We start from the raw sequence: 57,671 nt of genomic DNA, 5'->3' as shown, positions 1-57,671 counted from the left end.
GCCAATCTCCGTTTCCGTTTGCGCAGCAAGATCAGCGAGGGAAAGGAGATGCTTCATTTCCGAGCATGGATATTGTAGATACCGTTGCGGAAGTGCAGTTTTTAATTTATCTTCCAGGCTACCGTAAACAAGACGTTCACATATTATCGTACGGAGATTATTTAGTGGTGAAGGGGCAGCGCTTTTCCTATTTTAATGAACAGGACTTTCGCCAAAAAGAAGGGAAATACGGAAGTTTTGAAAAGAAAATTCCGCTTTCCGATCATCTTCATGGAAAGATGAATGCCATTTTTAAAGACGGAATCCTATACATCACCATTCAAAAAGACGAAGGTCAAGCGAAAACCATTGTTATTGATGATTGATTTTCATACTGAGTGCATCTGCCCCATCACGGTCATCAATTGATTCAATCGGAATGACCATAACAATAACATCTGCATTTTGTTCCCCAAAACCGTTATTTCTTTTGATAGCAGAGCACCTGTTCCTTAACTCCGCAGAACCAAAGGTAAGGGATGAGCCGGTGCCTATCGAGTTAGTCTTGAGATGAGAAATATTGATGTTAGTTGGAAGCATGAAAACCTCTCCTTTCTATGGGATATACCTCATTATATATGTAGACGAAAGAGGAGTATGCAAAGGGTCGTGATGTCATGAAAAAAATGTTCCGGTCGCTGATCAGGCATTGCTTGAAACCAGAACTTGACAAACTGCGTGAATGTGAAGAAAGACTCTCAGTGATTGAGAAACAAAAACAAAGCAGCAAACAAGAGTCTGAAGAAACCTATATACATATTGAAACGCTGAATGTCGAAAAGGTTGACTATCATCTTGAATTCGGCGAGCTGACCATTGATGAACTGAGCGGCAGATTAAATATAGGCGCAACCTATTATATACCGCCAGAAGAGAAGGACAAAAAGTGCCAACGAAAACCCGAAGCACCATCGACGCCAGCGGTCACGATCCGTTCAAAAAGGCAGTAGCTCATCTTTCCATCGATGTTTCCATGTTTGACAGAAGGCAAAACGGGAAACAGGATAGAAAGGAGAGGATATACATGGCACTGACAAAAGAACAAACACAGCATCTCTATCATAAATTGCTCGATATGCAAAAAGAATTGTCTGGCGAGAAAAAGGAAACAGAATCAATGACGGAAGAAGTGGGGGAGCTTTCCAACGGGGTTGACAACCATATGGCAGACCACGGGACGCTCGTCACAGACCGGATGACAGACCAAACAGTGAAAGAGATTGACCGGGAGCTGTTAGAGGAGGTCAACCGTGCATTACAAAAGATGAAAGACGGAACTTACGGCGTGTGTGAAAAAACCGGCCAAGAGATTCCTTACGAAAGACTTGAAGCTGTTCCTTATGCAAGAATGACAGTTGAGGCCCAAGCTGATGTGGAGGATGATCTGGAGACAGATGCTCCTTCTTATGAAAGAGAGTTTCATGAACAGGTAAAAGACTTATCCAACAAAAAAACAATTGATCAAAAAAGCTCGCAGACGTATGAAATCTTGGATCGTGAACAAGATTCGAAGTAAAAATGGCAAGCAAGTACACCGATATTAGATGTACTTGCTTTTTTTTGAAAAAAAATCTCATATTCAAAATAAAGTGATTGACTTTGCGTAAAAAAGAAAGTAACATACTATTTGTAAGTAAATATAAAAAGTTTACCGGGAGGAATACAAATGTCTACAGTTTTATTTGTAAAATCAAGCGACCGTACAGCTGAAGAAGGCGTTTCAACTAAACTTTACGAAGCTTTCTTAGCTGCTTATAAAGAAAACAACCCTAATGATGAAGTGGTTGAATTAGATCTTCATAAGGAAAACCTTCCTTACCTTGGCAGAGATATGATTAACGGAACATTTAAAGCAGGTCAAGGAATGGAAATGACAGAAGATGAGAAAAAACAAGCAGCAATTGCTGACAAATATCTGAACCAGTTTGTAAAAGCTGACAAAGTTGTTTTCGCATTCCCGCTTTGGAACTTCACAGTGCCAGCAGTGCTTCATACTTATGTTGATTATCTGTCTCGCGCAGGCGTTACATTCAAATACACACAAGAAGGACCAGTCGGTTTAATGGGCGGCAAAAAAGTTGCGCTTCTTAACGCTCGCGGCGGTGTCTACTCAGAAGGACCAATGGCTGCACTTGAAATGTCATTAAACTTCATGAAAACAGTTCTTGGTTTCTGGGGTGTTCAAGACTTGCACACAGTTGTCATCGAAGGACATAACGCAGCACCTGATCAAGCGCAAGAAATCGTTGAAAAAGGTTTACAAGAAGCAAAAGATCTTGCTGCAAAATTCTAATAAAGCCAAGACTCCTATCGTTACAAATAGGAGTCTTTTTGTATATACACATTAATATAGAAGAAAATAATCATTCGCTTTTAGCAATAAAGGCTATTTTTTTTATTGTAATATATTTTTTGTTTGTCGAATTGTCAGGTATTTTGGAGAAAAAACAGTTTTATTCACTGGAAAAAGTTTTTCTAAACAATTGTTCTGACCTCTTGATTAAAAGCGCCTGATGGTGTACTATATTAAAGAAGCTACTTTGTGCGTATTGTTAATTAAGTTTTAACCTTTAAGCTGTAATAGGGAGTTTTATATCGAAGCCGGAATGTCATGCCTCCATTGCAGAGGACGACAGGAACGTTTCTGCAAACACCCACTTTGAGGAGTGGTGGTTTAAAACTTTCTTACTTGCATACGGCAAGACGTAGCGAAAGCCATTTCCTTTTCGGAAATGGCTTTTTATTTTATCTAAAAAGGTTTGGTATAGTGAATATTCCATTTTTGTGTGAAAGAAATGAAGGCCGCTTTTTTATGATATGATGGGAGAAATTCAAGGAAAAGCGAGGTTTACACGTTATGTTACATAGAGCCCAATCCCTTCTGGCTCATTATTTTGGTTATGAGAAGTTTCGGAGCGGCCAAGATGAAGCGATCCGCTTGGTGACGGAAGCGAGGCAAAATACGGCCTGCATTATGCCGACGGGAGGCGGCAAATCGATTTGCTATCAAATTCCGGCATTAATGTTTGAAGGGACGACGATCGTCATATCACCGTTGATTTCCTTGATGAAGGATCAAGTTGATGCGTTAGAAGAAGCGGGGATTAACGCCGCCTACATTAACAGCACACAATCCAATCAGGAAATATATGAGAGGCTGAACGGACTCAAAGAAGGGGCTTATAAGCTTTTTTACATTACACCAGAGCGACTAACGTCCACAGAGTTTATCCGGATTTTGCAGGGCATAGATGTTCCTTTGGTCGCAATAGACGAGGCGCACTGTATTTCTCAATGGGGCCATGATTTCAGGCCAAGCTACAGGAATATTGAAATCTTGTTCCGTGAATTACACGACAAGCCTGTCATCATGGCGTTAACAGCAACAGCCACACCCGAGGTTCATGATGATATTTGCAAACAGCTGCATATTCAAAAAGAAAACACGGTATATACCGGATTTTCCCGAGAGAATTTAACCTTTAAAGTAGTAAAAGGAGAAAATAAAGATCGGTTTATAGACGAATATGTGCAAAACAACAGGCATGAAGCAGGAATTGTCTATACCGCGACCAGAAAAGAAGCTGATCGGATATATGAGAGATTGAAACGAAATCAAGTCAGGGCAGGTCGGTATCACGGAGGTTTGGCTGATGATGTGAGAAAAGAGCAGCAGGAAAGGTTTCTTAATGATGAGCTTCAAGTGATGGTGGCAACCTCTGCTTTTGGAATGGGTATTGATAAATCAAATATCAGATTTGTTCTGCATGCACAAATTCCGAAAGATATGGAAAGCTATTATCAAGAGGCAGGACGAGCTGGACGGGACGGTCTTGCCAGTGAATGTGTTCTCCTGTTTTCACCGCAGGATATTATGGTACAGCGCTTCTTAATTGAGCAATCAGAACATGAAGAGAAACAAAAGCAGGATTTAAAAAAGCTGAGACAAATGGTCGACTACTGCCATACGGAAGATTGTCTGCAGCGTTTTATCCTTATGTATTTCGGAGAAAAGGAGCCTGATGCGTGCGGACAGTGCGGAAACTGTACCGATACAAGAGCGGCCCATGACGTGACGCGGGAGGCGCAAATGGTCTTATCTTGTATCATTCGCATGAAAGAACGGTTTGGCAAGACGATGGTTGCACAGGTGCTTGCCGGCTCCAAAAATAAAAAAGTTCTTGAAAACGGCTTTTCCGACCTTTCAACATACGGGATATTAAAACACCAATCCGTTGGCGAAATCAGTGATTTTATCGAATTTCTTATTTCTGACGACTTCATCAGGATGTCCGACGGAACGTTTCCGACTCTTTTTGTCAGCAGTAAAGGAAGGAATGTGCTGAAAGGAGAATTATCAGTAGCGAGAAAAGAAGCGTTAAAAGCGGCAGCGATTACTGAAAATGACGAGCTATTTGAACGATTGCGCATGGTTCGGAAAGAAATTGCGGCTGAGCAGGGTGTTCCGCCATTTGTTGTTTTCTCTGACCAAACGTTAAAAGAAATGTCAGGAAAACAGCCCGTAAATGATGATGAACTTTTGTCTATAAAAGGAGTCGGAGAACAAAAAAGAGCAAAATACGGCCGGCTTTTTTTACAAGAAATACAAGCTTATGCAAGGATGACAGACTAAAAAAACAGAAAAACAATCTTTTTTTCTATAAAAAACACATTTTATTTTCTCTGTTTCGCCTCAAAATAAAAAGACCTGCGAAGCCTATTATATCAAGGGTTCAGCAAGTCTTTCCATCAGAGAGAAATCCTTCATGTAAAGGAACTGTAATCTAAATCATATCTTTTTGTTATTGATTTGACATTTACGTGTGTTACGATATCACCTGTTAGCCGCCAATAAAAAGCTAACAAGGGAGGATTTACTTATGAAGAAGACGATTATGTCCTTTGTGGCAGTTGCTGCACTTTCAACAACTGCATTCGGAGCTCACGCTTCTGCAAAAGAAATTACGGTGCAAAAGGGTGATACGCTCTGGGGAATCTCTCAGAAAAATGGAGTGAACCTAAAGGACTTAAAAGAATGGAACAAGTTAACTTCTGATAAAATCATTGCAGGAGAAAAACTGACCATTTCTTCAGAAGAAACAACCACGACTGGGCAATATACAATTAAAGCGGGAGATACGCTTTCTAAGATTGCTCAAAAATTCGGCACGACAGTCAACAACCTGAAAGTTTGGAATAACTTAAGCTCTGACATGATCTATGCTGGATCAACTCTTTCAGTAAAAGGTCAGGCAACAGCAGCAAACACAGCTACTGAGAATGCGCAAACAAACGCACCTCAAGCTGCGCCAAAACAAGAGGCTGTGCAAAAAGAGCAACCTAAACAAGAAGCTGTACAACAGCAACCTAAACAAGAAACAAAGGCTGAGGCAGAAACTTCTGTTAACACAGAGGAGAAGGCTGTTCAATCAAATACAAATAATCAAGAAGCTTCAAAAGAACTAACAGTTACTGCTACTGCTTACACTGCTAACGACGGCGGCATTTCCGGCGTTACAGCTACAGGCATTGACTTAAATAAGAACCCGAATGCGAAAGTTATTGCGGTTGATCCTAATGTAATTCCGCTAGGTTCTAAAGTCTATGTTGAAGGCTACGGGGAAGCAACAGCAGCAGACACTGGCGGCGCTATTAAAGGAAATAAAATCGACGTATTTGTACCAAGTAAAAGTGATGCTTCTAATTGGGGCGTCAAAACTGTAAGTGTTAAAGTCTTAAACTAATAATATAGATTGTGATAAAAGACATGAGCTTTTGGCTTGTGTCTTTTTTTGTTCTGCTTAGAGCTGTTTATATCATATGCTGATAAAAGAAAGTGGTCCCGTTTTTCTCTTTATGTGCGATTCAGGGGCTCTCGGGTAAATGATTGATTCCACATTACAGAGACATTCGGCATCATGACATTTATGGCTGGTTGTTACTATCTTTGATCAGCGAAATGTTGTATCTTTTTTGGCAGATAATAAGCAGTTGGATGTAGCAGATGCCATTGACGGATTCGGATTGATTTCAGACGGTTCTTTATTGTGTTATTAGGCTCTTGCAGTTGGGCATGGCAGCTTCGGGAGCGAAGTGGCACAACTTTATCATACTGAAAATACAATATAATCAATATCTGAAATTCTGCTGATGTGCAATGGCCGACCATTTTAACAGGGATATCATTCAATCCAGTCTTTTATTGGGCTGTTAACCAAGCAATCGTTCAGCGGGCATAGGAGCGAGATATGGATCAGTTTAATTCTTCTGGTTGCGGCGAGGTTCTCAAACGGGAATTTCAGGTTAAAAAAAGGATCCTGGCAGATGCCAAGATCCTTTTTTATTTAAACCAGCCTTTTTCCTTTGACCTGGTAATGGCTTCAATTCGATTTTTCACTTCAAGCTTTTCTAGAATCATTGAGATATAATTCCGCACCGTCCCGCTTTTGATGCTGAGTTCCTGAGCGATTTCTTTTGTGTTTTTACCGTCAGCCACAAGTTCAAGCACTTCTTTTTCTCTATCTGTAAGAGGGTTAGCTTCGCTGTATAAGTCCTCCATCAGCTCAGGTGCATAGATTCGTTTTCCGTTCATGACGCTACGGATGGCGTTGGCCAGCTCTTCACTCGGACTGTCTTTTAACAAATAGCCTTTAACACCAGCTTTAATAGCTCTCTGAAAGTAACCGGGTCTGGCGAAGGTGGTTAAGATGATAATTTTGCAGCCTGTATCTTTTAGCTCCTCAGCAGCTTCAAGCCCTGTTTTTCCGGGCATTTCAATGTCCATAATACATACATCAGGCTGGCGTTTTTTGACAAAATCAACAGCATCTTGGCCGGTTGTACCTTTGCCTACGACTTCCATATCGTCTTCGAGGTTTAAAAGTGATCCTAAAGCGCCCAGCAGCATTTGCTGATCTTCTGCAATAAATATACTAATCATATAAGCCATCCTTTATGTTTATTTTGAATTATTAGGAATTGCCATGGTAAGCTTGGTTCCGTTTTCGGTATCGATGTGAAGGCTTCCATTTGCAAACTCAAGCCGTTCTCTCATCCCGAGTAAGCCATGTCCTTTTGAAAAGGAATTTTCTTCTCCTTTGAATGTTCCATCGTCAGACACTGTTATCACAACTTCCTTCCAGAGCTGCTGAATGTCAACTCGGCAAGTTTTAGCCTGGCTGTGTTTGACGACATTTGTGACAGCTTCCTTTAAGCACATGCTCAAAATGTTTTCATTCAGCAATGAGATATTTTCAGGCCATTTCTCTTCTTCATAGATAAACATAATGTCAGCTGCTTCGAGAATTTGTTTGATGTTGATCAGTTCATCCTTGAGCCGGATGCCCTTCATAGAGGAAACGATTTTTCTTACTTCATTTAAAGAAGTTCGCGCTGTTTGCTGAACACTTTTCAGTTCACGAGCTGCTTGTTCGGGATCTTTGTATATCAATTTTCTTGCTAAGTCGCTTTTTAACCCGATAAGAGAAAGCTTTTGCCCAAGCGTATCATGGAGATCGCGGGCAATTCGCTGACGTTCTTCTAATTTTACCAGTTCTGCAATCCGTTCATTTGCATCCTCGAGCTTTTCTTCAAGCCGTTCGCGCTCCTTGCGGCTTCTTATACTAAAGGGCAATAAAATTGCGCTGATGAGGGTTATGACGACAAAAGGAATTTGTGTCAGAAAGAATTCCTTCTTTAATACGAGACTGAAATTGGCTGCGACGGCTGCGCTTATTAAATGGACATAATATAAAATATGAAAAGGGACGCGTTCCTTAATGTTTCCAATAAAATACGCGATAAAAAAAGCAAAATAAATATAACTGAACAGGGTAATGGAGGCGGTTGAAATGCCAATTAATAAAAATCCCCACAAATAAATGGTCCAGCCTTTTGAGACAAAAGCAAATCGATATACCGAAAAAAATAAAAGCGTCAAAATGATGCCGACAATAATAACAAATGTAGATGATGATTTCCATATAAAGTAGAAGGGGAGGATGAAAAATATCGTCCATATATAGGGCGTAATCCCGTTTAGTTTTTGAAATGTTAAATGCTTTTTAATCATGATCTTACCTCATTTTCAGCTTTTCATCTTACTTGTAACTTTATCATTGTGAAAGCCAGAATGCACCCTCCAACAATAAAAAGGAAGCCTTCTAGTATATTAGAAGACCTCCTTTATCATCAGGCATTCTTCCGCAGCTTCTGTTTTTCTGGTGAATCAGGCGGAAGGCTTACAGGTATATGTTTTATAGCCCGAAATGACACAAACTGTTTGTTATCTTCATCCCATAGACGGAACGCAAGTGATTGCAGGCTTGTTTTTAAGGTGATTGTCGGTACGTTTTTTAATGGTTCGTGATGTTCATGAGCAACTTCAAGCTTATAGTTAGGCACCTTTGGACTCAAATGATGAACGTGGTGGTAACCAATATTGCCTGTTAGCCATTGAAGCAGTTTCGGGAGTTTATAAAATGAACTGCCTTCAACAGCAGCCTGAACGTAGCTCCAGTTTTCATCCGCTTCAAAATAAGAATCTTCAAAGGTATGCTGCACATAAAACAGCCAAACACCGATTGAACCTGAAATCAGAAATATCGGGCCTTGCACCAGTAAAAACGATTGCCAGCCAAAGATCAGACAGCAAGCAGCAGCCAACGCGACAATTGCCAGATTCGTAAGGTATGTGTTTACACGTTCCTTGCGTCTTGCGCCTTTTTTGTTAAAACGGTTCGTGATCAGAAAAACATAAATCGGTCCGAGAATAAACATGATAAACGGGTTTCTATAAAGTCTGTATGCAAGCTTTGTTCGTCTGGATGCAGCTTTATATTCGTTTACTGTTAACATCCAGATGTCTCCTGTTCCACGTTTATCCAGATTGCTGCTAGTCGCATGATGAATCGAATGGCTGTGCTGCCATTGAAGATACGGGAATAAAGTCAGGACACCTGTCAGAAAACCGAGAATGTGGTTATAGCGTTTTTGTTTGAAAAAAGATTGATGGCAGCAGTCATGGAAGATGATAAAAATTCTTGTCAGAAAACCTGCGGCAATCACCGTTAATGCTAACGTAAGAAGATAGGAGACATCGAGGCTGAGATAAGCAAGAAACCATAGGCCGAAGAATGGGATAAACGTGTTTAAAAGCTGAATCAGGCTGTTTTTTGTTTCAGGCTGAGCAAATGCAGCGACTTGCTTTGTCAGCTGTTTTTGTTTATGTGCAATGGTTTGTTCAGTCATAGTAAGTATCCTCTCATTGTGTGTCTCGGTTCAGTATACGCTAATGAGAGAAGTCTTTTGTAGTAGCACACATCATGCCTCCTATATGACATTTGTCATGTCTCGTGCGGCATGCATAACCGATTGCGCTAAAAAAGCTTGTAAAAAAATTTACAAGCTGATTAATGTTTATCAATCCATATTCGTGATGTACCCGAAATAGCTTCAATCCTGCATGTTCCTCCTATAGGGAACGTGGCAATTGGCGAGGTATGTCCGGCATTTATATTTGCGATGATCGGGATGCCGGATAATTCTTTTTTTGTTTCGATCATGGCTTTTACAAGATCCATTGATACGTTTGATGCTTTCTGAAATCTGCCGATCAAAATCGCCTTTACATGTGAAAAAGCGGGGAGGTGGATGAGTGATTGCAGATCGCGGTCAAACATATGGATGTCTGACATATAATCATCTTCAATCAATAAAATAGTATGTTCTGTTTCAGGAAAATACTCCGTTCCCTGCAGCAAATTAAGCGTGCATAAGTTTCCGCCAATTAAAGTGCCTTCCGCATAACCTTCTTGGATTACAACAGGGCAGTTATTAGGATAAAAACGCCTGTTTTCTTGATCCAAAAACCAGCGATCATCGCTCCACTCACTTGAAGGAAGAATTTCAAACGGATCGTCTGAAGCGCAGCAAGAAAGAAAATACTCTTGTGTATAATCAAGCCCTTTTTTCATTGCAAATGTTGAGAAGTGGGGACCTGAATACGTAACAAGACCCGTTTTTTGATAAATAGCGTTGCAAAGAGCGGTTATATCGGAATAGCCGCACAGAATTTTTGGATGTCGTTTGATTTTCTCGTAATCAAGATAACGCAGCAGCTGATTTGAATTAAACCCTCCGAGTGTCGTTAAAATCGCTTTGACGCCTGGATCAAAAAAGGCAGCGTGCAGATCATGGACTCTTGACTCGATAGAGGATGAATCAAATTCGTTACATTCATTTGCGTGTTCAGCGATGGTTACTCGATAACCTAAGCGCTCTAACGCCGTTTTTGCTTGGATTTTTGCTTCATTTGATAATATAGACATGCTGGTCGCGGGAGACACGATCCGGATTTCGTCTCCCTTTTTCAGTTTTGAGGCGTACATAGAACCCTCCATCAATGGTTTTATACCATTACAGCATATCTTGGCTCTTTCTTCCAGACTTTTTTACAAATCAACCCACTTAATGCTGCCGGATTGGGTATCATGATCGATACATACTTTGAATTGATGTTTTTCATAAAAGTGAATCAGCCGGTCTACATGATTCCAATCCCGTTTGGCGATGTCTCCGGTGACTTTCGGTATATTGTGGTCTCTTGCAATATCTTTTAAATATTTCATGCAAATGGAGCCAAACCCGTGATTCGGAGGGCCTTTTATATCCCCTATATGAATGGCATCGTCCTTGTAAGACGCTACAAGTGAAAAACAGCCTTTTCCTCGGTATGCCGTTTTACAATCAGTTAGCATAATTTTGCATGTTTGGCCATCATCAATCGAGGAAACAATCATCCACTCATCATGTTTCGATTGATCAATACCAAGCACTTTGGCATCTTTAGATAAATCCTTCATATTCTCCTGCATGCGATAAATTTGAAATTCTAAATCATTTAGTTCTTCTTCAAGCTCTTGACGATTTTTTTCTTTAATAGTAAACAAGATCAAACTCCTTTCAAAAATCAGCTTAGAAACACAGTTACCAATTGTATTAGAAGAGAGGCGTATTGTAAACAACAATTCCATTATTACTAGAAATTAGCGGAAAGTCAGGTTTGATCGTTTTTAAGAGAGGAAAAAGAAAACTAACCTGTGAAAAAGGAGGAATCGGAATGGCGATTGATTCATTGATTAACAAATTACAGTATGTCCAATTGGAACCGCCGGATAAAATTCTCTCTCTGTATCTCAATACAGACATGAGAGATCCAGAGCAGCAGGGGGGAGAATGGAAGATCGCCCTAAAGTCAGGATTCAGCCGATTAAAAGAGTATTTGGCAGCTAGTGATCCAGAGGAGGAAAAGTGTCTGGATGGAATCAGGGCTAAAATGAATCAATACTTGAATGCAATGGGAAAAGACATGCCCCGCAGTCTCGTGTTTTTTGTTTCCGACAGCGGCATATGGGAGCCTATTAAGCTTCAAGTCCCTGTAGATACAAGATTTTACTGGGAAGAAACAGCTGTCCTGGATCAGCTGAAGGATTTGCGCCAGGCATACCCAAGTACGGCGTTTATTTTAACTCAGCAGCATGAAGTGAAAATTATTGAAACTGTTTTAGGAAAAATTGAGGCGGTGGAGCGTTATGAGTATGATATGATCAATGAGTCTTGGAAGAATAGCCATTCCGCTGTAGACAAAGCGCCACCATTTGAAGAGAACCGGATGAGGGAACATGTAACAGAGAACCAATCGAGACTGTATAAGCGGCTGGCTGCCAGCCTTGATCAAAAAGCTGCCGCGAAAAGATGGGAACGAATGGTTATTGCCGGGGATAAAGAAACGGCCGATATCTTGGATCAGCATATGAATAAACCCATTCATTCGAAAATTCAAAAGAACCTGCTGAATGAAAATGAACATAAGGTCATTGAACATTTGATAAAAGAGGCGTAAACCTAACAGGCCGGGGCTAATAGCCTCCGGCCTTTGAAGTGTGTCTAATTTCTGACGAAGCAATCGAAACCGTTGACATCTTCTTTGAATTTGCATACGATTTGGATAGCCAGTACAAATTAGGAGAGGTCACCAAATGAACCAAACAGAAAATAAACCGAAAAATTACACGGGGATTGTCCTTACGCTGACAGTTCTGATTAACGGTTTAATCGCAGTGCTGTTTTTTATGCCTAAATTAGATCAGTTCAGCCATGCGAATATTCACATTTTGCCAATGCTGAATGCGATATTCAACAGCTTTACGTTTATCTTCTTATTGGCCGCGCTGATTATGATTAAACAGAAAAATATCAAAGCTCACAAACGCTTTATTTTGGCCGCATTCACAACAACATTACTATTTTTGATTTGCTATGTGACGTACCACTCAATTGCGGAAAACACGCTCTATGGCGGAGAAGGTATTATGCGCCCGATTTATTTCTTTATTTTGATTACACATATCTGCCTTTCTGCAATTATTGTGCCGCTTGCGCTGTTTACGCTGATCAGAGGCTTCAGCATGCAGGTAGAGCGCCACAAAAAAATTGCGAGATGGACAATGCCTCTATGGCTGTATGTAAGCCTTACAGGCGTTATTGTATATTTGATGATTTCACCGTATTATTAAAAGCCATACTCAGTATGGCTTTTTTTACGTGTAAACATGGCAAAAGCCCAAATTCATTTTTGGGCTTTTGTCAGTAAATTGATAGACTCTTATTCATGAGCCTTGGATTCCATGGTTTCAAGTGTTGCAACCTGCAAAGATTCTTCAACAGTTTTTGTTTTTTCTTTTACTTTTTCTGCATACGTATAATCACCGTAGCAATACGGATAGCGGAAATTTTTCGCATTTCCCCCGCAAGTATACAGATCAGGATTTTTTTTGACTTGCTGCTCGGAGTATTGTTTTGCCAATTCCTCAGTATGCGTTCCTCCATGTTCAGCTACAAAATCAATGTAACCTGCCCCCATGTTGTAGCTTTGAATAATGGTATCCAAATCCACGCCTTTTTCCTTACCGGTCTTGTACATGAGGGTAAATTGCTTGATGCCTTGTTTAACACTGAGTTGAGGGTCTGTTATCTCATTGCGTTTTAACCCCAGAGATTCAGAGGACTGCATGGGATCATTGCCTTTTCCTTTTGACTCCTGATACATCATGCCTAATATGAGTGATGTATAATTAGAGAGTCCTTGGCTTTCAAGCTCTTCTTCCACCAGGGGTTTGTAATCGGTTAAACGTTCCAAAACAATCGTTTTCGTATCGATCGGAAGTTTTTTGATTAAATCCCGGTTGAAAAAAAGCAGGACCAATAAAAAAGAGGCGATGACAAAGACAAAAATCATCATAAAACCCGCAGCAGCGAAACAGCCTTTTCTCTTTTTCTTCACTGTGTTTCACCCTCAATGTTTGGAGCAGTATGACCTTTTTTATTATGACATAAGACGATATATCAGACCAAGTAAAAACCTGATTTGAAACATAAATTTAAACTATGAGATTGAAATGGAATACAAGCAGGCTGGTTTGCACTCAAGCGCATTTGTTATAAGATAAAACTATGAATAAAGAAAGGTGATACATATGACTGAATTTAGAGAAACGGAACAATCGGCTGCTGATCTGGACGAGGAGACGCTGTTTCTAGTCGCGCAAACATTCAAAGCGCTTTCTGATCCAACCCGAATCAGGATTCTCCATTTATTGTCCCAGGGTGAGCATGCTGTAAACGGAATTGCAGAAAAGCTGAATTTACTGCAATCCACCGTGTCCCACCAGCTTAGATTTTTGAAAAATCTTCGGCTTGTCAAATCGCGCAGAGAAGGAACATCGATTTATTACTCTCCGGAGGATGAACATGTTTTAGATGTTCTTCAGCAAATGATCCATCATACACAGCATGATTGAAAAAGACATCCTTGCTTAACTCGCTGTTAGCGGGCAAGGATGTCTTTTTCTTTATTGTATTCGTGCTGTTCGAGTTCGTTTCTGCTGAGCTTAATGACAAAAGAAGAAAAACCGATATAATAAACGGCTATCAGAAAACAGACGCCAATTGTCAGAGGGTCCGTTCCGATTGACTGACTGTAAGATCCAAGGCTGTTTAGATCAGGTGAGGTAAGATAAAGCTCTGTCACTCGATATAGAAATCTTGACAGGAATAAGGTTAGGAGAATCATTTCTACCCAAATATGAGTCCGAAAATAGATCTTTCCTCTGCGTTTTTCAAAAGAGATGTTTTTCTTAGCGAAAAAGACAAGGAGCCATCCGCCAAGAATGCCCAAAATGAGATATCCATATAAAAAAGGGTGAATGGCGCTGAAGATTGAAAGGCCAAAAGCAAACAGCGAGAAAAGAATGATACGGATGAACAGCCAGCGGGGCTTCAGCGGCTGGTATCCGATGGACCTTTTAATTTTTTTATACAGAAAAAAGATGATGATCATGGCAGGATAAACGCTCTGAAGTGTAAGATGCATGATGTGAAATCCCCTCCGTTGAGAAGTGTATGCTTATCCGGTCAGAAATAGTAGCTGAAATAAATACTGAACACAAAAAAGAAGGGGAAACCCCTGTTTTCATAGCATATGCGAGGTGTATTCCGCCGCATAATAGATATGCCCAAGCTTTATCAAAATGTTATGATTGTTTTGTTGGAAAATACAAGAAGAAAAGGTGCGCAGAATGAAACTGGAACGTTTGTTAGCGATGGTTGTGTTATTGATCAGCAAAAAACAAGTGCAGGCTGCAGAGCTTGCTGAGCTGTTTGAAGTATCTGTCAGAACAATTTACCGTGATATTGAGACGATCAATAGGGCTGGTATTCCGATTGTGACCTCACAGGGTTCCGGGGGCGGAATTGGCATCATGGAAACGTATCGGCTTGAAAGAGAGTGGCTGAAGGAGGAGGAATTGTTTGCAATTGCTTCCGCTTTGCAGAGCGTTTCATCTATGTATGAACCCGTTTCTCACAGCACAGCCTATCAAAAAATCAAACACCTTATACCTGAGCAATCTGCTCAAGCATTTAAGCACCAAACAGAAAAATGGTTTATTGACATGACGGCTTGGGGCCATACCGAGGATCAAAAGGCGCTTCGCGAGAAAATAAGCGCCGCCATCGATCGATTGTCAACGATATCATTTACATATACAAGCGCAAGCGGGGAAACACTTCTTCGTGAAACTGAACCTTATACATTGGTTTGCAAGGCGGGGCACTGGTATTTATATGCCTACTGCCTGGTAAGAAATGATTTTCGTTTTTTTAAACTGAACCGGATGAAAGATCTGGCCATCTTACATCAGACCTTTATCAGAAAAGACATTCAGCTGGACACTTTGCCATGGGATAAGAGTTGGTACCAAAAGGACCGTTTAACTGAATTGGTTATTCTTGTTCAGCCGGCAGCACGTCAGCGCATAGGTGAATGGTTCGGATATGATGTCCTTCACTGTGATGAAGATGAAATCTGCCGGGCAGTGATTTCACTTCCAGAAGATCAATGGCTGATCGGTTTTTTACTGCAGTTCGGAAAGGATATTGAGGTTCTGCAGCCTCTTTATATACGGGAGAAAGTAAAAGAAACCATTCATCACATGCAAAAAATATATGAAACCTGACACACTGCTGTCAGGTTTCTTTGTCTATAATCTTAAAAAAAGGAGGAGATCGTATGGGCTTTTCACATATAACACACTTAGACCGGAAACGATTTGCCGGACTGTCACAACGGACAAGCAACGCACTGGAAATGAAGGAAGAAAGGAGGATTCCGGCACTGTGGGACCAATTCTGGAAGCAGGATATGAGCGCTCTTTTATCACAGGCTGAAAAAGACAAGAGCATTATTGCCTTATATTCGAATTATGAACAAGAGACGAATGGGTTTTATACGTTTTCAGTCGGAACGTTTCAGGAATACGACGACATTCTTCCGGGACCATATGAAAACATTGATTTGCCGGCTTCCGCTTACGCCGTTTTCACTTCCAGAATCGGCCCTATTGAAGAGATTGTGCTTGAAACGTGGAAGGAAATTTGGACTTGGGATAAGCGGCATCTGCGCACGTTTACAGGTGATTTTGAGATGTATGATCAAAGTGCCGCAGTGCCGCAGCGAGCACAAGTTAACATTTATGTAGCGATAAAAAAATAATAAACTCTTGAAAAACTAATGGTGTTAGTTAATAATAAAACTAACGTCATTAGTTTTTGTTAGGAGGAATAAAAAGATGAGAATTACTCAGTACCAAACGGTTTGGCAGCTGACTTTTTTTCCAGCATTGTTTCCGGTTAATTGCTATTTAGTAGAGGAAGAAAACGAAGTTACCCTTATTGATGCCGCACTGCCAGGCAGCTATAAAGGGATTATTCAAGCTGTGAATCAGCTTGGAAAACCGCTTCAGCATATTTTACTGACTCATGCACATGGGGACCATGTCGGATCACTGGATACATTGGCACAAACATTTCCACATGCAAAGGTCATGATCTCGGAACGGGATTCATTCTTGCTCCAAGGTGACACATCCTTGCGGCAAGATGAGCCGCAGACGCCTATAAAAGGAGGTATTCCGAAACACATACAAACAAAGCCTCACCAACTGCTGACGGGCGGTGAAACAATTGGTTCTCTGCTTGCCATTCCAACACCGGGCCATACACCGGGCAGCATGTCATTTCTTGATACAAGAAACGGCACTTTAATAGCAGGAGATGCGCTCCAGTTACGCGGAGGAATCGCTGTATCAGGTCAGATAAAATGGGCGTTTCCTTTTCCCGCCTTCGCCACATGGAATAAGGAGGAGGCCATCAAAAGCGCACAATTGCTCGCCGATAAGGCGCCTACCTGTCTCGCTGTCGGACATGGAAAATTCCTGCGATCACCTTCAGAGCGGATGAGACAGGCGATCCAAAAAGCAAAGAAAGGGTGATGAGCATGTCACCGAGAATAGGTTTGACCCAAAAAATGATTGTAGACGCTGCAGCGGAGATTGCCGATCAGGAAGGGGTAAATGGTGTCTCACTTGCCGCACTTTCTAAAAAAATGAATGTGCGCCCCCCGTCATTGTATAATCATATCAACGGGCTGCAAGCGATCAAAGCAGAACTTGCTGTTAGAGGACTGACAAAGCTTTTTGATCAAATGGCGGACTCCGTAACCGAACGAAAGGGAGATTCCGCAATGCTTTCTTTAGCACATGCATATGTTGATTTTGCAATTGAAAATCCCGGATATTATGAAGCGGCTCTGCTTAAGGTTCAGGACAAACGGATGGAAATCGTCTCTGACCAAATTGTCTGTCTTGTGACGAAACTGCTCATTGAAAACGGCTATGCAAGTGAAAAGACTGCCATTCATGCGACAAGGGGGCTCAGAAGCCTGCTGCATGGCTTTACTGTTTTAATCGCAAAAGAAGCATTTGAACGTGAGGAGGACATTTTAGAAAGCCTGTCATTTTCAATTCGGACATTTTTGTCGGGATTATTAATAAACAATAAAAATATTATGTAAACAAATAAATGGATGTCTTATATTTCTGAATATTGTATAATATCAAGGGAGTATACATAGGGGAGAGGCATTATGCAATGGATGACATTCACAAGATTGAACGGTTAGCGGCAGCTTCATGGCCGGCTTATTTTCAAAAAAGCATAGGGCAATGGCTTCTCAGAGCGAATTTTGGCGTAACCAAAAGGGCAAATAGCGTATGGACGTCTGCGGATATGCCAGAAGGGGATTTTCAGCTAGAGGCTGAACTTTTTTATCAAAGTTTAGGCTTACCTGTTTGTTTTCATATTAGCAACGCATCACCGAAAGGGCTTGATGACGCTTTGGCAGACAGCCGTTATGAAAAGGTAGACGAGTGCTTCCAGATGACAGCGTTGTGCCGGTCAATTATGAGCCGAACAAATGACAACAGCCGATTTACATACAAGTGGGAACAAGAGCCATCATCTGTTTGGATAGAAGAATTTATTCAATTAGAAGGATTTTCACCCGAGCGTCACAAAGGTTACAAACACATTTTCGAACGCATGCCGCCGTGTAAAACTTTTTTCAAGATGTATGACAAAGAAAGCCTGACAGCGCTTGGCACGGTTTCTGTCATTGATGGTTATGGCGGACTTAGTAATATCGTTGTAGCTGAGGAGCACAGAGGAAAAGGGGCAGGAACCCAAGTGATCAGGGTGTTGACTGAATGGGCAAAAAACAACGGAGCGGAACGCATGTTTTTACAAGTGATGAAAGACAATCTGGCGGCAGTTTCTTTATATGAAAAGATCGGATTTTCGCCTATATCGGAACACCATTACCGGATTAAAAGATGACCAAAGGAAGGGGGTTGCTGATGGATTCGCTTCAAGAGATGATTTGCGAAAAACGGACATACACACGCCTTTATCATTCACATAAGCACGCATACAGCCAATTTCTTTTTCCGCTTGAAGGGAGTATTGATCTTGAGACTGAGGAGCGCCAGGTGAAATTAAAGCCAGATCATTTTTTATATATTCCTCCGGAGTGTGAGCATCGTTTCCGTTCTATCGGAAGAAATGAATGTCTTGTACTGGATGTTCCGCTTCATGCAATGAAAATTGATGAGTATCGTGCAGGATCGGGAATTGAAGCTGCCCTCGATCCTTTCTGGTCTTCGATCAGGTACTTGCTGACAGAGGAAGCAAAGGCCGGAACAGCCAACTCGCTTCATATGCTAGTACAATACATAAAAGAAAAGCTTCAATCCCATAGCTATGCCTCAATTGCATACATTCAAAGCCATTTATTTGAGCGGCTGACGATTAAGAAGCTGGCAGAAATCGAGCATTATCACCCAGCTTACTATTCAAGCTGGTTCAAAAAACAGACAGGGAAGTCCCCGCAGAACTATATTGCCGACCTTCGCCTTGAGGAAGCAAAACGAATGCTGATGGAGAGAAATGAAACCCTTACCGTCGTGAGCGAGGCGCTGGGCTTTCAAAACCTTTCTTCTTTTACAAGATGGTTTACGAAAAGCACAGGAATGCCGCCCCGCCTGTATCGAAACACCTTATATTCGGATAAAAAATGATGGCTCTTTAGTTAAAAGAATATTGTATATCTCCTTTACAATAGGAGAAAAAGGAGTTATTGATATGGCAGTTATTGAAGACTTTGAGAAATTGGATATCAGAACGGGAACAATTGTAAAAGCGGAAGAATTTCCTGAAGCAAGGGTACCGGCAATCAAGCTTGTGATAGATTTTGGGACTGAAATCGGCATAAAACAATCGAGCGCACAAATCACGAAGCGTTACAAGCCGGAAGGTCTCATCAACAAGCAAGTCATAGCAGTCGTGAACTTTCCGCCCCGCCGGATCGCCGGATTTAAATCGGAAGTCTTGGTCCTCGGCGGCATACCCGGCCAGGGCGACGTCGTCCTTTTGCAGCCGGATCAGCCTGTTCCAAACGGCACAAAAATCGGATAACGCAAAAAAAGACGTTTGCCTAAGGCAAACGTCTTTTGCGTATTGAGGCGATGCACCACACGCCACATTCGTGTGTGCCGTAAAGGCATGTACATCGGCTTACACAATTCAGCTCATCGCTATATGAATATAGCATGGAGGGCGAAGGATTGCAAGGATTACTTTGTTTTTGTGATTGAATTTGTCCGTCTAATCAAGATCTTATTATATGAAATGTAATAATCTTTTAGTACAGAAGGTGAGCATGATCTAAGGTAAGCGATTGACCTCATAAGCAACACGTATTCCAGATTCAATCGCGCCTTGCATCCACGCATGAGTGAGTGAGGCGTGTTCTCCGGCGAAATGAATTCTGCCCTCAGGGACAGGAATATAGGGATACAGCTCTAATTCTTGTCCTGGTTCGAAAGCTGTAAAACCTCCCGCAGAATACGGGTACTGGCTCCAGCTAAAAGAAGTGCCAGACACAAATTCAGACCACACAATATCACCATAGATTTCAGATAAATTCAGTAAAGTATACTGGATTCGCTCTCCTTCTGAAAGACTGTCCCATATCAGTGCCTCATCGGCCCATGTATAGCTGGCCAGAATGACAGCATGTCCATTTGCTCCAATATTTCTGCTTGGATAATATGAAAAACGAATCGGAAGATCAGTAATAGATTTGCCGCCGCGCTGCCCGGCTTTTTCCCAAAATCGGCTTTTAAACTCTATGCCGATTTTTGTTGCACTGATATAGTTTAGCTCACGGATGGCCCTCCGTTTATAGTAAGAGAATGAATGGTATGGTTCGACTTTTACAAATCGCAATGTTGAAAAAGGAATGGTTACAATAGCGAGATCAGCTGTGAATGATGTGAATTCTGCCGTTTGTTGATGCTGACAATGGATCGTAACACGATTTTCACCCTGAGACATTTTCATCATTTTTTGATGGTATAGAATGTTTGTTTTTAATTGAGGAAGAAACGCGTGAGGCAGCAGATCCATACCGCCAGTTATCTCATAGAAGTGAGCGGGCGATGAAAAAAAGATAGATTCCCGCAATACTTCAACAAGGGACATCCCCATATACGCTTCCATATCCAAAAGTACACCGATCATATCGATCGCGCCATATGAAAAATACGTGTTTAAAAAAGAGCTTAACGAATAATTTTTGTATTGTTCTTCGACAATCCGCCAATTTCTCGCTGGATTTTGATTGATAAAATTTAGAATAGGCTGCAGTAAAGAAAGCAACAGCTCTTCAGACGTTTTCCCTTGTTCATTTGGTGCAACTGGATATCTCAATATTCCAGGAGCTCGTTCAAAAACTTGGAGACGTGTTTTGATTCCATTTGCATAAATGATGTCCATCGGGGTTCTGTTGATAAATACATTTATTGGCAATTTGAATTTTTTGATATATTCTAAGGTTAACGAATGGTTATTCGGTATGCGCATCGGGCCAGCGTTGAAATACAAATCATCACTAAAGGGAGATCTCAAAGTGCAGACACGGCCGCCCGCTCTGCCGCTCGCTTCGAGAATCGTTACTCTGTGACCGGCATTTTTCAACAAAGATGCTGATACAAGCCCGGACAATCCAGCTCCTATAACAAGAATGTGCTTTGGATGCTGCGATGCGCTAAGGCCATTTCTAATGATCTTTACCATGTCATCATTCATTAGAGAATTCAATTTTTGGAGGCACCTCTTTTTAGAATTTATTGCATTATATTCACTGAAAAGAGCACCTATCACGATCTGTTCACATCTTTTGGAATTTGAAAGGTTATTGTTAAAAGGAAATAAAGGGGTGATGTATGTGACTAACTTTGTTCATAAGACGGTAAATGGCTTGAAAAGTCTTTTAGACGAAAAAGGAGCCATTCAATTGTTTTGTTCTGAAGGGGATATCATGGAGTTCCTTGTTACATTTTCACAGGACAAAGCAACCCTTAACGACATTCAAAGCTTTGAAGCTAAACATCAGATTACCCTTCCAGAGGATTATCAGAAGTTTATTACACTGCATAATGGTGCGAAAATCTTTCAGATACTTGCTGATGGGGAGAATATAGGTGGAGGACTTTATTTATTTAGCCTTGAAGAGATTGAAGAGGAGTTAAAATATGAGGATTTGTTTGAAGGCATCAATGGTATTCCAATTGGCTACTTATTGGAAGAATGCCATTTAATGATCGATAAAGATAAAGTGAACGAAGGTGATCCCAACTATCTCTATATATTTGAAAGTGGTTTAGAATATAATCCATTAAATGTAAACTTTGAAATATTTTTAGACCGGTATATATTGGCCAATGGGGAACCTTTTTGGGATTGGCGCTACTATACCGCAGAAAATTATTATAGAACAAGATAGTGTGTGATGTATAAGACAGTCATTTTGGCTGTCTTTTTCTGTTATTCAAATAGATTACTGTGGTAAAATTTACATAGAGTAGTCTAGGAAGGAGAATGATATGAAGGTATTTGAGGCTGATTCATTACTCTTTGAGGCCGATAAAAGAACCAAAGAGTATAAGGAACTAAGATCGCAAATGGTGAAGCTAAGAAAAGCTTTTCAAAACGTAGCTAACCTAGATGACAGTGAATTTTCAGGCAAGGGTGCTGACAACATTAAAGCATTTTATCATGATCATGTCGGTGTTACTGATCAATGGATTGATTTAATTGACATGAAGATTGCTTTCTTAAGCAGCATGTCTGCAACACTTGAAGATGCGAAGATGTCTGATGCTTACATAGAAGAATCCTTTCTAGAACACGAGTTGGCTAACGCTTATGCAAAATCAAAATCCATTATGTCTGAACAGAAAAAAGCAATGAAAGACATATTAAACAACATCAATGATATCCTTCCCCTTGAAATATTCTCAACAGAAGACTTCAAAGACAAACTTTCTTTTGCAGATGACAAACGTGAAAAAACAATCGATAAGCTAAACAAGCTTGATGAGGATTTAAAAACAGAATACGCTGAAACAGAACCAAACGAGCAATTTATTCAGCAAGACTTTAAAAAGCTGCAGGAATCAACAGGCAAAGGAAAAAACGCTACACCAATTCACTATAACGCTAAAGCGTACAGAGAAAGTGACATACATAAGAAAAAAGGCGATATTGAAAAGCATTCTGAAGCTTACTTAAGTGTGAAGAAAGAAGAAGCAAAGGAACGTGAAATCAAGGAATTAAAGAAAAAACTTAATGACGGTGTATCTGACCCTGATGAATATTTAGAGATTGCTAAGAAAGTAGGGTACGAGAATCTGGAGCCAACTCAAGTGCAGCTTGCAGTGCAAATTGAACAAGCGAAGCAGCTAGAAGGAGCAGGAGAAATCACCTGGGATATCGTAAAAGGTGTCGGAGTAGGCTTATATAATGTTGGCAAAGACACTGTAACTGGCATGTGGGATTTCATCACCGATCCGGGAGAAACACTCTCAGCACTGGGGAATGCAGTTATTCATCCGGTGAAAACTTACGATGCCATTTCAGCAGCAATAGAAGAGTCATATCAAAAGGATATGGTGAATGGAGATGCCTATTCTAGATCAAGATGGGTTACCTATGCTATTGGTTCAGTGGCTGTAGCTGTTGTTGGTACAAAAGGTGCAGGAGCCATTAACAAAGCAGATGCAGCGGGGAAGGTCATAAACAAAGCAAGTCAGGCAGGGAAGAAAATTAAGGACGTCAAGATTCCAGATTTGCTGCCTTATAATCCTAAGTACGACTTTGCTCTAGCCGATAACGTGCCATACAATGTGGTTGATAGCCAAAGCCTTAAGAATGAGCTTTTGACTAATGCGAAGAAAATACCGGATGGAACAAGAAAACCGTTTACTGGCCAAAAGATAAGCCCCCCTTGGCTAAATAAAGAAAAGTATGATGCATATGAAATAGAGGGGAAGGTAAAGGCGAAGGGGAAAGTTAAAGATGTAAGCCGTAGAGTGTATACTATGAAAGATATTGATATTAATCAAAAAACAGAATTCGGTGTTACAAATCTTCAGCTAATGAAAAACGGGAATGCCCCTTATGCAAAAGACGGTACACAGATTAATTTACATCACTTGATTCAAGAAGAACCTGGCCCAATGCTTGAAATCCCGAACAGCTTACATACAAAATATAGTGATGTCATTCATCAGCTTAAGTCTGATGGTGAAAGTTTTAGAAATGATAAGGTTTTAAAAGCACAATACGAGAGCTTTAGAAAGAGATATTGGAAATGGAGAGCGAAACAATTTGAAAATGAGAATTGAGGTGTTTATATGATTTATTCGAAGGTTGAGAACTTTATTAATGAAAATAAACAAAATGCTATATTTACAGAAGGTGCAAGTCATGAAAACATTGGTCGCATTGAAGAAAACCTCCAATGCGATCTCCCCAACAGTTATAAATGGTTTTTAGAAAAATACGGTGCTGGTGGTTTATTCGGCGTTTTGGTTTTAGGCTACAACTTTGATCATGCATCAGTTGTAAATAGAACTAATGAATATAAAGAACACTATGGCCTTACTGATGGACTTGTGGTTATTGAAGATGTTGATTACTTTGCTTACTGTCTAGATACAAATAAAATGAAAGACGGAGAATGCCCTGTAGTTGAATGGGATAGGGTAGTTGGTTATCAAGATACTGTTGCAGAAAGCTTTATTGAATTTTTTTATAATAAGATTCAGGAAGCGAAAGATGATTGGGAAGAGGATGAAGACTGGGACGATTAAGTAAAAATATTGCAATTGCTCAATAGATACACTTGAGTTGCACATCCTCAATCTAAATAAAATAATGGTTTTATCCATAAAGCAATTGTATTCAAATAACATTTCTATATGGTTATAATTAGGATAAGGATTATGCTTTTTAAGGTATAAAAAATGCATAAAATAAAAAGACTAGGGTGCTATCAACACCCCGTCTCTGTACTAAAGCTACCCACTAAAGGGCTTGCTCGATGTGATTTCTTGGTAGACCTATCCCTTCAGGTTCTTAGGCTCAAGGGAGGTCTATTTTTTATTTATATATGTCAACAGAGCAATTACAAATGACCCGAATGCAAGCATTAGCATTAATGCCTGGATGTTGACATAGCCTCACCCTCTTTCATAGGGGATGAGCAAGACTCCCTTGAGTGAGAAAATTAATGTACAGGAGAAAATATACTTTACATAAATGTTCTTGTCGTTATAATTCCATAATAAATTACCAATGTGAAATGGACGTGCTTTAATGCAAGTTCTTCTTTATTTCAAATCCTAAAAAACTCATCCAACAGTATAAAAATAAGCCAAAAAATCAGCTTTTAATAAAATCAGAGATTTTGGCCATTAAAATTGGACAAGGAATCTTTTTTATAAATCCTTAATATTAATTATATTTTAATAAATAATCTGGTCCTTGAGTTGCTAAAAATATTCATCTGCTGCTTCTTTTGATTCAAGAAGTTCCATACTTAATAACACATTCACCTCGTTCTACACCTTCAAAATATGACGTCTCGTGACCTGATTCTTGAGCAAATTTTTCTGACTGGGTAATATTAGGGATGATTTGTAAGGAATATAAAGATTTAAAAGAATAGTTTTTATCCCAATTGTCTTGGGGACAGCCATTGGCTTGTAACTAATTTCGTAAAAGAAGCTCTGCATTTATGCAGGACTTCTGTCGTAAGTTTCATGGTCAGTATCAGGCATTGTTCTTTTCCAGTCTATATCTCGACACTGAAAGTAATGGAATAAAGCACCGAGAAGATTAGCATCATTTCCAAATTTGCATGCTTCTATTATTGGACGTACTTTTGCACCCTGCAATGAATTCATTATGATATCAATTTTTTTATTTATTTGTTTGATAAGATTTTCATTGCTGCTGACTGCGCCGCCAATAATAATTTTCTCCGGATCATAAACATACTGGAGGTTGAAAATACCCTTAGCTAAAGATAAATGAAAATCATCGATGGCTTTCATGCACTCCTGATCACCTGCTTCAGCTGCTGCAAATACTTGTTTTCCATCTAAATTCGATACATCGATTCCTTTAATTTCTGCAACCCGACGAACGAGAGCACCTATTGCAGCTAATTCACTCCATGTCCGGAAAGAAATATTGTTTATATCATCAACAGTATCCATGATCATATTGCCGAATTCTCCGCTGTGCAAGTTAGCTCCTTTATGAACTTTTCGGTCTATTACAACTGCACCGCCGATTCCAGAACCGATTACTACAAATAAAACATCATTGTTACCTACAGCTGTACCTTTCCAAACCTCACATAAAGCCGCACAGTTTGCATCATTTTCGATTTCAACTGGCAAACCGCTTTTGTTTTGAATTATTTCTTTTATATTAGGGCCGTGTATACAAGGGAGGGCACTGGTTCCCCCTATAATGCCGGTGTCGCTATTAACTCCCCCAGGACTGCTGAGAGCAATCCCGGAAATCTGGTACTTATCTTGATTTTTTCTCGTTACTTGTAACAATTCAGAGATGAACTTTTCAAAATCAAGGGGTGAAGAAGGAAATGAACCCCTGGTAAGAAAATCACCATTTTCATTAATAACAGCATATTTAATCGCACTGCCGCCTATATCAAAAACCATGTAATTATTCATAGGTATCCCCCTTTTTACAACGCAGTTTCTACTTCCTTCAGTACAAATATCTCGGAAGAGAAGTCACCTGGCAACTCCCTTTGCCAATATTCATAAGCGCGGTCTGTGTAGTCCTCAGCTAAAATAATTCCTATATTCATTAATTCATCACCGTAATGATTGCTGCCCCGCTCTTTAATATGATAAAGTTTCTCAGGGTTTAGGCCTTTTAATTTAATACGGTAGTATTTATCGTTTGGTTTTGCGAGGATCTTATAATATCCCACGATTGCTTCTCTTTGATCTTCTGATACAATCATCCAAGACACTTCGTTGGATTCAAAAGGGTTTTGCAGCCGGTAAAACTGTCCGTTACGAATTAGATTGCGTTTTTCTTTAAAGAAGGAAACCTGTTCTTTCACTTTTCTTTTTTCTTCATCATTTAGTTTTGTTACATCAAGTTCGTAGCCAAATGTGCCGAAATAGGCAACATTTGCCCGAGATTCAATCGGTGTGGTCCTGCCGACCTGATGGTTCGGAACAGCCGAAACGTGGCTTCCTATAGAATTTAGTGGATAAACCATAGAAGTCCCATATTGAATTTTTAATCGTTCAACTGCATCTGTGTCATCACTGGCCCAAGCTTGGGGAGCATAATATAGCATCCCCGGATCAAAACGAGCTCCTCCTCCTGCACAAGATTCAAACAAAATTTGTGGATGTTTTTGGATTAAACGCTCGTAAAGACTATAGACTCCTAGAATATACCGATGATAAACCTCCCCTTGTTGATCTGCAGCCAAGCTCATTGAATAAGCTTCTGTAATATACCGGTTCATATCCCATTTGATGTAGCTTATTTTTGTACCCGTGATAATCTCATCCATGAGCGAGAAGATATGATCGACCACTTCTTCTCTTGTAAAATCCAAAATAAACTGGTTGCGGCCATGTGAAGGCGAGCGGCCAGGAGTGGCGATAATCCAATTCGGATGTTCATTTAATAGCTTTGTACCTTTGCATACCATCTCTGGCTCAAACCACAAGCCGAATTTTAACCCTAATACATCTATTTTTTCAGATAAGCCTTTAATGCCAGTTGGCAATTTTTCTTTGTTTGTGAACCAGTCCCCAAGTGAACTTGTATCATCATGTCTTTCTCCAAACCAGCCATCATCCAAAACGAATAGCTCAATTCCTAAGTCCTTGGCCGCCTTGGCAATTGTTAAGATTTTTTCTTCATTGAAATTAAAATACGTGGCTTCCCAGTTGTTAATTAAGATAGGGCGGTCTTTATCACGCCAATTTCCCCTAACCAACCTTGTACGGTAAAGCTCATGAAATGTTTGACTCATTCCGTTTAATCCTTGGTCAGAAAACACCATAACACATTCAGGGGTTTGGAAGGATTCTTTTGAATTTAATTTCCACTTAAAACAGAAAGGGTTAATTCCCATCATTACCCGGGTTACACTATATGCGTCTACTTCAACCTGGGCTAAAAAGTTACCGCTGTATACCAGGCTGAATCCATATACATCACCGGTGTGTTCAGTGGTATCCGGCCGCTTCAAAGCAAGAAAAGGATTGTGGACATGGCTGCTGGCACCTCTCGTGCTATAGACAGATTGGATTCCTTTTGATATTTTTTGCACTTCCATGTGAGCTTCACGGGCCCAAGCTCCTGCTAGATGAACCATTTCATAGTTGTCGTCTGGGAAATCAACATTCATGCTCATAGCATTATTAAGATAAAATGCTTCCTCACCGGTATTGATAAATCTAGAATTTCGGCAAATAACACTTCTATCCGCATAAATAGAATAACTTAAAATTAATTTGCTCTTTAAAGTATGATCCACTAATGTGATTTCGATGGTCTCCGCTTCACTCTCATTTTCTACATAAGTCGCAGGCAATTGATTGAGTAGGGGCTTTCCTTGAATAATTTCATAGCTTTCAAACTGAAAATTTGTAACATGGCTGCCTGCATCATTTGTTATCATATGGGCGGGATATCGATAGTCTGTAGTTCCAAAACTTGGGTATTCTTGTTTTATGTGTTCTAATGATGAAGTGTGATCGCCTTCAAACATATTGCAAGAAGGTCTTATTTCGCGCTCAATAAGATGCTTAAATGACTCCCGGTGTTTTATTTTTTTTCCATAATACAGGTGCTCTAGTTGCTTGCTTTTTTCTAACACCCTAAAAATATAACTAATATTTCGGTTGAAAAGATGAAATTCTTTCGTTTCCTCATTGACCTTAATCGGCATTACTATTCACCACTCCTTACTAATAATAAACCCTTATTTTAGAAAGCACTTACAAAATAATAGAGAAAATAAAAAGAAAGTTGCAAGCGACTTAAATTATAACAAAAATTATCAAAATAAACTATTTATTTTTTGACAATATAAACTTAAATTAAAACTAAACCGTTACTTAATAAACAAACTCATCACAAATTATGTGTCTAATCTTAGTTATTTCTTGATAGTTAGGAACAAATTAGAATTAAATCAATATTTGTAAGCGTTTTCTGTTTTATTTTTGAAAATTTCAAAAAAGTATAGACATTTAATTCTGGTGAATATATAATTATTTTATTAAGTTAGCGATTAACGATTGTTTAAGTTAAGTTAATAATTAAGTTAACTGATTAGTGATTTAATTTTTTTAAAAGGGAGTGAAAAACAAAGAATTTTTTGAAAACTGATCTAAAGGGTTTGAAGGTTTTCGAGAATTCCCAGGATATTTGATAAAGTCATGTGGAGTTCCTTATTAAAAATTAGATAAGGCGGGGTGGAAAATGCATAAATCGAAAACATTTTTGTTCTACATGTTCATCTTACCTTGGTTGATTGGGTTCTTTGTTTTTACAGCGGGGCCCATGGTGTATTCGTTATATATGTCCTTTACTGACTATTCGGGTCTTGGATCAGCAAATTGGGTAGGATTTGAAAATTATCAAAAGATATTTACAGAAGATCCTTTGTTTTGGCAATCATTATGGAATACACTTTTTTATACCGTTTTTGCAGTACCGCTTGGATTGATAGTTGGTTATCTGTTAGCGGTCCTTTTAAACGCAAAAGTAAAGTTTATGGGGTTTTTTAGAACTGTATTCTATTTACCGTCTCTTGTTCCCACTGTTGCCAGCTCTTTATTATGGATCTTGATTTTTCAGCCGGATTTTGGCATTGCGAATGCGATCCTTTCATTTTTTCATCTGCCAACCTCGAATTGGTTGCTGAGTGAGGCAATGGTTAAACCTTCTTTAATAATTATGAGTCTATGGGGAGCAGGTGGAGGAATGGTTATCTACCTGGCCGGCCTTCAAAATGTGCCTGCCTCTCTCTATGAAGCTGCTGAGCTTGATGGAGCAGGGAAGTTATCGAAGTTTTGGAATATAACAATACCTATGACATCAAACGTTATTTTTTTTAATTTAATCATGGGACTCATCGGCGCTTTTCAAATTTTTACACAAGCGTATGTTGTAAGCAGTGGAAACGGTGGACCAAATTATAAATCTCTATTTTATGTTTTCTACTTGTATCAAGATGCATTCAAGTTTTTTAAGATGGGGTATGCATCCGCTCTTGCTTGGATTCTATTTCTCATCATTTTAGTTTTCACACTGATTCAATTTAAGGTATTTGGAAAAAAAGTCTACTATGAATATGACGAATAAGTGAGGGAGGGAAAGTGGAGTGGAAATCGCAAAAGTAAAAACCAAAGCAGTGAGGATAAAAAAAGAGAGCAGCATAAAAAAAGGTAAACTTTTTGAAAGAATTCTGACATACGGACTTCTTGTCAGTTTATCTATCGTTTTCATCTTTCCATTTTTATGGTTGGTTGGGACATCACTAAAGCCTGAAAATGAAGCCATTTCTTTTCCACCTAGTTTGCTGCCGAAGGTATGGGATTTTGCGAATTATATAGACGTATTCACTATCGTGGACTTTGGTCAATATTATTTAAACTCCATCATTGTTACTGTAGCAACGGTAATTGGGACGGTTTTATCCTCGACATTGGTAGCTTACGGTTTTGCACGAATTAAGGGAAAAGGACGGGATGTTTGGTTTATCTTGTTGTTGGCAACTATGATGCTCCCTCCGCAAGTCACCATGATTCCTGTATACATGATTTTTGCGAAACTTGGTTGGACAAATACTTTTTTGCCGCTAATTGTTCCTGCTTTTTTTGGTAACGCTTACTTTATTTTCTTGCTTCGACAGTTTTTTAAAACCATCCCAAAAGAGCTTGAAGAATCAGCTTATTTGGATGGGTGCAGCACTCTGGGAATCTTCTGGCGGATTGTCCTTCCGTTATCCACTCCGGCAGTCATTACTGTTGCCTTGCTGAGCTTTATGTGGACTTGGAACGATTTCTTGGGAGCGTTAATTTATCTCAATGACGATTCTAAATTCACGCTAGCTTTAGGGATTCTCCAATTCAAGGGTGCATTGTTGATAGAATGGGGACCAATGATGGCAGCAAGTGTGCTTATTATTCTGCCTTTGATAATCATGTTTTTTGTTGGGCAGAAGTATTTCATAGAAGGTATCGCTACTACTGGTGGAAAGTAATAGCTAGGTTTGATTAGTAAGGGTCACGCTAGATAATGACCTTTTCTGGAATCTTATCTATATTTTACTAAATAAATAGGGGGAGTAATTCGATGTTTAAGAAGAAAGGATTAGGTGTTTTCCTTTTAACCCTTGTGCTGGCTTTATCAGCCTTTTTGTCGGGATGTTCTGGATCTGATACGTCAAGTGGGGACTCAAAGAATGGTGTGACGCTCCGTATATTAGTTTGGAATAACAATCCAGAAGGTACAAAACTGGAAAATGAAATCTTTAAAGCATTTGAGAAAGAAAATCCTGGTGTCAATGTTGAAATGGTTTATGCTCCATACGATAAGTTTAACGACAAGTTCCTAACAATGTCTGCCGGCGGTGACCAGCCAGACTTAGTTTGGATCCAACCATCTGCCTTTGGACAGTTAGTATCTAAAAATGTATTGATGGATCTATCTGATAAAGAGATCAATAAAGATGAATACTTGCCTAACATTCTTGAAATGGGTAAGGTTGATGGCAAGCAATACGCGCTGATTCGTGATGCAGCGACATTCCAGATGGGCTATAACAAAGATATGTTTGATGAAGCAGGAGTGCCATATCCTTCAGATGATTGGACTTGGGATGACTTCCTTAATGCAGCGAAGAAATTAACAAAAGTTGAAGGTGGAAAAACAGTACAGTTTGGAATTGAAAACTACTATACTGGGGAAATTTTGGTTCAAAACGGGGGATCATACATAAGTCAAGATGGCAAGACAGTGACAGTGGACTCGCCGGAAACAATTGAAGCAATCCAGTTTGGATCCGATCTTATCAACAAATATAAAGTTCAACCAACTTCAGCTCAAGCACAGGGCATGTCTAATTTGTTCCTAACTGGAAAAGCGGGCATGAAATTAATGGGCCCATGGGACTGGGCAGATACAGAGAAAAACGTTTCCTTTGAGTGGGATGTGGCACCAATGCCAGCAGGAAAAGCCGGCAATGTATCTGCAGCTTCTTATCTGCCAATCGGTATTGGAAAAGGGACAAAACATCCTGAAGAAGCATTTGAGTTGCTGAAGTTCCTATCAACCGGTAAAGGGCAGGATATCCAGATTGATACAATTAACGCAATTCCAGTGGTAAAGCGTCATGCAGATAAAATAACTACTATGAAAAACGCGCCGGAGAATGCAGCTTCATTAGGAACGCTTCTTCAAGAAGGCAAAACTGTTATGAATGCACCGTATACACCTGATTATGCCGAGATTGCAAATAAAATCCAGCCGGTCATTGACAATATTAATTTGAAGGATTTCGATGCGGAAAAAGAATTGAAAAAAATTGCGGATCAGATTCGCAAAGAATATAACCTGAAATAATAACGAAAAGGTACTTGTTAAATCAAGTACCTTATTTCAAGAAGGTGAAACGGATGAATAAAAGTACGTATTTAGACAGCAAGGTTTTCTGGATAATGGATTTGGTCTTTAGCCTGGCTAAAACGAGTGTATTCTTTTGGGTAGCGTTGATAAAAGAGTTCTTTATATTTGGTCTTGTTGCTTCTTTCTGTACATTGGTTGAAATGATGGATGAAGTTCTTTTGGGGAACGGGGTTTCTATTAGGGAAGGACTTCGAGAGAGAAGCCAAAAATACAAAGGTTATAAAAAAATTTCATTGTTTACTTTTTGTTTTTTTATTTATACAGGGCTGTTTATCATATTTCCATTACCTGAATCCGTACCGGCAGATATAGGAGTTTTTACAAAGTTTGCGTTTGTTTATTTGTATTTATTGGGAGTGGTGCTATTCACATATGTATCGTGGAACTTGGTTAAGTTGAATTTAAGTGTAAAGAAAGCTTTATTTTATGGTTTTTATTTAATGTTTAAAAGGTTTGTACGATCTATTTTATTATTTGCTGTATTTTTAGTCATAGTTTTATTAAGTCAGATGAATTTAATTTTTCTTATATTCATTGCTCCTTCTCTCTATGTTATGTGTGGGACTATGATATTGAGAAAAATCTACAAAAGTGAAGTTTTGAACTAAGAATACTAGATCTGACTTAGACCGTTATTTGTTTGCAGGATGCACCTAAGGTTTATCAAATGTAGCCTGCTTCCGCTTTTTATGTTCCTGCTCTATAGTGGTGCGTAATAGATGTGTTTGTGCGGAAGACTCAGCAAAAGCAGTAAAACTATTCTGGAGAGAACTCTACCAGAATGGCGGAGAGCGATAATTATAAGGTAATACAACATAAGATTTCTTTTTTCGCTTAAACATACGCCTTGAAAGAATGTTCTTGAGGTAAGCCTGCAATGTTATTTCACAATTAAGGAGTGCAAAGAAATGAATAATAAGAATATTATCCCCGAGGGTTTTTTCTGGGGAGGAGCGGTAACATCTTTTCAAACTGAAGGTGCTTGGAATGAGGGAGGGAAGGGCCCGTCTATAGTAGATGCAAGGCCGGTAAAGAATAATCATTCAAATTGGAAGGTAGCAGTGGATTTTTATCATCGCTATAAAGAGGATATTGCGCTTTTTAAAGAAATGGGATTTAATGCCTACCGTACAAGCATTTCATGGTCAAGGGTTTTTCCAGATGGAGAAGGAGAACCTAATGAAGAAGGTTTAAAGTTTTATGATGAATTATTTGATGAGATGCTGACAAACGGAATCCAGCCTGTTATCACTCTTTATCATTTTGATTTACCTTTGGCGTTGGCAGAAAAATATAACGGTTTTGCTTCCAGAAAAGTCGTAGAGTTATTTGATAAATATGCAAGGACAGTATTTAAACGATTTGGAGGAAAAGTTAAATATTGGCTTACTTTTAATGAGCAAAATCTTGTTTTAACAAACCCGCAATATTGGGGAGTTACATTGGCTGATAATGAATCAGTTGAGGCTTTAAGATATCAGGTGTGCCACAATGCTTTTATTGCACATGCTAAGGCGGTAAAAGCTCTGCATGAGTTAGTGCCAAATGGACAAATGGCAGGAATGGTAACCTACCTAACAACGTATCCAGCGACCTGTGATCCAAAAGATGCTATAGCAAATATGAAAGCAAAAGAGTTATTGACAGACTTTTATTTTGATGTATTTGTGCACGGCGAGTATCCATCTTATGTTACCAGTCATCTTGAGCAGAACAACATAATGCCGGTGTTTGAAGAGGGAGATGCTGAATTACTTAAGGATAACACAGTTGATTACTTAAGCCTCAGCTATTATCAGAGTCAAACGGTTAAGCACCTGCCGGAAACGGATGGACACATTATTTCAGGTGTATGTCCGAATCCAAAACTAGATACCAATGAGTGGGGATGGGCAATTGATCCAATTGGCTTAAGAGTGGCTTTAAAAGATATGTATGCCCGTTATCGGCTGCCTATTTTCATAACAGAGAATGGGATTGGTGTAAGAGAAGAGCTGGACGAAAACCAAACAGTGGAAGATCAGTATCGTATTGATTATCTAAGGGAACATATTGAACAAATGAAACTGGCCATGAAAGAAGGTGTAGATGTTATCGGATACCTTTCGTGGGGATCAACGGATATTTTAAGCTCTCAAGGTGAGATGAAGAAGCGTTATGGCTTTGTTTTCGTAAACAGAGATGAAACAAATTTAAGAGATTTGAATAGATATAAGAAGAAAAGCTTCGATTGGTTTAAGGGAGTAATTTCTTCAAACGGGGTTAAGTTATAAACAAATAATAGTTTTGTGCTAGATTTAAAACGTTGATAATTAATGATTTGCCATACTCCGCCTATATCCATTGTTTATATTAAAAACAGTGAATATAGGCTTTAATTGTTCCGCTCATACTATTCGCTGCTGTTGTATTAAAATTTACGTACCAATCTGTGCACGCTCTCGGGGTGGATTTCAGTAAGCCTCATTGACAAAAGATTTTATTAGCCATAAAATTAAGTTATCGATTAACAATAATTCAGAGAGGAGCGAGGATTTGAAAACTAATATTACCATGCGAGATATTGCAGAAAAGCTTGGTGTAAGCAGCGTAACAGTATCGAAAGCTTTAAATGATAAAGAAGGAGTCAGTGCTGATCTCAAATTAAAAATCAAACAAGTAGCTGATGAAATGGGTTATCGCTACAACACATCAGCCCGTGCCATGAAAGACGGGCGTTCTTATAATATTGGTGTTACTATTCCAGAACGATTTACGGGCATGACGCAGTCATTTTATTTAAACATCTATCAGTCTCTGTCTAAATCGCTGGAGCAAAAAGGTTATTACGGCATCCTTCACATTTTAAGTTCAAATGATGAAAAAACTTTAGTGCCGCCACGTATTTACTCGGAACAAAAAGTAGATGGTCTGATTATATTGGGGCAGGTCAGTAAAGAATACATTGAGATGATGCAGTCCGTAAATATTCCAGTAGTATTTATGGATTTTTATGATGAGAAAACAGATATGGATGCGGTTATTACGGATAACTTTTATGGCGCCTACGATTTAACAAACTACTTGATCAGCAAAGGACACAAGGAAATCGGATACGTCGGTAATTTATACGCGACAAGCAGTATTCAAGACCGCTTTTTGGGTTATTATAAATCGCTCCTTGAACACAGGTTAGAAAGAAACGACAATTATATTTTAAATGACCGGAATGAAGAGGGGAAATTTGTAGATATTCAATTGCCAGACCAAATGCCAACTGCCTTTGTTTGTAACTGTGACCAGGTAGCACGCCTCTTGATTAATAAGCTCGTCTTACACGGATATCAGGTACCGGAAGATGTATCAGTAGTTGGTTTCGACAATGATGCTTATGCAACAATCGGGTTTCCTGAATTAACAACTGTAGCTGTCGATGTGGAAGAAATGGCACGTACCGCTGTTCAATTTATGTATGAAAAAGTAAACGATCCTTCTAAAAAATTTGGTCGGGTCCAAGTAAAGGGTCGTATCATTTACCGCGATTCTGTCAGTTCTCCAACTGCCTCTCCCCAATGAGTATAGACCTCTTGTCTATGCTTTTTTATATTCAAATTATTACAATCATAGTTTTAATAAAATTAGTAAGTTAATAAGCTTTGCACAAAGTAATTTTAATGTTTTCTAATCAAAGAGAAGCTATACGAAGTCGTTGTAGCGGAGAGCATTTGACACCTATTAAGTGAATCTGTTGGGCTTTTCCAACAGATTCACTATATATTCTGAATTATAAAGGAAAGATGTTAATTGAAACAGATCCGTTTTTCCATTCATAGGCCCGAATCAGAATAGTAGCCATTATATATATGTGCTCAGTGGCTGGCCGGTATATCGGTAAAGTCTGTTTTTCCAGAAGATGATACACGAATATTATCAAGGTAAATCGTGCCGTTAACAGGTTCTGATCCCGTAGCATTTACATAAATAGAAAACGCCCTTACACTTTTCAAGTGTTCAGCTGTTAATGTTTCTTTTTGCCGTTCGGCAGATTCCCATGGGGCCGGTTTAAATTCGGAAAATGGGATTGATACCTCGCTGGCTGTTTTAGAAGCAAGTGACGGATACGCCTCGAAGGCGATTCCTCCGGCATTGAGTTGAACAACCATTTTTTGATTTCCACCGTCTGCTTTCAGCCAGAAATCAATTGAATCTGCTTCAGCCCAGTCAACACTATCTAGAGATTTGGTCATGCCAGTATAACCTGCTCCAGCTAGTGAATAGTCATATTTTAATGCATAGGAACCTTCCGTTTTTACGCTACTGGTTAACGATAGCTTTAAGGGATCACCTTGAGTAGCAAAGGCAGCCTGCAGCTGTTCATCATCGCCATAATATGTCTCAAATGTATCAACAACTGTTGGTGGCTGTTTTTCTGGCTCTTTTAAATACACCTTAATCGTTTGTTTTTGAGAGGTTCCATCAGCAAATTCGGCTGTTACATGAATAGTTGCTTTGTCACCTTTTAAAGCAGCAGACCCTTCATAATAATAACCATCACCTTTGACAAGAGGGTACTTCTTCGCTTTGTCATTCACGGTATAATAAATATCTTTGGGTTTACCCTGAATCACACTAACGCTGATTGGTGTAACTTTTTGGAGCGAAAGACTACGGTCAATTGGCGAAACAATATGCATAAACGGCTTTTCTGCAACTGTTTCCGGTACTGCTCCTCTGTATATATTCCCAACATCTTTCGAGAAAGCAGAATAGGGGTCTTTATAAAAATTGATAAAGTCAGGAAGTAACTCGTGATCTCCGAGCCCATTTGGTGCATTTTTGTATGGAACAAACAAGTTGCCATTAAGCCCGAAGTTAGCCCAGGTCTGCATATAAGAAATTTTTCTTGCATAGGGATCTGCTTTGATGGCATCAAGCACTCTCGTGAACCATTGTGTGTCAAGGTTTCCGTTTGTTTTTAATCCAAGTCCATATTCAGTTAAAGCAGCTATTTTCCCTTTCGAGTCTGCTAATTTTGAGAGCATGCCAAGATCTACTACGAGAGTATTTAAAAACCCTTCAGACCCCGGATTGTTTGGATTATCATACTGATCAAATCCTAAAACATCAACATAATCATCTCCAGGATAGGTTTTTAGGTATTTCTCTTCATCTCCGTTAAAAGATGCACCTGGTGAAAAAGCGTATAAAAAGTTATCGACGCCTTTTACATCACGCAAGTATTCTACAGTATATCGGTAAAGTTCTTTGTATTCTGCAGCCGAAGTGGTTTGAGCTCCCCACCAGAACCAGCCGCCGGTTTGCTCGTGGAACGGGCGGAAAATCACAGGAATATCTTTGCCTTCGTTGTCTTTCAAATCATTTGCAAAAGCAGCAATGTTGTCAAGCCATTCATTGAATCTAGCATTATAGCTTCCGCCCGGCAGGATATTTTTGACTACACGGCCGCTTGTGTCATAAAAGTCGCCGCCGGTTACAAAGTTATGCGGATGAGTACTAAGCGTTAAGATGCCACCAAGTTCATGTGCGGTTTTCATCGATTTGATCAGATTGGCTCGATTTTCGGCGGCAGATTGTTCACGTGATCCCGGCTTTTCATAGCCATCAAGACTGAGCGTATCCCAGCCAAAGAGGGCGGGATAGTCACCGACCGAGTTTTTCACTTCAGATTCGGTAGAACCTGTCCGCAGACCGGGTCCGGTAACGGTAATTCCCTCATCCGTTGCGTGCTGCTGGCCGAACAAAACTTTTTCGCCGCTAATACTTTGCAAGTAAGAAAACAGCTGTTTTGTCGACGTTGATGCTTCAGCATCTACAAGATTAATAATCTGCTCCTGGGCTTGTGCGGAAGGCATAAGAAGAGAAGAAGATAAAACGAAAGCACCCGTAAAAGAAATCCATCCTTTTTTCAGCAAACCAGTTCCTCCTTTTAATCATTTAATGTTGAAAGCGCTTCAATTTTATATTATATATTTAGTTGCTTAATAAATAAAGTAAAAAAATTAATTTTTAAGGTTTTCGATAAATTAAAAAGATGTGTTTTCTGTAAATAAACTAAATTTCTTGTTTGAACAGAAGGCCGGTTGTAAAAATTCTACACACAGAATGTCGCGAGGGAAGAGTGTCCTTGGCTGTTTAATGAGATAAAGCACGTTTATGAAAATATGATCAGTGTAGCAAAGATAAGCATTTCTTTCCCGAGCTTTTAGATAGGCCTTTTTTAAAAAAAGACAAATTGACGAAAAGGCCATTCACTGCATCTAACAGCTTTCAGCATATGGAGAGAATTTGGTTTGATGTGCACAGTAGGCATTGGAGATAATATGTTGCTGAGTAAGCTTGCGCTTGACCTGGAAAGTAAGAAAACAAAGAGTGGCATTGCACGTTGGAGATAAGAGGATGTGCCAAATAAACTCTGGAAGTTTCACCCGTTGTCTAAAATGTGGGGGATAGGAGGGAGGATGGAAAGAAACCTAAATCGGATGGCAATATCGACTGTAGATCAGTTAGCCAAATTTCCTTTAGAGCTGCTTGAAAAGAAGTTCGGAATAATGGGAAACCAGTTGTATTATCATGCTCATGGAATCGATTTATCAGAAATAGGAGCTCCTTTGATGCAAGGGCAGATTAGTTGTCTCTGAGGTACTTGAATTTAATAAAGAGTTGAAATTCAAACTCTTTAACAATGGATTCGTTGAAAATGTCACCGGCAGAGTCCATTACATTAATTTTGAACAACACAGGCTTCATGTAAAAGACCAGAATGACAATACAATGTCTTTGGATCAAGGCGTTTCCATTCGTTTACTTACGAGCGGCTTTCGAAAGCTGGGTTTCTCGGACAATGTTTCAGCGCGGGTATTAATCATTTTATAGCCGATCTTTTCATCTTTAGCCCATGGAGGGATAATACCGGTTATTGGATCCATCGTTGATAATTGTCAGGATGTTTTGTGAAGGAGCGACATTATAGCTAGGGTGATATTCACCTTCAGGTAAGAATTGATCTATGTTGAATTGCTCAATGATGTCATCAAACTCAGAAAATAAAGTGAACTTGCCACACATGTTCATCATCCTTTAGGGTTTTTGAATATTGTACAGGCTTGATACACAAAAATCAAAAAGGAGGAATGTGATGCAGCAGCAAACAGTTGAGGGTTAAGGAAGTTGAATGGAGAAAGAAAAGGTCAGTGATATTTATACAATACATTAAATAGTTCTGATAGACTGTACAATAATAAGAACGCCCCCATATGGGGGCTTGGATCTGCTTAATAACCATTAAATCCCTTGATTTCAAAGTTTTCTGTATCGAGATTTAGGCTATTCAATTGCTTTAACAACACCTCAAATTTTAAGCAGTTACCGTTTCTTAATTCATCTGGAATATATTTAGGATTTGCAATTTTCATGCCATTCTCAATCCATTGTTTTCGGTATAACTGAATTGCAGCTTCAATTAAGTAATCTGGCGTTACAATAAAACCTAAGCTTACTTCATGATCTTCACTGTAGCCGTATTCAAAATCACAACAAGGGCAGATTTCAAATGTTTTTTGATAATCACCATCATTGTTTAATGGGTTTTGAATTAATCCTTTATATCCGCAAATTAAACATGTATATAATTTTGGCATAGCAATCCCTCTTTATATATTTATAGTTCCTATTGATTTTTATAATAATTATAACCAGCCTTTTTATTTGGATGTTTTGGCTTAAAGTAAGTTATTATAGTGTCCTTATTACCTGAGCGTTCTACAGATAAAAATTCATTTGTCTTTTTATTATACTTATACAAAGGGATTGAGACAGTTGCAAGGAATGGTGAACCGTACACAGTTTTGAACGATTTGCTGTTTGCAACAGGCAATTTACATATTGGTCTGGGGTACGATTATTTAAAGTGCATTGCCTTACTAATCAATGTCAAAAGATTTTTTAGTGTAACAGAGTCATATGGAAATATTTCTGATAAATTAGCTGTTGCTGCTATGAAGGGTGTGCAATTTGATCAGTTCGAGGAAGCTTACAAAGCTTATAAAGAAACAGTTACAATAAATCAAAATAGCTTAATGGACTATTTAAGTGCTTTAATTACTCTGATAAAAGCAGGTGAGAAGCCACAAAAAGCTGGTGAAAGTTTAGCTATCATCATGAATAAACTTATTGAAATGAGTTGGAAAATTCAATGATATAATTGTTTTATGCAAAAGCCCTTATGCGGGCTCTTTTTAATTGTTGTTTGCAGTAACCAATTTTAAAATTTTCCGTATAGGATCTAACATCTCAGGTGTAAGTTTATATCCATCCCAGTGGATATAAGGTTTTTCTATTTAGGTTTTTTCTTTCCACTTTAGGATCAAGATCATCCGTTAACCCAAGTATGTAATCAACTGTAACATCATATAGCCTAGCTAAAATAATCAACTTGTCCAATGGTGGTTTTTTTCTTTCAGTTTTATACCGCGCCGTAACTTGATTTTGCAATTCCAATTTTCTCACCTAACTGTTCCATTGTTAATTTGTGTGCCTTTCGTAATTGACGTAATCTTTGGCCATACATTTTGAATAAACGCCTCCCAAAACCATCTAGTTCAATTATATGAGCTTTCATTTCTCCATAAAATAAAAAATCTCAAAAAAATTTCAAAACTTTCACGATTTCTGGTGGAAAATGCATTATAATGTGAAAGCATTACTTTAAAAATGGTAGCAATGAACTAGGAGGAAGTCATGGTAAGCAAGAAGAACAAAATTGTAGCGGCATTATTAGCATTTTTCTTCGGGGGTCTGGGAATACATAAGTTTTATTTGGGAAGAGTAGGACAAGGTATTCTATATATTTTGTTTTGCTGGACTGGTATTCCGTCTATTATCGCATTTATTGAATTCATTATTTTTCTTTGTGGAAGCGAAGAAGCGTTTGATCAAAAGTACAATTTTTATTACTTCCAGCAGCAATCTAAAGCTTAATTTTAAAGAGGGATATACAGTCCCTCTTTAAATAAAATAAGAATTTTAAAGATATTTATTTTGAATTGGAGGCTCGGTTACATCCCACAGTTACCCTGATTGTCAATTCTTTTTTTTCTTTTTCAGAGCCCTTTCAAATAAAAATCTTGCAACTTCTTTGTAAAACTGATCTAAGCTACCATCCTCAAATTTTTGGTCAATAATTCTAATTGAGCAGTTCTTTCTTAGTATAACCTTAATTGTTTTCTTCTTCAGTTCTTCATATTCTTCATAAATTTGCTTCCCTTCATTAGACAAGCGGCAGCTACAATAATTTCACAATCTCTAATGTATATCTCCTTTATTTGAAATGGTTCAATGGGAATTCATTGCAGATATTACTCCATCTGAATTAGAAACAAGAATTGTGATCCTGCGAAAAAAGGATCAGGATATGGTGGAAGAAGACCACTTATAATGTGTTTCTAGGTATTTGTAATTAAATTACAAATACTTTTAATATTTGCTCATGAATTCGTGGTATTATACTGAAGGGGACGATCAAAAGCTTTGGCGTTAGTAATTAAGAATGTTTTAAATGTATACGAGTGCTACCTCAAAGTCGGAAAAAATATTATAGGAGGTAACATATGTTTAAGTTTAAAAAGAATTTCTTAGTTGGATTATCGGCAGCTTTAATGAGTATTAGCTTGTTTTCGGCAACCGCCTCTGCAGCTAGCACAGACTACTGGCAAAATTGGACTGATGGGGGCGGTATAGTAAACGCTGTCAATGGGTCTGGCGGGAATTACAGTGTTAATTGGTCTAATACCGGAAATTTTGTTGTTGGTAAAGGTTGGACTACAGGTTCGCCATTTAGGACGATAAACTATAATGCCGGAGTTTGGGCGCCGAATGGCAATGGATATTTAACTTTATATGGTTGGACGAGATCACCTCTCATAGAATATTATGTAGTGGATTCATGGGGTACTTATAGACCTACTGGAACGTATAAAGGTACTGTAAAAAGTGATGGGGGTACATATGACATATATACAACTACACGTTATAACGCACCTTCCATTGATGGCGATCGCACTACTTTTACGCAGTACTGGAGTGTTCGCCAGACGAAGAGACCAACTGGAAGCAACGCTACAATCACTTTCAGCAATCATGTGAACGCATGGAAGAGCCATGGAATGAATCTGGGCAGTAATTGGGCTTACCAAGTCATGGCGACAGAAGGATATCAAAGTAGTGGAAGTTCTAACGTAACAGTGTGGTAGCAGATCATCTTTAATTAGGGGTAGCTAACGGGCTGCTGATCGTTCCTTGAGAAGTTTTATAATCAATGATTATTAAAATCGTTAGTAATGCTTAAAGGTTGTTTTCTACTAGGTGAACGGCCTTGGAATTGCTGGAGGTAGGGTATTCTCCATCTGGTTTTATAACTTTTCCTATAGGTTAATAGAATGGTATTTAAATGAGAATGCTATCAATTTTTTGTAGTCAGCGCTTGCTCACAACAGACACCTTTACATAACCCTTCTTTATAAAACATAAGCCTTACTCAAAATAAAAATATCTCAGTAGTTAACCAGAATCCTCATAACTTTATACTAGTTAACGGTGGGACTGTTAAGAACAAAAAGTCTAATTTATAAATGGGGACTCTACGAACAAAGCAAGTAAATTCAAAAAGAACCCAACTTTAGGATTTCCTTAGAGGATTGAATCAGCTCGAACCAAGTTTTTTAATGCGACTAGCTATGGAAATTAAGAAAAGAACCTGGTGAAATTGCCCAGGTTCTTTTTATATTGCACAAAAACAGACACGGTGATATAATCATACTACGTGCGCTTTCTAGTTAAAAATTTATAGATATCCATCTTATAATTTTATTATATCCTGCTAGGAAGCTCTTGTCAATATTTTTTTGAAGGGGAGATGTAGAATGAGTTCTTTGGTTCTCGGTTTACATGAAATTGAAAAAACACAGCTTTCGCTCGTTGGAGGAAAAGGGTTACATTTAGGGGAATTATCAAAAATTCAAGGTATACAAGTACCAGAAGGATTTTGTGTCACAACAGTAGGATATCTAAAAGCCATCGAACAAAACGAAACGTTACAAGTGTTGTTGGATCAGTTGGCGATGCTAAAAGTTGAGGACCGAGATCAGATTGGTAACATCAGCCGGAAGATTCGGCAAATCATTATGGAAGTAGACATTCCTTCCGATGTTGTGAAAGCAGTGGCTCACTATCTCTCCCAGTTCGGCGAGGAACATGCCTATGCCGTACGTTCTAGTGCAACTGCTGAAGATTTACCACATGCTTCTTTTGCCGGTCAACAAGACACCTATTTAAATATTATTGGCGTCGATGCAATCTTGCAGCATATCAGTAAATGCTGGGCGTCCCTATTTACGGATCGCGCGGTTATTTACCGTATGCAAAATGGATTTGGCCACAGCCAAGTTTATTTATCCGTTATCGTTCAAAGGATGGTTTTCCCTCAGGCTTCGGGGATTTTATTTACTGCTGATCCGATTACCTCCAACCGAAAGGTGTTATCCATCGATGCCGGTTTTGGACTTGGTGAAGCACTGGTTTCCGGATTGGTGTCTGCCGATTGTTATAAAGTACAGGATGGGCAAATCATCGATAAGAGAATAGCAACTAAAAAAATGGCTATCTACGGACGAAAAGAAGGCGGAACAGAAACACAGCAGATCGATTCTGATCAGCAAAAGGCTCAAACACTGACTGATGAACAAATTTTACAGCTGGCACGCATTGGAAGACAGATCGAAGCTCATTTCGGCCAGCCGCAAGATATCGAATGGTGTTTGGTCCGCGATACTTTTTATATTGTACAGAGTCGTCCAATCACTACTTTATTCCCCATCCCTGAAGCGAGTGACCAAGAAAATCACGTCTATATTTCTGTTGGTCATCAACAAATGATGACGGATCCCATAAAACCACTAGGATTGTCTTTTTTTCTGTTGACGACTGCTGCACCCATGCGTAAAGCCGGTGGAAGGCTATTTGTTGATGTCACACATCATCTGGCATCCCCTGACAGCAGAGAAGTTTTCTTAAAAGGCATGGGGCAGCACGATCAGCTCTTAAAAGACGCACTTATGACCATAATAAAGCGACGAGATTTCATAAAGTCGATACCAAATGATAAAACAGCACCAAATCCCAGCAGAGGCAATGCAGATATGCCGGCTCAAGTTGAAAACGATCCGACAATCGTGTCTGATTTGATTGAGAGCAGTCAAACATCGATAGAAGAGTTAAAACAAAACATCCAAACGAAATCAGGATCAGATTTATTTCGTTTTATTCTGGAAGATATCCAGGAATTAAAGAAGATTTTATTTAACCCAGAAAGTTCTGTTGTGATTCGAACTGCTATGAATGCTTCATTATGGATTAACGAAAAAATGAACGAGTGGTTAGGTGAAAAAAACGCAGCAGATACGCTTTCTCAATCTGTACCCCATAATATTACTTCAGAAATGGGTCTTGCGCTATTAGACGTCGCAGATGTGATTCGTCCTTATCCAGAGGTAATTGATTACTTACAACATGTAAAAGATGATAATTTTTTGGATGAACTGGCTAAGTTTGATGGCGGAAGCAAAACCCGAGACGCGATCTATGATTATCTCAGCAAATACGGAATGCGATGTACCGGAGAAATTGATATCACAAGAACTCGATGGAGCGAAAAACCAACTACACTTATCCCAATGATTCTTAATAATATCAATAACAGTGAGCCTAATGCCAGCCATCGGAAATTTGAGCAAGGGCGACAGGAAGCTTTGAAGAAAGAACAAGAGTTATTAGATCGATTGAAGCAATTACCGGATGGTGAACAAAAAGCCAAAGAAACTAAACGAATGATAGATATCATCCGGAATTTCAGCGGGTTTAGGGAATATCCAAAATACGGCATGGTTAATCGATACTTCGTTTATAAGCAGGCTTTACTGGAAGAAGCCGAACGACTCGTAGAAGCGGGCGTTATTCAAGAAAAAGAAGATATATACTATCTCACTTTTGAAGAACTTCACGAAGTCGTACGCACACATAAACTGGATTATAAAATTATCAGTACACGAAAAGACGAGTACAAATTATATGAAAAACTATCTCCACCACGTGTTATTACGTCTGATGGTGAAATCGTTACAGGTGAGTATAAACGAGAAAATCTCCCAGCCGGAGCGATTGTAGGTCTACCTGTTTCCTCCGGAGTGATAGAGGGGCGAGCGCGTGTCATTTTAAACATGGAAGATGCTGATTTAGAAGATGGAGATATATTAGTTACCTCCTTTACCGATCCAAGCTGGACACCATTGTTTGTATCCATAAAAGGCCTAGTCACCGAAGTTGGGGGACTGATGACCCATGGAGCTGTTATAGCCCGTGAATATGGCTTACCTGCAGTTGTTGGCGTTGAAAATGCTGCCAAGCTGATAAAAGATGGGCAACGAATTCGCGTTCATGGTACAGAAGGCTACATTGAAATTTTATAATGTCTGATGTGTGTAGAGAGCCATCAGATATTCCGCCATCAGCCCTAACTAGAAGTTGGGAGGCTGCAATTGTACCGAATGATAAAGTTCCCGTTGAACTAACGAAGATCGATAGCACATTAAGAAAAGCTGGAACCTCTTGGAGGAGGTCTGGCTTTTCTATATAAAATTGGCGTAGTGTGCAAAAGCCTCATTTTGCGGGCGGCGCTTCTTTAAAGTGAATTTTTTATTACCAGCATTTAAACTTGTATTTGTGCTTAAAACAAGAGAAAAAGGAGCTAAAAAGCTCCTTTATAAATTTAAACAACTTTTGTATAAATAGCCGTGTAAAACCCGATTGAGTAATCAAAATAATGTCGTGTAAGCGTATAAGTATAACCGTTGTATTCTATTGTTGGCTGGAAGTCCATTGGCAGAGGACTAATGCGGTATATAGTGTCATAATCATATTCATCACTTTTTACTGCAACCTCAGACGAAGTGCCAGCAGCCAATGCGGGAATCGCGGATATGAGCATGCCAAAGGATAAAGCAGAACTCATTAAGATTTTCCTAATCTTCAATTACATCAACTCCATTTACAATTTATACATATATTATGTTGTAATTGGAAGTTATTTTGAAAGTGAATAATGGATCATAAAAAGTAAAAATCTCGATTTTAAAGGGAGCAAATATATGTATAGTAGACGACAGTAATGATAAGTATATTTATGCTGGAACCCAAAAAGAAGCAGCATACAATAATGAGTTTGAAAGCGGAATAAGAGTAAGGGTATGGTTCGAAGGCAACCACATACGAACATTTGAGAAAGAACAAAAAGAAGTAGATCCGTTTGGTGAATGTCCCTGTTGTTTATTTTAAAGATCAAAAAGAGTTTAAAATGGCCGGTATTACATTAATGACACGCCAAAATGTTGCTATTTACGAAGACAAAGATCGGAAGAAAAAAATGGTTCAGATAGTTTTATCATTATAGATAGAGGTGGCCCAAAAGCAGCCTAGAAATAAGCTTAAACAAAAAATCCTCCCACAAAGGGAGGATTACTATTACATATTAACTGAAGTGTAAATCAATGAAACAATGAATAAAAAATACGAAATATAAGATATTGCTTTTGAAGAACTTGTTTTATGTTTTTGGAATGTATAGATAAGTGCAAAATCAAAGAAGAAAACTGTTACAAACCAAGAAGTGTATTGTGGAAAGATGGCGACCGCCAATACCATGATTGTTGAAAAAATAAATGAAGAGTAATGAGTTACTTTATGATCATCATTCAATGAAATCACCTCTACGAATTTTTACCCGATTTAGTCTGTGTATTACCAGCTTGTAAAAGATTCAATATGAGAAAATGAAGAAGTTTCTGGATAGATTTACACTACAGTTTATTGATATGTAGTTATGGAGTGATATTGTTTAACATTACGGGAGGGAGAAAGTTGCCTAAAATCGGAGTAAGCTTGATAGTGCTCATTATTTTCCTTGCAGGCTGCAAAAATGAACAACACGGAGAAGAAACAAAGATGCAGAGCCTAGTAGGCTATGTCGTGCTTAAAGACAATGAAAGGGCAATTCTCATTACCGATACAAAAGCTCCAGTAAAAGAAGATTACGATCTTTCTGAAGGACAACTTATGAACAAGTTTAAAAATAACATAGTAATTGTAGGATTAAGTGAGATTGATAACACAGATGATCTCAAAAGAGGTGAAAAAATAAAAGTGTGGTTCCATACATTAAAAGAGTCAAATCCACCAAGTGCAACGATACAAAAATATGAATTATTATAAAAAAATTGTTGAATTCTCATATAGATAACCTCTGAGTCAACAAATGTTGTTCTATTGCATTGAAACTGCCAGTGACCAATATCAAGTTCAGTTATGTTAATTCAAGTGGTTTGATATGTTAGTGTCTTCGAGACGAAATATTGGAAGTGAGTCCGGATATTCATGAGTATTACAAATTGGTCACAGAATAAGAGACTTAAGGGAGTTGTCTGCATTGTATGTTCACTTCTTTATAATGGCTTGCACTAAGGAGTATATTCTTGGAAGGAAAGAAAACGGATTTTAGGGTGCTTAGCCTTAATTCTTGTCAGATTCAAACTTTACTTGTTCCATAAAATGAAAACTTGCCGTTAAATATAATAACGTTTAATTTTGTGGTGTTTAAATATATGATTCTAGAAGTCTTATGAAAGAACCGTTCATCAAAAAATGAACGGTAGGAGTTAAAAAAGTAATGTCTTTTCCTTTGTGGCAAAAGGCTAAACATATTATTTGAGATCGTTAAGGACGATTTTTGCAGCCTCAGCGATAAGAGCATTATCATAATTAGCATCTTTCGTAAAGCGGTTTGACAGAATTGCCAAAACAATAGGAGCTCTGTTAGGCGGCCAAACGATAGCAATGTCGTTACGTGTCCCGTAGCTTCCGGCTCCAGATTTATCGCCGACTTCCCATCCTATTGGAGCGCCTGCCCGAATCAGTTCGTCACCAGTAGCATTGCCTCGCATCCAATCGGTTAAGATCGTGCGTTTGTCAGTCGTGAGAGTGTTATCTAAAGTGAAAGCTTTAAGATCGGTTGCCAGTGCTTTTGCGGTGCTGGTGTCACGAATATCACCAGGAATCGCAGAGTTTAGATCCGTCTCGAATCGTTTAGCTTTCGTTACATGATCCCCAATCTGTTTCAGTGACTTTTCAAAACCTTTAGGGCCGCCAAGCTGTTGCAGCAAGATGTTCCCAGCGGTATTATCGCTGTAACGGATAGCCGCTTCCGAGATTTCTTTTAGGCTCATGCCTGTATCTAGGTGTTTCTCTGTGATTGGAGAATATGTAACAAGATCGTCCTTGCTGTAGTGGATGACTTCATTAAGTTTTTCAATTGAGTTTTTCTTCAGGACAGCAGCTGCGGCTAGAACTTTATAGGTTGATGCGTAAGCAAATCGCTCATTCGGCCGATAGGCGATTGTCTTGTTTGAACCTGTATCAATTGCATAAACACCAAGCCTGGCATCAAATTTTTTCTCAAGTTGAACAAATTTTTTATTCGTTATACAGCTTGCCATGTTTGTGTCTTCTATGGATTTTGCTTCGGCATGCGTTGAGCTGTAAAAAGGTGTGAAACCAGTAATGCTTAAACATAAAAGCCCAACACATATTCCGAATTTTATTGACGCTTTATTTTTCAACTTCATCAAGCCTCCTCATTCAAATGATTTTGTATTACCTTTGAAATGTTTCCCATGACAGTTAGTGTAACAAACCCCTTTGCGCTAGTAAACATAGAATCAATTGATCTTATATTTTTAATAAGTTGGGAGAACAAGGGCAATTGCCCACCTACATGGTATTATATAAGAATAGGCAAATCAGAATACATATGCTGACAATGGCTGTCAGCAAAGTCATCTATTAGAAAGCTTTATCAATTGTGATTGGAGTGTTATTGGATGCAAACGAGAAAAGTTTATCTCTACGTATTTCACACAATGTCAGACTGGGAATATGGATATTTAATTGCGGAACTAAACTCAGGGAGATACTTTAAACAAGATGCAGCATCTTTAAAAGTAGTTACAGTAGGGGTTAATAAAGAAATGATAACTACGTTGGGAGGATTAAGCATAAAACCAGATATTTCTCTTGATGAGTGTACTCTTGAGAGTCAAGATCTTATCATTTTACCCGGAGGAAACACTTGGGGAGAAGATATTCATCAGCCGATCTTGAAAAAAGTTGGCGACGCTTTAAAGCTCGGCACGACTATTGCTGCAATTTGTGGGGCAACCTTAGGCCTCGCGAATGAAGGATACTTAAATTCGAGAAAGCACACAAGCAATGACCTAGACTATATGAATATGGTCTGCCCTAATTACAAAGGAGAAACATTATATGAAAAGGGGCCTGCAGTATCTGATGAAAATTTGGTTACTGCATCAGGAATTGCTCCTCTGGAATTTGCGGTAGAAGTATTGAAAAAATTAGATGTATTTGCACCAGATACATTGCGTTCATGGTATAAGCTATATAAGACTCAAAAGCCTGAATACTTTTTTGAGCTAATGAATACAATAAATCGATAGAAAACACTTTAGCAGTTTTTTGTAGTGCTCCTGAACTTATGGGAGCATTTTTTATATGTGTCTAGGAGCTATATAAAGAAATGCAGAAACTTTTAAAAAGAATATAGATTGGTAGGCCTTATTTCGAATAGAGTTTGATTTGGGTTAAAACTGTTCTTATTAAGGCTCATTTCATGGTGCTATAGATTCATTTGGAGAAGACTGTCTTGATCAGAAAAGACCCTTCCAATATATTGAAGTAAAAGATATCGGGAGGAACTCTTTTGAAAAAGATGATGATGTTAGCTTTTACATTTCTTTTGGCTTTGACTATCCATGTAGGGGAAGCTTCGGCCGTTATCGTGAAAGATGAGGAGAAAGTGAGTTTTACAATGACAGAGAATGAAAAATGGTTTATGAAGTCTGATGACCTAAATTCAAACCATTGGACATCTCACTTTGGGTACAGATTCACCATTTTCGATACTGAAGGATGTACAATTAACGCAAGAATCATGCGAATGACTTTGTCAGGATATGAAATAACCGTTAGTGAAAAAAACTTCTCGGGGGATCATTTTGATTTTAGTGCAACTGATCGAGTTGAGACGATGCCTTATAAGACTCATTATTTGATTTTGACAAAAGATCCAGATTGCGGAGATGTTAAAGTAAAAGGTCTATACGGTTTTCAGTTTGATCAGCCAGAATGGTAATAAAAAAGTATCTGGATTCTCACCAGCCTAAACGCCAGCCAAGCTAATGTCTACATGCAGACATTAGCTTTTTTCATTGTTTAATAGGCTGTCGTCACGATTCTAGAAGACTATCTCGTAATAGTCGTCTCCTGTCACATGAAGCCCAAATGACAGGGGAAATGTATATCATTCACACTTTCCGTCGTGAAAATGTAAATGTATTCATAAAAATCCCGCAGCATATCAGCAGTGCGCCGAGGATAATATTGATGGTGATCTGTTCGTGCAATTGCAGCCATCCAAAGAATAGGGCCAATACGGGAACAAACATTAATGCCATGGATGCTTTTGACGCTTGGATTTGATTGAGCACCCAAAACCATACGACAAAGGTAAAGCCGGTGGAAAGCAAGCCATTAAACAGCAATGACCACACCGCTTGATATGTCCACTCGGCTGAAGGGACCGGCTCAAATATAAAGGAAAACACCAATAACATGACGGCTCCCATCATAAGGTGCCAGGCATTCATGTGAATAATATCGATATGCTTGAATTGTAGCTTGCTGAACACATTCGCGATTCCCCAGCTAAGCGCTGCTGCAAGGACGCACAGCTCCCCAAATAAAGCGCTTTGATCGATATTGAGCATTTCCTTTCCAAATATAAATAACAGTCCGAAGAGGCCGCAGACCAGTCCCAGCGTTTTATACACATTCATGTTCTCGTTTAATGTAAAATGGCTGATCACCGTAACAAATATAGGCATTGTATATACCAAAACAGAGGTTTTCCCTGAATCGACAAACTGCATTCCATACGTCAAGATCCCCATATAGCCCAGCCCCATCAACAGGCTCATGATGATATAGCTTTTAAGATGTTCTTTTTTAATTGAAAGCTTTTTTCTTTGGATGAAGAGAATGAGAAATAAAGGAACCGCTCCGATGAACAGGCGCAAACCCGAAAATAAAAGCGGGGGGATGTCATGAATTCCTACTTTCATCGCAACCCAAGTATAACCCCAAATTAGTGTGACAGATATGATACCCAGCATAACTTTTACCATAATGAAGCCGCCTTTCTTGTTTAAATATCGTGCTGGTTTCTATCATATGTTACATTTATGTATAACTGAAATACATTTTTATTATTGGGGGTATAACCAAATGGTTATGAATATGAACCATCTTCACATATTTGTAAAAGTCGGGGAGAAATTGAATATTACAGAAGCGGCAAAAGAATTGTTCATCTCTCAGCCGGCGGTAAGCAAAGCGATAAAAAACCTGGAGAGCTCACTGCAGCTCAAATTATTGATCAGGGATAAACATCATGGTTTAATGCTGACTGACATCGGAAAAGAAATATTGCTGCTTGCGAGGCAAATGAAGGGAATTGAAAGCAAAATATATCAAGTAGCCAACCGGGAAAACAAGCTGTTAAACGGGAAGGTGAAAATCGGTTCATTTCCTGCAGTTTCAACAAATATCATGCCACAGGCGATTGCTGCATTCAGATCAAACTACCCGCTGATCCGCATAGAATTGATCGAAGGAACCTCTGACCAAATAAAAGGATGGGTTGAGGATCGGACGGTTGATATCGGGATCGCAGCATCTCCATTTGAACCGTTTGAAAATCAGCTATTGTGTAACGACTATATGGTGGCTGTCATCCCGCCGCAGCGTGACGAGTTAAAACTTGAAAAGCATGTCGACCTTGAAACATATCAAGATGACCTCATTTTTTGTAAAGGCGGTCATGAAATCGCGATGTCAAACGCATTTTCGCAATACAACATCGAATTAAAGGAAAACTTAACTGTGCAAAATGCCGAAACCTTGATTAATATGGTCAAAAATAACTTGGGTATCGGCATCATTTCAAACTTTACACTTTCATCCGTCCCGCATCAATTGATTAAAAAGGACATCTTTCCTAGGGTCACACGCGATATTGGCGTCATCGTACATTCATTTGAAGAGATAACGCCGGCGGCGCATGAGTTTGTCAAGGTGTTGAAAGCAGTTGTAATCTGAATCAGTTATCGTGTTGCGATGAAATTGAAGAAGATGAATACTCACCGGCAGAGTTACATAAAAGAAAAAAGCAACCATTTGAACGTTGCTTTTCACTCTATTTGGGACCTTGTATGCTAAGAAAAAGATTCCTCCATCTCTGCCTTTGTGGGACTCTGCTCCTTAACTTGTTTTAATGATGCTACTATAAGAAAGCTAACAATCACTAGCAAGAGCCATGAACTTACCTTTCCAAGGTGTACAAGACTCCATGTATCGATTTGGTTTGGATATTTCCAAGCTCCAAAAAACGTAGCGATATTTTCCGCTATCCATATAAAAAATCCGATGAGTACAAAAGAAAGTGCGAGCGGCATACGGTAACGAGCTCCATTCACCTCGTATGTAACCCATGTTTGCCAAAAGACAATGATGACAAGCCCAGATAGCCACCATCGAATGTCTATAGAAAAATGGTGGGTGAAAAAATTCAAATAAATCGCTGCGGCAAGCGGAACAACTGCAAAAAAAGGCGGCCACTTAACCAGTTCAACATTAAGCCTTCTCCATGCCTGGCACAAATAACTGGCTACACTTGCGTACATAAAGCCGCTATACAAAGGTACTCCAAATATTTTGGAGTATCCTTCTTCTGGATAAGACCAGGAGCCCATATGGACTTTAAAAAGTTCCAGAGCAAGCCCAATAAGGTGGAATAATGTGATCACTTTTAATTCATCCCGTGTCTCAAGACCGGAACGCACCATCCACAATTGCATGAGAACGCAGATAATGAGCAGCCAGTCATACCGCGGCAAGAAGGGCAGTGGGATGATTTGCGTAATAGCCAAAGAGGCAAAAATAACGGCAGGAAACAAACATGAAAGGGCTTGTTCCCAGCCAAAATGGACGATTTGTTTTATGGCTCTCATGATGTATGCCTCCTCCATAGTTGTGTTCTTCGTGTATGAAAGGGACGCTTAGTATAGCAGCTAGATGGATATAAGTTTATGTCCATAAGCTCACCGCCAATCACTTTATTTTTCTGTTGATCCTTCATATTTTTTCTTTGCGAATCCTGTGTCTTCATCACTTCGGTATTCCAATATATCACCGGGCTGACATTCTAAAGCCTTGCAAATCGCTTCTAAAGTTGATAATCGAATAGCCTTTGCTTTTCCGTTTTTCAATATCGAAAGATTAGCCATGGTGATGCCAACTCTCTCTGAAAGCTCTGTTACGCTCATTTTCCTCTTAGCAAGCATCACATCGATGTTGATAATAATCGCCATGTCATCACCTCAGACCGTTAAGTCATTTTCTGATTTTATATCTATCGCTTCTTTTAACAGTTTTTGAAGAACAGCAGCAAAGACCGCAATCACCATTGAAGCAAAAATAATAACCAATCCGATCACAATGATACCCGGGGCGTCGTCTATCTCGGCGATCAGATAAAAGACAGGCATGCCTGCTGCGTAAAAGATACTGATAGTGACTGCGCAATATTTTATATTCTTCAAAGCTCTTACAGACAAACCCGAGAAAGCTTTGTTTTTGTCAATATAGCTTAAAAGTTTGAACGCTTGATAAAGAGCAAAGTAAAAAGGTATCGCCGTTACATACAAATAGATGAAAACGAGATATTTTATATAAGCGATATTTGGAAATAATTCTGCTGAATAGTTGGCTATCTTAGGCACTAAAAAAATGCATAAAGCAAGAATTGGAATTCCAATAAGAACCAAAGCTATCTTTAAAAAAATTGTCGACATTCGATTCATAACAAGCACCTCATTTATTTGTTGTCTAATTGAATGTAACAAAAAATTTATCGTTTCTCAATAAAAAAATATTGAAATGTATTGATTTGTTATTGTTATAGGAGACCCTTTTCATTTTTGACAAGACAAAAAAGCATCCCTCATCACTGGGAGATGCTGAACTACTTCAAACTTGCCGACTGAATGAACCGTGTCCCTCAGTGAGCTCAGGGATCTCAGGGATCGGTGTGAACATAAAGCTAAGCTCTTTTATGAAGGCTTTTATCAACGTCAAAGATTCAAACAAACGATGGGAAGAAATACATCAAAGGATAAGCGGCTGTTCATACTAATGATCGGGAGGTAAACCGACTTATGATACAAATTTTGATCACTGGTCTTTTTTTATTGGCTCAGCCGAGTGAGCCGCAGGACAGTTTAACGGTCACACAGCAAGGACGGACGATTGCCACTGTTAACCGTGAAGACTTTACAATGCCTCTTCCCGGCACTCCAATGGTTGACTATGAAAAATACAGTAAATTCATCAAACAGCTTGATCAGAAAGTGTACCGTGAGCCGATAAATGCTGTCCTTAACGATCATGGAAGCATCGTCCCGGGCAGGGTTGGCTACAAACTGTATCAACAGGCGTTTATGGAAAAGTTTTATGCGTATTTTTATGGGCAAGGTCCCTCCAAGATAGAAGTGCCGGAAATGAACATTTATCCGAAAGTTGACAGCGAGCTGCTAGCTCACATCAGTACGCAGCAGCTTGGTCAGTACGTGACGTATTTTAACTCAAGCAATAAAAGCCGCTCACACAATATTTCTCTTTCTGCAAAAGCAATCGACAATCACGTTGTTTTCCCTAATGAGACGTTTTCGTTTAACCAAGTTGTGGGAATGAGAACTCGGAACAAAGGATATAAAAGTGCACCCATTATTGTAAAAGGGGAGTTGTCTGAAGGTGTAGGAGGAGGAATTTGTCAGGTGTCCTCAACTCTATTTAATGCAGTCGATCGTGCAGGACTGCAGATCGTTCAGCGCTATTCTCATACTAGAAGTGTACCATATGTACCGCCCGGACGGGATGCGACGGTAAGCTGGGGAGGTCCTGACTTTCGCTTTCAAAACCAATATAACCAACCAATCTTAATTCGGGCAAAAAGGTATGGGGGAAGTATGATTATTACGCTATACTCTTCTGATGTGATTAACAGCAAATTAAGAAAAATCCCCAAAGCTCCATCTCGGATACCGAAAGAAATAAATGCAGAGCAGTAAAGACAAAATCTCAGGTAAGGTTTTTGTTAAGAGAGCTTGTGGATTGCTCAAAATCAATTCTTTAAGGAGCGGCCAGTGAAAGGAAGGAGGGATAAATGAAGTGAAAAGGGTATTATTTTCTGTAATTGTTTTTACAGCAGTTGGATTTACGTTTTGCCAAGCAAAAGCGCATGCCCTGACTTTTACGGTGTTGCCTATTACACAAAAAACAGAACAGTGGTCAGTAAAAGTAAGTGAAGCAAAAAATGTAAAGGAATTTACGAGACCTCAAAAAGGAGAATATCAAGTATATTCCTTGGAAGTCAAAAATATAGGGGAAAAAGCAGCTACAGTGGATGTGCAATTGTATAGAAATGACCCTAATTCAATCACAAGGTTTTCGCTTTTTGGATGTCCCGATGAAAATTGTGTCAAACCAAAAGAAGATTCTAAAATGTTAGCTGAAAGTTTAAATGATGGCTCACCGCTGAAGTTCAATCATTTTATGCTGGCAGATAAGGCCTCTGAATTAGAGGTTGTTATAATTTGGACACAGAAGGGGCAAGAAGGACGCAATTTAAAACAGACCTTTAAATTCACTGAAGATGGCATTAATTAGACAGTAAAGATGGAATGGCTTTGATGATTCGATCTCTTACTTTGCCTGAGGAAAAAACGAAAAATTGTTGGAAAACCAATCATAGCTGAGTCAAATGTCAAAGTGACTGTGATTAATGACTATAGAGAAGAACCAGAGGAGGCCTTTTGGATACTTTATCCGATGGGAGTGAAATGTTTGTCGATGATCACAAAGTCTTTATTGAATACGAATAGAGACTTTGTGACTGACTGCGCATTTCAACTTAACATTTTACTGATAATGACAGTGAAACCTAAACAAGTGCAACCTGTTTCATCATTAAAAACCGCTAATTTCAAAATTTTCTATGTCAAGATTTAGTTTTTTCAATTGTTTCAACAAAACTTCAAATTTTAAGCAATTGCCATTTTTCAATTCTTCTGGAATATCTTCCGGATGAGCAATTACCATCCCGCTCTCAATCCATTGTTTGCGATACAATTGAAATGCAGCCTCAATTAAATGATCAGGAGTTACAATAAAACCTAACCTCACATCATGATCCTCACTGTAGCCAAATTCAAAACCGCAACATGGACAAATGTCAAACGTTTTTTGATACTCGCCTTTATACAAAGGATTTTGAATTAATCCTTTGTATCCGCAAATTAAACAAGAATAACATTTTTCCACCAAGTTTAATTCCCCTTTTATCACTTATTTACTATTGCTGTCCCGTAACAAATATTACTTCAAATAAAAAACTTCGTGTACTGTATTTATAGCATAAGCAGTGCATCTAATCCTCAAAGATGAACACACTTTGGATTTGAAATGGGTGATATAGGAATCAAGATAATATCTGAATAAAAGAAGGGTTTTACAGTTAATTGGCAAAATGGAAAAGAAAAAGTATTTAAGTTGGAACGGGTATTTATTCTATTAGGCATGTAAAGTGTGAAGTTGAATTCCATGTAATTATGTTAAAGGGGGGAAAGAGGAGATGTGCTACATTGAAATCACAAAGGACAATATTGAAGACAATCATATTTGCTGTGCATTAGGCACGAAACAATATGAGCATGCAGTTAATGAAAAGAAGAGATGGCTCAAAGCTCGAATGGATGAAGGATTGGTGTTCTATCGCTTACATGAACGGGCAAAAGTCTTTATTGAATACCTACCTGCGAATGAGGCATGGGTGCCTATCAATGCGCCTAATTTTATGTACATTAATTGTCTGTGGGTGTCTGGCAGATATAAAAATAACGGTCATGCGAAACGATTGTTGGACAAATGTATAGCAGATGCGAAAGCGTGCGGCATGGATGGCATTATCCATATCGCAGGCAAGAAAAAACTGCCCTATTTAAGTGATAAGCATTTCTTTGAGCATATGGGGTTTACTCTACAAGATGAAGCTGCCCCTTATTTTCAATTAATGGCTTTGACTTGGAATGGCCTTGCAGATTCTCCTGCATTTAAGAGCCAGGTGAAAAGTGATTCTATCAATGAAAAGGGGATTACGATATACTATACAGCTCAGTGTCCGTTTGCAGTGGGCATGATAAATGATTTGCGGGAATTGACTGAAAAGAAAGGGGTTCAATTTCAGTCAATTCAGTTATCATCGAAAGAAGAGGCACAAA

Annotated in this window: 59 protein-coding genes, 1 other RNA gene and 6 pseudogenes (2 of these 66 running past the window's edge); 41 read left to right on the top strand and 25 right to left on the bottom strand. The window is 39.0% G+C overall.

The annotated features are described in order from the left end of the window. On the top strand, positions 1-365 hold the 3' portion of the coding sequence (yocM, locus tag MHI44_RS01080) for a salt stress-responsive protein YocM (protein ID WP_003231255.1). Its footprint begins 112 nt before the window's first position; the window shows 365 of its 477 coding nt (coding positions 113-477); the start codon falls outside the window, past its left edge; its stop codon occupies positions 363-365. Here yocM and MHI44_RS01075 read toward each other — a convergent pair. Beyond that, a complete protein-coding gene (locus MHI44_RS01075) occupies positions 352-579 on the bottom strand; it encodes a hypothetical protein (protein WP_015383862.1) in 228 nt (75 codons plus the stop codon). The genes yocM and MHI44_RS01075 overlap by 14 nt on opposite strands. 77 nt (positions 580-656) lie before the next feature. Here MHI44_RS01075 and MHI44_RS01070 point away from each other — a divergent pair, with 77 nt between their 5' ends. From MHI44_RS01070 to MHI44_RS01045, 6 genes are all read left to right on the top strand, one after another. After that, the gene (locus MHI44_RS01070) at positions 657-989 is read left to right on the top strand and encodes a hypothetical protein (RefSeq protein WP_003231257.1); all 333 of its coding nucleotides are present in this window, start codon (positions 657-659) and stop codon (positions 987-989) included. 74 nt (positions 990-1,063) lie between these two features. Beyond that, positions 1,064-1,555, top strand: a complete 492-nt coding sequence (locus MHI44_RS01065) for a TraR/DksA family transcriptional regulator (protein ID WP_339202708.1) — start codon at positions 1,064-1,066, stop codon at positions 1,553-1,555. Between the two features lie 150 nt (positions 1,556-1,705). Beyond that, positions 1,706-2,332 (top strand): FMN-dependent NADH-azoreductase AzoJ, encoded by a 627-nt coding sequence (azoJ, locus tag MHI44_RS01060; protein WP_003231260.1) that lies wholly within the window; start codon positions 1,706-1,708, stop codon positions 2,330-2,332. Between the two features lie 236 nt (positions 2,333-2,568). Next, a non-coding RNA gene (ssrS, locus tag MHI44_RS01055) (6S RNA) lies at positions 2,569-2,755 on the top strand. 141 nt (positions 2,756-2,896) lie between these two features. Then, complete coding sequence (gene recQ / locus MHI44_RS01050) at positions 2,897-4,672, top strand: DNA helicase RecQ (RefSeq protein WP_041351145.1); 1,776 nt, start codon at positions 2,897-2,899, stop codon at positions 4,670-4,672. Positions 4,673-4,919: 247 nt separating this feature from the next. Then, a complete protein-coding gene (locus tag MHI44_RS01045; RefSeq protein WP_003231267.1) occupies positions 4,920-5,783 on the top strand; it encodes a 3D domain-containing protein in 864 nt (287 codons plus the stop codon). 596 nt (positions 5,784-6,379) lie between these two features. On the opposite strand, the gene desR is transcribed toward MHI44_RS01045, so the two are convergent. The 5 genes from desR to MHI44_RS01020 form a co-directional block, all read right to left on the bottom strand. Further along, positions 6,380-6,979, bottom strand: a complete 600-nt coding sequence (desR, locus tag MHI44_RS01040) for a two-component system response regulator DesR (protein WP_004399356.1) — start codon at positions 6,977-6,979, stop codon at positions 6,380-6,382. Positions 6,980-6,997: 18 nt separating this feature from the next. Continuing rightward, the gene (gene desK, locus MHI44_RS01035; RefSeq protein WP_029318043.1) at positions 6,998-8,110 is read right to left on the bottom strand and encodes a two-component sensor histidine kinase DesK; all 1,113 of its coding nucleotides are present in this window, start codon (positions 8,108-8,110) and stop codon (positions 6,998-7,000) included. Positions 8,111-8,229: 119 nt separating this feature from the next. Next, positions 8,230-9,288, bottom strand: coding sequence for a fatty acid desaturase DesE (desE, locus tag MHI44_RS01030; protein WP_004399588.1), 1,059 nt, complete (start codon positions 9,286-9,288; stop codon positions 8,230-8,232). A 161-nt stretch (positions 9,289-9,449) separates the two neighbouring features. Continuing rightward, the gene (locus MHI44_RS01025; protein ID WP_339202705.1) at positions 9,450-10,427 is read right to left on the bottom strand and encodes an LD-carboxypeptidase; all 978 of its coding nucleotides are present in this window, start codon (positions 10,425-10,427) and stop codon (positions 9,450-9,452) included. A 63-nt stretch (positions 10,428-10,490) separates the two neighbouring features. After that, entirely contained in the window at positions 10,491-10,988 is a 498-nt protein-coding gene (locus MHI44_RS01020; protein ID WP_014477061.1) for an N-acetyltransferase, read from the bottom strand. Positions 10,989-11,158: 170 nt separating this feature from the next. Here MHI44_RS01020 and MHI44_RS01015 point away from each other — a divergent pair, with 170 nt between their 5' ends. Beyond that, on the top strand, positions 11,159-11,941 hold the full coding sequence (locus MHI44_RS01015; protein ID WP_064671115.1) for a VLRF1 family aeRF1-type release factor: 783 nt from the start codon (positions 11,159-11,161) through the stop codon (positions 11,939-11,941). Positions 11,942-12,077: 136 nt separating this feature from the next. After that, positions 12,078-12,614 carry a DUF420 domain-containing protein gene (locus MHI44_RS01010; RefSeq protein WP_003231280.1) on the top strand — a complete coding sequence of 179 codons (537 nt, stop codon included), beginning with the start codon at positions 12,078-12,080 and terminating at the stop codon, positions 12,612-12,614. Between the two features lie 89 nt (positions 12,615-12,703). Here the strand turns inward: MHI44_RS01010 and MHI44_RS01005 are convergent, their stop codons facing one another. Next, a complete protein-coding gene (locus tag MHI44_RS01005; protein WP_003231283.1) occupies positions 12,704-13,381 on the bottom strand; it encodes a lysozyme family protein in 678 nt (225 codons plus the stop codon). A 193-nt stretch (positions 13,382-13,574) separates the two neighbouring features. Here MHI44_RS01005 and czrA point away from each other — a divergent pair, with 193 nt between their 5' ends. Then, positions 13,575-13,898, top strand: coding sequence for a Zn(II)-responsive metalloregulatory transcriptional repressor CzrA (gene czrA, locus MHI44_RS01000; protein ID WP_003231284.1), 324 nt, complete (start codon positions 13,575-13,577; stop codon positions 13,896-13,898). Between the two features lie 26 nt (positions 13,899-13,924). On the opposite strand, the gene csk22 is transcribed toward czrA, so the two are convergent. Then, positions 13,925-14,470 carry a mother cell-specific sporulation protein Csk22 gene (csk22, locus tag MHI44_RS00995; protein ID WP_339202704.1) on the bottom strand — a complete coding sequence of 182 codons (546 nt, stop codon included), beginning with the start codon at positions 14,468-14,470 and terminating at the stop codon, positions 13,925-13,927. 205 nt (positions 14,471-14,675) lie between these two features. Between csk22 and MHI44_RS00990 the strand changes: the two genes are divergently transcribed. The 7 genes from MHI44_RS00990 (at position 14,676) to csaA (ending at position 19,467) form a co-directional block, all read left to right on the top strand. Further along, positions 14,676-15,614, top strand: coding sequence for a YafY family protein (locus MHI44_RS00990; RefSeq protein WP_336156040.1), 939 nt, complete (start codon positions 14,676-14,678; stop codon positions 15,612-15,614). Positions 15,615-15,667: 53 nt separating this feature from the next. Next, positions 15,668-16,150 carry a GyrI-like domain-containing protein gene (locus tag MHI44_RS00985; RefSeq protein ID WP_339202703.1) on the top strand — a complete coding sequence of 161 codons (483 nt, stop codon included), beginning with the start codon at positions 15,668-15,670 and terminating at the stop codon, positions 16,148-16,150. Between the two features lie 76 nt (positions 16,151-16,226). Continuing rightward, the gene (locus tag MHI44_RS00980) at positions 16,227-16,928 is read left to right on the top strand and encodes an MBL fold metallo-hydrolase (RefSeq protein ID WP_015714087.1); all 702 of its coding nucleotides are present in this window, start codon (positions 16,227-16,229) and stop codon (positions 16,926-16,928) included. A 5-nt stretch (positions 16,929-16,933) separates the two neighbouring features. Then, complete coding sequence (locus MHI44_RS00975) at positions 16,934-17,509, top strand: WHG domain-containing protein (RefSeq protein WP_339202701.1); 576 nt, start codon at positions 16,934-16,936, stop codon at positions 17,507-17,509. A 77-nt stretch (positions 17,510-17,586) separates the two neighbouring features. Beyond that, the gene (locus MHI44_RS00970) at positions 17,587-18,330 is read left to right on the top strand and encodes a GNAT family N-acetyltransferase (RefSeq protein WP_339202700.1); all 744 of its coding nucleotides are present in this window, start codon (positions 17,587-17,589) and stop codon (positions 18,328-18,330) included. Between the two features lie 14 nt (positions 18,331-18,344). Next, on the top strand, positions 18,345-19,070 hold the full coding sequence (locus tag MHI44_RS00965) for a helix-turn-helix domain-containing protein (protein ID WP_101172403.1): 726 nt from the start codon (positions 18,345-18,347) through the stop codon (positions 19,068-19,070). Positions 19,071-19,134: 64 nt separating this feature from the next. Continuing rightward, positions 19,135-19,467, top strand: coding sequence for a chaperone CsaA (csaA, locus tag MHI44_RS00960; protein WP_014480003.1), 333 nt, complete (start codon positions 19,135-19,137; stop codon positions 19,465-19,467). A 249-nt stretch (positions 19,468-19,716) separates the two neighbouring features. On the opposite strand, the gene MHI44_RS00955 is transcribed toward csaA, so the two are convergent. After that, the gene (locus MHI44_RS00955; RefSeq protein ID WP_339202698.1) at positions 19,717-21,153 is read right to left on the bottom strand and encodes a flavin monoamine oxidase family protein; all 1,437 of its coding nucleotides are present in this window, start codon (positions 21,151-21,153) and stop codon (positions 19,717-19,719) included. A 127-nt stretch (positions 21,154-21,280) separates the two neighbouring features. Between MHI44_RS00955 and MHI44_RS00950 the strand changes: the two genes are divergently transcribed. The 3 genes from MHI44_RS00950 to yobK all read left to right on the top strand — a co-directional run bounded on the left by MHI44_RS00950 (position 21,281) and on the right by yobK (position 24,209). Further along, on the top strand, positions 21,281-21,838 hold the full coding sequence (locus tag MHI44_RS00950) for an SMI1/KNR4 family protein (protein ID WP_339202697.1): 558 nt from the start codon (positions 21,281-21,283) through the stop codon (positions 21,836-21,838). 100 nt (positions 21,839-21,938) lie between these two features. Then, entirely contained in the window at positions 21,939-23,741 is a 1,803-nt protein-coding gene (gene yobL, locus MHI44_RS00945) for an LXG family T7SS effector ribonuclease toxin YobL (protein WP_339202695.1), read from the top strand. Between the two features lie 9 nt (positions 23,742-23,750). Next, entirely contained in the window at positions 23,751-24,209 is a 459-nt protein-coding gene (gene yobK, locus MHI44_RS00940) for a type VII secretion system immunity protein YobK (protein ID WP_015251924.1), read from the top strand. Positions 24,210-24,491: 282 nt separating this feature from the next. Here the strand turns inward: yobK and MHI44_RS00935 are convergent, their stop codons facing one another. The 3 genes from MHI44_RS00935 to MHI44_RS00925 form a co-directional block, all read right to left on the bottom strand. After that, positions 24,492-24,548 (bottom strand): putative holin-like toxin, encoded by a 57-nt coding sequence (locus MHI44_RS00935; protein WP_224912973.1) that lies wholly within the window; start codon positions 24,546-24,548, stop codon positions 24,492-24,494. 585 nt (positions 24,549-25,133) lie between these two features. Beyond that, entirely contained in the window at positions 25,134-26,102 is a 969-nt protein-coding gene (locus tag MHI44_RS00930; protein WP_339202693.1) for an ROK family protein, read from the bottom strand. Positions 26,103-26,116: 14 nt separating this feature from the next. After that, positions 26,117-28,357 carry an alpha-galactosidase gene (locus tag MHI44_RS00925; protein ID WP_048655130.1) on the bottom strand — a complete coding sequence of 747 codons (2,241 nt, stop codon included), beginning with the start codon at positions 28,355-28,357 and terminating at the stop codon, positions 26,117-26,119. 536 nt (positions 28,358-28,893) lie between these two features. On the opposite strand from MHI44_RS00925, the gene MHI44_RS00920 reads away from it, so the two are divergent. The 6 genes from MHI44_RS00920 to MHI44_RS00895 all read left to right on the top strand — a co-directional run bounded on the left by MHI44_RS00920 (position 28,894) and on the right by MHI44_RS00895 (position 35,658). After that, positions 28,894-29,778, top strand: coding sequence for a sugar ABC transporter permease (locus tag MHI44_RS00920; RefSeq protein ID WP_038429104.1), 885 nt, complete (start codon positions 28,894-28,896; stop codon positions 29,776-29,778). A gap of 19 nt (positions 29,779-29,797) precedes the next feature. After that, positions 29,798-30,679, top strand: a complete 882-nt coding sequence (locus tag MHI44_RS00915; RefSeq protein ID WP_339202691.1) for a carbohydrate ABC transporter permease — start codon at positions 29,798-29,800, stop codon at positions 30,677-30,679. A gap of 92 nt (positions 30,680-30,771) precedes the next feature. Further along, complete coding sequence (locus MHI44_RS00910) at positions 30,772-32,040, top strand: sugar ABC transporter substrate-binding protein (protein WP_339202689.1); 1,269 nt, start codon at positions 30,772-30,774, stop codon at positions 32,038-32,040. Between the two features lie 53 nt (positions 32,041-32,093). Beyond that, entirely contained in the window at positions 32,094-32,711 is a 618-nt protein-coding gene (locus tag MHI44_RS00905) for a hypothetical protein (protein ID WP_015251930.1), read from the top strand. A 300-nt stretch (positions 32,712-33,011) separates the two neighbouring features. Next, entirely contained in the window at positions 33,012-34,376 is a 1,365-nt protein-coding gene (locus tag MHI44_RS00900; protein ID WP_015251931.1) for a glycoside hydrolase family 1 protein, read from the top strand. 262 nt (positions 34,377-34,638) lie between these two features. Continuing rightward, a complete protein-coding gene (locus tag MHI44_RS00895) occupies positions 34,639-35,658 on the top strand; it encodes a substrate-binding domain-containing protein (protein WP_015251932.1) in 1,020 nt (339 codons plus the stop codon). A 293-nt stretch (positions 35,659-35,951) separates the two neighbouring features. Here the strand turns inward: MHI44_RS00895 and MHI44_RS00890 are convergent, their stop codons facing one another. Next, positions 35,952-38,015: a glycosyl hydrolase gene (locus MHI44_RS00890; RefSeq protein ID WP_048654906.1), complete on the bottom strand. Its 2,064-nt coding sequence runs from the start codon at positions 38,013-38,015 to the stop codon at positions 35,952-35,954. A 357-nt stretch (positions 38,016-38,372) separates the two neighbouring features. On the opposite strand from MHI44_RS00890, the pseudogene MHI44_RS00885 reads away from it, so the two are divergent. After that, positions 38,373-38,732 (top strand): annotated as a pseudogene (locus tag MHI44_RS00885) (UV damage repair protein UvrX); the annotation flags it as partial. After that, positions 38,728-38,976: pseudogene (locus MHI44_RS00880) on the top strand (YolD-like family protein); the annotation flags it as partial. The pseudogenes MHI44_RS00885 and MHI44_RS00880, both read left to right, overlap by 5 nt. Here the strand turns inward: MHI44_RS00880 and MHI44_RS00875 are convergent. From MHI44_RS00875 to MHI44_RS00865, 3 genes and pseudogenes are all read right to left on the bottom strand, one after another. Then, positions 38,904-39,168: pseudogene (locus MHI44_RS00875) on the bottom strand (SOS response-associated peptidase family protein); the annotation flags it as partial. The pseudogenes MHI44_RS00880 and MHI44_RS00875 overlap by 73 nt on opposite strands. 206 nt (positions 39,169-39,374) lie before the next feature. Continuing rightward, positions 39,375-39,740 (bottom strand): hypothetical protein, encoded by a 366-nt coding sequence (locus MHI44_RS00870; protein WP_339202686.1) that lies wholly within the window; start codon positions 39,738-39,740, stop codon positions 39,375-39,377. Between the two features lie 29 nt (positions 39,741-39,769). After that, positions 39,770-39,901 (bottom strand): annotated as a pseudogene (locus tag MHI44_RS00865) (SAR2788 family putative toxin); the annotation flags it as partial. A 46-nt stretch (positions 39,902-39,947) separates the two neighbouring features. Here MHI44_RS00865 and MHI44_RS00860 point away from each other — a divergent pair. Next, positions 39,948-40,298, top strand: coding sequence for a hypothetical protein (locus MHI44_RS00860; RefSeq protein ID WP_044052683.1), 351 nt, complete (start codon positions 39,948-39,950; stop codon positions 40,296-40,298). Between the two features lie 39 nt (positions 40,299-40,337). Here the strand turns inward: MHI44_RS00860 and MHI44_RS00855 are convergent. Further along, positions 40,338-40,669 (bottom strand): annotated as a pseudogene (locus MHI44_RS00855) (helix-turn-helix transcriptional regulator). A 170-nt stretch (positions 40,670-40,839) separates the two neighbouring features. Here MHI44_RS00855 and MHI44_RS00850 point away from each other — a divergent pair. From MHI44_RS00850 to ppsA, 3 genes are all read left to right on the top strand, one after another. Next, a complete protein-coding gene (locus MHI44_RS00850; RefSeq protein WP_014477028.1) occupies positions 40,840-41,079 on the top strand; it encodes a TM2 domain-containing protein in 240 nt (79 codons plus the stop codon). Positions 41,080-41,708: 629 nt separating this feature from the next. After that, the gene (gene xynA, locus MHI44_RS00845; RefSeq protein ID WP_015251938.1) at positions 41,709-42,350 is read left to right on the top strand and encodes an endo-1,4-beta-xylanase XynA; all 642 of its coding nucleotides are present in this window, start codon (positions 41,709-41,711) and stop codon (positions 42,348-42,350) included. A 669-nt stretch (positions 42,351-43,019) separates the two neighbouring features. Then, positions 43,020-45,620 (top strand): phosphoenolpyruvate synthase, encoded by a 2,601-nt coding sequence (ppsA, locus tag MHI44_RS00840; RefSeq protein WP_339202683.1) that lies wholly within the window; start codon positions 43,020-43,022, stop codon positions 45,618-45,620. Between the two features lie 299 nt (positions 45,621-45,919). Here the strand turns inward: ppsA and MHI44_RS00835 are convergent, their stop codons facing one another. Further along, positions 45,920-46,183, bottom strand: a complete 264-nt coding sequence (locus MHI44_RS00835; protein ID WP_015251940.1) for a hypothetical protein — start codon at positions 46,181-46,183, stop codon at positions 45,920-45,922. Between the two features lie 113 nt (positions 46,184-46,296). Between MHI44_RS00835 and MHI44_RS00830 the strand changes: the two are divergent. Beyond that, positions 46,297-46,449 (top strand): annotated as a pseudogene (locus tag MHI44_RS00830) (hypothetical protein); the annotation flags it as partial. Positions 46,450-46,671: 222 nt separating this feature from the next. On the opposite strand, the gene MHI44_RS00825 reads toward MHI44_RS00830, so the two are convergent. Beyond that, positions 46,672-46,905 (bottom strand): hypothetical protein, encoded by a 234-nt coding sequence (locus tag MHI44_RS00825; RefSeq protein ID WP_339202681.1) that lies wholly within the window; start codon positions 46,903-46,905, stop codon positions 46,672-46,674. Positions 46,906-47,067: 162 nt separating this feature from the next. Between MHI44_RS00825 and MHI44_RS00820 the strand changes: the two genes are divergently transcribed. Then, entirely contained in the window at positions 47,068-47,418 is a 351-nt protein-coding gene (locus MHI44_RS00820; protein WP_131227491.1) for a DUF3221 domain-containing protein, read from the top strand. 488 nt (positions 47,419-47,906) lie between these two features. Here the strand turns inward: MHI44_RS00820 and bla are convergent, their stop codons facing one another. Beyond that, positions 47,907-48,827 carry a class A beta-lactamase gene (gene bla, locus MHI44_RS00815; protein WP_033883975.1) on the bottom strand — a complete coding sequence of 307 codons (921 nt, stop codon included), beginning with the start codon at positions 48,825-48,827 and terminating at the stop codon, positions 47,907-47,909. A gap of 255 nt (positions 48,828-49,082) precedes the next feature. Here bla and MHI44_RS00810 point away from each other — a divergent pair, with 255 nt between their 5' ends. Further along, positions 49,083-49,715: a type 1 glutamine amidotransferase family protein gene (locus MHI44_RS00810; protein WP_015251945.1), complete on the top strand. Its 633-nt coding sequence runs from the start codon at positions 49,083-49,085 to the stop codon at positions 49,713-49,715. A 263-nt stretch (positions 49,716-49,978) separates the two neighbouring features. Next, positions 49,979-50,410, top strand: coding sequence for a hypothetical protein (locus tag MHI44_RS00805; protein WP_038429093.1), 432 nt, complete (start codon positions 49,979-49,981; stop codon positions 50,408-50,410). Positions 50,411-50,582: 172 nt separating this feature from the next. On the opposite strand, the gene MHI44_RS00800 is transcribed toward MHI44_RS00805, so the two are convergent. Beyond that, positions 50,583-51,461, bottom strand: a complete 879-nt coding sequence (locus tag MHI44_RS00800) for a DMT family transporter (protein WP_033883971.1) — start codon at positions 51,459-51,461, stop codon at positions 50,583-50,585. 100 nt (positions 51,462-51,561) lie between these two features. Here MHI44_RS00800 and MHI44_RS00795 point away from each other — a divergent pair, with 100 nt between their 5' ends. Further along, positions 51,562-52,434 carry a LysR family transcriptional regulator gene (locus tag MHI44_RS00795; RefSeq protein WP_021481419.1) on the top strand — a complete coding sequence of 291 codons (873 nt, stop codon included), beginning with the start codon at positions 51,562-51,564 and terminating at the stop codon, positions 52,432-52,434. A gap of 116 nt (positions 52,435-52,550) precedes the next feature. Here MHI44_RS00795 and MHI44_RS00790 read toward each other — a convergent pair whose 3' ends face one another. The 3 genes from MHI44_RS00790 to MHI44_RS00780 form a co-directional block, all read right to left on the bottom strand. After that, positions 52,551-53,345, bottom strand: a complete 795-nt coding sequence (locus MHI44_RS00790; protein ID WP_033883969.1) for a DUF817 domain-containing protein — start codon at positions 53,343-53,345, stop codon at positions 52,551-52,553. Positions 53,346-53,450: 105 nt separating this feature from the next. Beyond that, positions 53,451-53,705 carry a helix-turn-helix transcriptional regulator gene (locus MHI44_RS00785; protein ID WP_033883967.1) on the bottom strand — a complete coding sequence of 85 codons (255 nt, stop codon included), beginning with the start codon at positions 53,703-53,705 and terminating at the stop codon, positions 53,451-53,453. Positions 53,706-53,714: 9 nt separating this feature from the next. Beyond that, complete coding sequence (locus MHI44_RS00780) at positions 53,715-54,197, bottom strand: DUF2975 domain-containing protein (RefSeq protein WP_033883966.1); 483 nt, start codon at positions 54,195-54,197, stop codon at positions 53,715-53,717. A 354-nt stretch (positions 54,198-54,551) separates the two neighbouring features. On the opposite strand from MHI44_RS00780, the gene MHI44_RS00775 reads away from it, so the two are divergent. From MHI44_RS00775 to MHI44_RS00765, 3 genes are all read left to right on the top strand, one after another. Beyond that, positions 54,552-55,463: a VanW family protein gene (locus MHI44_RS00775; RefSeq protein WP_015714063.1), complete on the top strand. Its 912-nt coding sequence runs from the start codon at positions 54,552-54,554 to the stop codon at positions 55,461-55,463. Positions 55,464-55,563: 100 nt separating this feature from the next. Beyond that, positions 55,564-56,061, top strand: a complete 498-nt coding sequence (locus MHI44_RS00770) for a hypothetical protein (protein WP_128992967.1) — start codon at positions 55,564-55,566, stop codon at positions 56,059-56,061. 102 nt (positions 56,062-56,163) lie between these two features. Next, a complete protein-coding gene (locus MHI44_RS00765) occupies positions 56,164-56,403 on the top strand; it encodes a hypothetical protein (RefSeq protein WP_010886525.1) in 240 nt (79 codons plus the stop codon). Here the strand turns inward: MHI44_RS00765 and MHI44_RS00760 are convergent. After that, a complete protein-coding gene (locus MHI44_RS00760) occupies positions 56,362-56,718 on the bottom strand; it encodes a hypothetical protein (RefSeq protein ID WP_080265378.1) in 357 nt (118 codons plus the stop codon). The two genes, MHI44_RS00765 and MHI44_RS00760, sit on opposite strands and share 42 nt — an antisense overlap. A gap of 307 nt (positions 56,719-57,025) precedes the next feature. Between MHI44_RS00760 and MHI44_RS00755 the strand changes: the two genes are divergently transcribed. Further along, positions 57,026-57,671 carry the 5' portion of an N-acetyltransferase gene (locus tag MHI44_RS00755; protein ID WP_003231406.1) on the top strand. Its footprint extends 110 nt past the window's final position, so 646 of the gene's 756 nt are visible here — the first part of the coding sequence; it begins with the start codon at positions 57,026-57,028; the stop codon falls past the right edge of the window.

The sequence above is a fragment of the Bacillus sp. FSL K6-1366 genome (assembly GCF_037976695.1).
Classification (GTDB): Bacteria; Bacillota; Bacilli; order Bacillales; family Bacillaceae; genus Bacillus; species Bacillus subtilis.
The sequence above is the reverse complement of the archived record's forward strand: the minus strand, read 5'-3'. Positions and strand labels throughout refer to the sequence as shown.

Excerpts from the sequence above, each read along its gene's own strand:
- MHI44_RS01075 (WP_015383862.1), bottom strand. The coding sequence starts at position 579 with ATGCTTCCAACTAACATCAATATTTCTCATCTCAAGACTAACTCGATA.
- MHI44_RS01070 (WP_003231257.1), top strand. The coding sequence starts at position 657 with ATGAAAAAAATGTTCCGGTCGCTGATCAGGCATTGCTTGAAACCAGAA.
- MHI44_RS01065 (WP_339202708.1), top strand. The coding sequence starts at position 1,064 with ATGGCACTGACAAAAGAACAAACACAGCATCTCTATCATAAATTGCTC.
- azoJ (WP_003231260.1), top strand. The coding sequence starts at position 1,706 with ATGTCTACAGTTTTATTTGTAAAATCAAGCGACCGTACAGCTGAAGAA.
- recQ (WP_041351145.1), top strand. The coding sequence starts at position 2,897 with ATGTTACATAGAGCCCAATCCCTTCTGGCTCATTATTTTGGTTATGAG.
- MHI44_RS01045 (WP_003231267.1), top strand. The coding sequence starts at position 4,920 with ATGAAGAAGACGATTATGTCCTTTGTGGCAGTTGCTGCACTTTCAACA.
- desR (WP_004399356.1), bottom strand. The coding sequence starts at position 6,979 with ATGATTAGTATATTTATTGCAGAAGATCAGCAAATGCTGCTGGGCGCT.
- desK (WP_029318043.1), bottom strand. The coding sequence starts at position 8,110 with ATGATTAAAAAGCATTTAACATTTCAAAAACTAAACGGGATTACGCCC.
- desE (WP_004399588.1), bottom strand. The coding sequence starts at position 9,288 with ATGACTGAACAAACCATTGCACATAAACAAAAACAGCTGACAAAGCAA.
- MHI44_RS01025 (WP_339202705.1), bottom strand. The coding sequence starts at position 10,427 with ATGTACGCCTCAAAACTGAAAAAGGGAGACGAAATCCGGATCGTGTCT.
- MHI44_RS01015 (WP_064671115.1), top strand. The coding sequence starts at position 11,159 with ATGGCGATTGATTCATTGATTAACAAATTACAGTATGTCCAATTGGAA.
- MHI44_RS01010 (WP_003231280.1), top strand. The coding sequence starts at position 12,078 with ATGAACCAAACAGAAAATAAACCGAAAAATTACACGGGGATTGTCCTT.
- czrA (WP_003231284.1), top strand. The coding sequence starts at position 13,575 with ATGACTGAATTTAGAGAAACGGAACAATCGGCTGCTGATCTGGACGAG.
- csk22 (WP_339202704.1), bottom strand. The coding sequence starts at position 14,470 with ATGCATCTTACACTTCAGAGCGTTTATCCTGCCATGATCATCATCTTT.
- MHI44_RS00990 (WP_336156040.1), top strand. The coding sequence starts at position 14,676 with ATGAAACTGGAACGTTTGTTAGCGATGGTTGTGTTATTGATCAGCAAA.
- MHI44_RS00985 (WP_339202703.1), top strand. The coding sequence starts at position 15,668 with ATGGGCTTTTCACATATAACACACTTAGACCGGAAACGATTTGCCGGA.
- MHI44_RS00980 (WP_015714087.1), top strand. The coding sequence starts at position 16,227 with ATGAGAATTACTCAGTACCAAACGGTTTGGCAGCTGACTTTTTTTCCA.
- MHI44_RS00975 (WP_339202701.1), top strand. The coding sequence starts at position 16,934 with ATGTCACCGAGAATAGGTTTGACCCAAAAAATGATTGTAGACGCTGCA.
- MHI44_RS00970 (WP_339202700.1), top strand. The coding sequence starts at position 17,587 with ATGGATGACATTCACAAGATTGAACGGTTAGCGGCAGCTTCATGGCCG.
- csaA (WP_014480003.1), top strand. The coding sequence starts at position 19,135 with ATGGCAGTTATTGAAGACTTTGAGAAATTGGATATCAGAACGGGAACA.
- yobL (WP_339202695.1), top strand. The coding sequence starts at position 21,939 with ATGAAGGTATTTGAGGCTGATTCATTACTCTTTGAGGCCGATAAAAGA.
- yobK (WP_015251924.1), top strand. The coding sequence starts at position 23,751 with ATGATTTATTCGAAGGTTGAGAACTTTATTAATGAAAATAAACAAAAT.
- MHI44_RS00930 (WP_339202693.1), bottom strand. The coding sequence starts at position 26,102 with ATGAATAATTACATGGTTTTTGATATAGGCGGCAGTGCGATTAAATAT.
- MHI44_RS00925 (WP_048655130.1), bottom strand. The coding sequence starts at position 28,357 with ATGCCGATTAAGGTCAATGAGGAAACGAAAGAATTTCATCTTTTCAAC.
- MHI44_RS00920 (WP_038429104.1), top strand. The coding sequence starts at position 28,894 with ATGCATAAATCGAAAACATTTTTGTTCTACATGTTCATCTTACCTTGG.
- MHI44_RS00910 (WP_339202689.1), top strand. The coding sequence starts at position 30,772 with ATGTTTAAGAAGAAAGGATTAGGTGTTTTCCTTTTAACCCTTGTGCTG.
- MHI44_RS00905 (WP_015251930.1), top strand. The coding sequence starts at position 32,094 with ATGAATAAAAGTACGTATTTAGACAGCAAGGTTTTCTGGATAATGGAT.
- MHI44_RS00900 (WP_015251931.1), top strand. The coding sequence starts at position 33,012 with ATGAATAATAAGAATATTATCCCCGAGGGTTTTTTCTGGGGAGGAGCG.
- MHI44_RS00870 (WP_339202686.1), bottom strand. The coding sequence starts at position 39,740 with ATGCCAAAATTATATACATGTTTAATTTGCGGATATAAAGGATTAATT.
- MHI44_RS00850 (WP_014477028.1), top strand. The coding sequence starts at position 40,840 with ATGGTAAGCAAGAAGAACAAAATTGTAGCGGCATTATTAGCATTTTTC.
- xynA (WP_015251938.1), top strand. The coding sequence starts at position 41,709 with ATGTTTAAGTTTAAAAAGAATTTCTTAGTTGGATTATCGGCAGCTTTA.
- ppsA (WP_339202683.1), top strand. The coding sequence starts at position 43,020 with ATGAGTTCTTTGGTTCTCGGTTTACATGAAATTGAAAAAACACAGCTT.
- bla (WP_033883975.1), bottom strand. The coding sequence starts at position 48,827 with ATGAAGTTGAAAAATAAAGCGTCAATAAAATTCGGAATATGTGTTGGG.
- MHI44_RS00810 (WP_015251945.1), top strand. The coding sequence starts at position 49,083 with ATGCAAACGAGAAAAGTTTATCTCTACGTATTTCACACAATGTCAGAC.
- MHI44_RS00800 (WP_033883971.1), bottom strand. The coding sequence starts at position 51,461 with ATGGTAAAAGTTATGCTGGGTATCATATCTGTCACACTAATTTGGGGT.
- MHI44_RS00795 (WP_021481419.1), top strand. The coding sequence starts at position 51,562 with ATGGTTATGAATATGAACCATCTTCACATATTTGTAAAAGTCGGGGAG.
- MHI44_RS00790 (WP_033883969.1), bottom strand. The coding sequence starts at position 53,345 with ATGAGAGCCATAAAACAAATCGTCCATTTTGGCTGGGAACAAGCCCTT.
- MHI44_RS00785 (WP_033883967.1), bottom strand. The coding sequence starts at position 53,705 with ATGGCGATTATTATCAACATCGATGTGATGCTTGCTAAGAGGAAAATG.
- MHI44_RS00780 (WP_033883966.1), bottom strand. The coding sequence starts at position 54,197 with ATGAATCGAATGTCGACAATTTTTTTAAAGATAGCTTTGGTTCTTATT.
- MHI44_RS00775 (WP_015714063.1), top strand. The coding sequence starts at position 54,552 with ATGATACAAATTTTGATCACTGGTCTTTTTTTATTGGCTCAGCCGAGT.